This is a genomic window from Brevibacterium sp. XM4083 (genome assembly GCF_006489205.2).
Taxonomy (GTDB): domain Bacteria; phylum Actinomycetota; class Actinomycetes; order Actinomycetales; family Brevibacteriaceae; genus Brevibacterium.
In genome coordinates this window covers 228444-286114 of record NZ_VFYR02000001.1, presented here as the reverse complement: position 1 = coordinate 286114, position 57671 = coordinate 228444, and the positions used below count along the sequence as shown (strand labels likewise).

Annotated in this window: 47 protein-coding genes (2 of these 47 cut by a window edge); 17 read left to right on the top strand and 30 right to left on the bottom strand. The window is 69.9% G+C overall.

Annotated elements, in window-relative coordinates:
- A protein-coding gene (locus FJ887_RS01230; protein ID WP_137824452.1) for an alanine/glycine:cation symporter family protein crosses the window boundary here: on the top strand, positions 1-678 show its 3' end. It extends 861 nt beyond the left edge of the window; the window shows 678 of its 1539 coding nt (coding positions 862-1539); its start codon lies beyond the left edge, outside the window; it ends in the stop codon at positions 676-678.
- A 151-nt stretch (positions 679-829) separates the two neighbouring features.
- Here FJ887_RS01230 and FJ887_RS01225 read toward each other — a convergent pair whose 3' ends face one another.
- The 3 genes from FJ887_RS01225 to FJ887_RS01215 are packed head-to-tail and all read right to left on the bottom strand — an operon-like array spanning position 830 to position 4087.
- Positions 830-1891 carry an agmatine deiminase family protein gene (locus FJ887_RS01225; protein ID WP_249356523.1) on the bottom strand — a complete coding sequence of 354 codons (1062 nt, stop codon included), beginning with the start codon at positions 1889-1891 and terminating at the stop codon, positions 830-832.
- Positions 1892-1895: 4 nt separating this feature from the next.
- Positions 1896-2564, bottom strand: coding sequence for a TetR/AcrR family transcriptional regulator (locus tag FJ887_RS01220; protein WP_171006957.1), 669 nt, complete (start codon positions 2562-2564; stop codon positions 1896-1898).
- A gap of 17 nt (positions 2565-2581) precedes the next feature.
- Entirely contained in the window at positions 2582-4087 is a 1506-nt protein-coding gene (locus FJ887_RS01215; RefSeq protein ID WP_140954840.1) for a purine-cytosine permease family protein, read from the bottom strand.
- Positions 4088-4181: 94 nt separating this feature from the next.
- Between FJ887_RS01215 and FJ887_RS01210 the strand changes: the two genes are divergently transcribed.
- Both FJ887_RS01210 and modA read left to right on the top strand, forming a co-directional pair.
- Positions 4182-5858 carry an amidase gene (locus FJ887_RS01210; RefSeq protein ID WP_137824529.1) on the top strand — a complete coding sequence of 559 codons (1677 nt, stop codon included), beginning with the start codon at positions 4182-4184 and terminating at the stop codon, positions 5856-5858.
- 89 nt (positions 5859-5947) lie between these two features.
- Complete coding sequence (gene modA, locus FJ887_RS01205; protein WP_137824449.1) at positions 5948-6718, top strand: molybdate ABC transporter substrate-binding protein; 771 nt, start codon at positions 5948-5950, stop codon at positions 6716-6718.
- Between the two features lie 249 nt (positions 6719-6967).
- Here modA and fbaA read toward each other — a convergent pair whose 3' ends face one another.
- On the bottom strand, positions 6968-7990 hold the full coding sequence (gene fbaA, locus FJ887_RS01200; protein WP_137824448.1) for a class II fructose-bisphosphate aldolase: 1023 nt from the start codon (positions 7988-7990) through the stop codon (positions 6968-6970).
- Between the two features lie 914 nt (positions 7991-8904).
- Entirely contained in the window at positions 8905-11010 is a 2106-nt protein-coding gene (locus tag FJ887_RS01195; protein WP_249356512.1) for a BCCT family transporter, read from the bottom strand.
- A gap of 121 nt (positions 11011-11131) precedes the next feature.
- Here FJ887_RS01195 and FJ887_RS01190 point away from each other — a divergent pair, with 121 nt between their 5' ends.
- Positions 11132-12451 (top strand): MFS transporter, encoded by a 1320-nt coding sequence (locus FJ887_RS01190; RefSeq protein WP_137824447.1) that lies wholly within the window; start codon positions 11132-11134, stop codon positions 12449-12451.
- Positions 12452-12539: 88 nt separating this feature from the next.
- On the opposite strand, the gene FJ887_RS01185 is transcribed toward FJ887_RS01190, so the two are convergent.
- Both FJ887_RS01185 and FJ887_RS01180 read right to left on the bottom strand, forming a co-directional pair.
- Complete coding sequence (locus FJ887_RS01185; protein ID WP_350457219.1) at positions 12540-13058, bottom strand: SRPBCC family protein; 519 nt, start codon at positions 13056-13058, stop codon at positions 12540-12542.
- The gene (locus FJ887_RS01180; RefSeq protein WP_137824446.1) at positions 13055-13423 is read right to left on the bottom strand and encodes an ArsR/SmtB family transcription factor; all 369 of its coding nucleotides are present in this window, start codon (positions 13421-13423) and stop codon (positions 13055-13057) included. Before FJ887_RS01180 ends, FJ887_RS01185 begins: the two co-directional genes overlap by 4 nt.
- Positions 13424-13602: 179 nt before the next feature.
- On the opposite strand from FJ887_RS01180, the gene FJ887_RS01175 reads away from it, so the two are divergent.
- From FJ887_RS01175 to FJ887_RS01165, 3 genes are read left to right on the top strand one after another with little or no spacing between them, the layout of a single operon-like run.
- The gene (locus tag FJ887_RS01175; RefSeq protein ID WP_249356494.1) at positions 13603-14490 is read left to right on the top strand and encodes a TetR/AcrR family transcriptional regulator; all 888 of its coding nucleotides are present in this window, start codon (positions 13603-13605) and stop codon (positions 14488-14490) included.
- Positions 14487-15422, top strand: coding sequence for an ABC transporter ATP-binding protein (locus FJ887_RS01170; RefSeq protein WP_137824445.1), 936 nt, complete (start codon positions 14487-14489; stop codon positions 15420-15422). The genes FJ887_RS01175 and FJ887_RS01170 overlap by 4 nt, the downstream gene beginning before the upstream one ends.
- Entirely contained in the window at positions 15422-17182 is a 1761-nt protein-coding gene (locus FJ887_RS01165) for an ABC transporter permease (protein WP_249356488.1), read from the top strand. Before FJ887_RS01170 ends, FJ887_RS01165 begins: the two co-directional genes overlap by 1 nt.
- Positions 17183-17298: 116 nt before the next feature.
- Here the strand turns inward: FJ887_RS01165 and FJ887_RS01160 are convergent, their stop codons facing one another.
- On the bottom strand, positions 17299-19623 hold the full coding sequence (locus FJ887_RS01160) for a helix-turn-helix transcriptional regulator (protein ID WP_137824444.1): 2325 nt from the start codon (positions 19621-19623) through the stop codon (positions 17299-17301).
- Positions 19624-19830: 207 nt separating this feature from the next.
- On the opposite strand from FJ887_RS01160, the gene FJ887_RS01155 reads away from it, so the two are divergent.
- Together FJ887_RS01155 and FJ887_RS01150 are read left to right on the top strand one after the other, a co-directional pair.
- A complete protein-coding gene (locus FJ887_RS01155; protein WP_137824443.1) occupies positions 19831-21051 on the top strand; it encodes a lipid II:glycine glycyltransferase FemX in 1221 nt (406 codons plus the stop codon).
- A 45-nt stretch (positions 21052-21096) separates the two neighbouring features.
- Positions 21097-22383 carry a lipopolysaccharide biosynthesis protein gene (locus FJ887_RS01150; protein ID WP_137824442.1) on the top strand — a complete coding sequence of 429 codons (1287 nt, stop codon included), beginning with the start codon at positions 21097-21099 and terminating at the stop codon, positions 22381-22383.
- A 3-nt stretch (positions 22384-22386) separates the two neighbouring features.
- Here the strand turns inward: FJ887_RS01150 and FJ887_RS01145 are convergent, their stop codons facing one another.
- The 12 genes from FJ887_RS01145 to FJ887_RS01090 all read right to left on the bottom strand — a co-directional run bounded on the left by FJ887_RS01145 (position 22387) and on the right by FJ887_RS01090 (position 41623).
- Positions 22387-23481 (bottom strand): EpsG family protein, encoded by a 1095-nt coding sequence (locus FJ887_RS01145; RefSeq protein ID WP_137824441.1) that lies wholly within the window; start codon positions 23479-23481, stop codon positions 22387-22389.
- A gap of 3 nt (positions 23482-23484) precedes the next feature.
- Positions 23485-24087: an arsenate reductase/protein-tyrosine-phosphatase family protein gene (locus tag FJ887_RS01140; protein ID WP_137824440.1), complete on the bottom strand. Its 603-nt coding sequence runs from the start codon at positions 24085-24087 to the stop codon at positions 23485-23487.
- Positions 24084-25100, bottom strand: coding sequence for a glycosyltransferase family 2 protein (locus FJ887_RS01135; protein ID WP_137824439.1), 1017 nt, complete (start codon positions 25098-25100; stop codon positions 24084-24086). The genes FJ887_RS01140 and FJ887_RS01135 overlap by 4 nt, the downstream gene beginning before the upstream one ends.
- Positions 25097-26179 (bottom strand): glycosyltransferase, encoded by a 1083-nt coding sequence (locus tag FJ887_RS01130; protein ID WP_137824438.1) that lies wholly within the window; start codon positions 26177-26179, stop codon positions 25097-25099. Before FJ887_RS01130 ends, FJ887_RS01135 begins: the two co-directional genes overlap by 4 nt.
- The gene (locus FJ887_RS01125; RefSeq protein WP_137824437.1) at positions 26176-27771 is read right to left on the bottom strand and encodes a tyrosine-protein kinase domain-containing protein; all 1596 of its coding nucleotides are present in this window, start codon (positions 27769-27771) and stop codon (positions 26176-26178) included. Before FJ887_RS01125 ends, FJ887_RS01130 begins: the two co-directional genes overlap by 4 nt.
- Positions 27772-27907: 136 nt before the next feature.
- Entirely contained in the window at positions 27908-29092 is a 1185-nt protein-coding gene (locus tag FJ887_RS01120; protein WP_137824436.1) for a DegT/DnrJ/EryC1/StrS family aminotransferase, read from the bottom strand.
- Entirely contained in the window at positions 29089-30126 is a 1038-nt protein-coding gene (locus FJ887_RS01115) for a sugar transferase (protein WP_137824435.1), read from the bottom strand. Before FJ887_RS01115 ends, FJ887_RS01120 begins: the two co-directional genes overlap by 4 nt.
- Before the next feature lies 1 nt (position 30127).
- The gene (locus tag FJ887_RS01110) at positions 30128-31327 is read right to left on the bottom strand and encodes a GNAT family N-acetyltransferase (protein WP_137824434.1); all 1200 of its coding nucleotides are present in this window, start codon (positions 31325-31327) and stop codon (positions 30128-30130) included.
- A complete protein-coding gene (locus tag FJ887_RS01105) occupies positions 31324-33366 on the bottom strand; it encodes a nucleoside-diphosphate sugar epimerase/dehydratase (protein WP_137824433.1) in 2043 nt (680 codons plus the stop codon). The genes FJ887_RS01110 and FJ887_RS01105 overlap by 4 nt, the downstream gene beginning before the upstream one ends.
- Before the next feature lie 241 nt (positions 33367-33607).
- On the bottom strand, positions 33608-36241 hold the full coding sequence (locus tag FJ887_RS01100; RefSeq protein ID WP_137824432.1) for a helix-turn-helix transcriptional regulator: 2634 nt from the start codon (positions 36239-36241) through the stop codon (positions 33608-33610).
- Between the two features lie 253 nt (positions 36242-36494).
- Entirely contained in the window at positions 36495-39059 is a 2565-nt protein-coding gene (locus FJ887_RS18475; RefSeq protein WP_137824431.1) for a LuxR C-terminal-related transcriptional regulator, read from the bottom strand.
- Entirely contained in the window at positions 39056-41623 is a 2568-nt protein-coding gene (locus FJ887_RS01090) for a LuxR C-terminal-related transcriptional regulator (RefSeq protein ID WP_137824430.1), read from the bottom strand. Before FJ887_RS01090 ends, FJ887_RS18475 begins: the two co-directional genes overlap by 4 nt.
- A gap of 316 nt (positions 41624-41939) precedes the next feature.
- Here FJ887_RS01090 and FJ887_RS01085 point away from each other — a divergent pair, with 316 nt between their 5' ends.
- Complete coding sequence (locus tag FJ887_RS01085; RefSeq protein WP_137824429.1) at positions 41940-43133, top strand: acyl-CoA dehydrogenase family protein; 1194 nt, start codon at positions 41940-41942, stop codon at positions 43131-43133.
- A gap of 27 nt (positions 43134-43160) precedes the next feature.
- Positions 43161-44306, top strand: coding sequence for an acyl-CoA dehydrogenase family protein (locus tag FJ887_RS01080; RefSeq protein ID WP_137824428.1), 1146 nt, complete (start codon positions 43161-43163; stop codon positions 44304-44306).
- 595 nt (positions 44307-44901) lie between these two features.
- On the opposite strand, the gene FJ887_RS01075 is transcribed toward FJ887_RS01080, so the two are convergent.
- The 7 genes from FJ887_RS01075 to FJ887_RS01045 all read right to left on the bottom strand — a co-directional run bounded on the left by FJ887_RS01075 (position 44902) and on the right by FJ887_RS01045 (position 50833).
- A complete protein-coding gene (locus FJ887_RS01075) occupies positions 44902-45534 on the bottom strand; it encodes a TrmH family RNA methyltransferase (protein ID WP_137824427.1) in 633 nt (210 codons plus the stop codon).
- On the bottom strand, positions 45531-47369 hold the full coding sequence (locus FJ887_RS01070; protein ID WP_137824426.1) for an ABC transporter permease: 1839 nt from the start codon (positions 47367-47369) through the stop codon (positions 45531-45533). The genes FJ887_RS01075 and FJ887_RS01070 overlap by 4 nt, the downstream gene beginning before the upstream one ends.
- Positions 47369-48241: an ABC transporter ATP-binding protein gene (locus FJ887_RS01065; RefSeq protein WP_137824425.1), complete on the bottom strand. Its 873-nt coding sequence runs from the start codon at positions 48239-48241 to the stop codon at positions 47369-47371. Before FJ887_RS01065 ends, FJ887_RS01070 begins: the two co-directional genes overlap by 1 nt.
- Positions 48242-48391: 150 nt before the next feature.
- Positions 48392-48958, bottom strand: a complete 567-nt coding sequence (pyrE, locus tag FJ887_RS01060) for an orotate phosphoribosyltransferase (RefSeq protein ID WP_137824424.1) — start codon at positions 48956-48958, stop codon at positions 48392-48394.
- A 90-nt stretch (positions 48959-49048) separates the two neighbouring features.
- The gene (locus FJ887_RS01055) at positions 49049-49819 is read right to left on the bottom strand and encodes a hypothetical protein (protein WP_137824423.1); all 771 of its coding nucleotides are present in this window, start codon (positions 49817-49819) and stop codon (positions 49049-49051) included.
- 4 nt (positions 49820-49823) lie between these two features.
- Positions 49824-50303: an Asp23/Gls24 family envelope stress response protein gene (locus FJ887_RS01050; RefSeq protein WP_249356485.1), complete on the bottom strand. Its 480-nt coding sequence runs from the start codon at positions 50301-50303 to the stop codon at positions 49824-49826.
- Complete coding sequence (locus tag FJ887_RS01045) at positions 50300-50833, bottom strand: RNA polymerase sigma factor (RefSeq protein ID WP_232623872.1); 534 nt, start codon at positions 50831-50833, stop codon at positions 50300-50302. Before FJ887_RS01045 ends, FJ887_RS01050 begins: the two co-directional genes overlap by 4 nt.
- A gap of 272 nt (positions 50834-51105) precedes the next feature.
- On the opposite strand from FJ887_RS01045, the gene FJ887_RS01040 reads away from it, so the two are divergent.
- The 5 genes from FJ887_RS01040 (at position 51106) to amaP (ending at position 53393) form a co-directional block, all read left to right on the top strand.
- Entirely contained in the window at positions 51106-51594 is a 489-nt protein-coding gene (locus FJ887_RS01040) for an Asp23/Gls24 family envelope stress response protein (protein WP_137824420.1), read from the top strand.
- 86 nt (positions 51595-51680) lie between these two features.
- Entirely contained in the window at positions 51681-51863 is a 183-nt protein-coding gene (locus FJ887_RS01035; protein ID WP_137824419.1) for a DUF2273 domain-containing protein, read from the top strand.
- Positions 51864-51868: 5 nt separating this feature from the next.
- Entirely contained in the window at positions 51869-52237 is a 369-nt protein-coding gene (locus FJ887_RS01030) for an Asp23/Gls24 family envelope stress response protein (RefSeq protein ID WP_232623740.1), read from the top strand.
- Positions 52234-52797 (top strand): DUF6286 domain-containing protein, encoded by a 564-nt coding sequence (locus FJ887_RS01025; protein WP_140954842.1) that lies wholly within the window; start codon positions 52234-52236, stop codon positions 52795-52797. The genes FJ887_RS01030 and FJ887_RS01025 overlap by 4 nt, the downstream gene beginning before the upstream one ends.
- Complete coding sequence (amaP, locus tag FJ887_RS01020; RefSeq protein WP_137826440.1) at positions 52797-53393, top strand: alkaline shock response membrane anchor protein AmaP; 597 nt, start codon at positions 52797-52799, stop codon at positions 53391-53393. The genes FJ887_RS01025 and amaP overlap by 1 nt, the downstream gene beginning before the upstream one ends.
- Before the next feature lie 217 nt (positions 53394-53610).
- On the opposite strand, the gene FJ887_RS01015 is transcribed toward amaP, so the two are convergent.
- Genes FJ887_RS01015 through FJ887_RS01005 form a run of 3 tightly spaced genes read right to left on the bottom strand, consistent with a single transcriptional unit; the run spans position 53611 to position 56764 of the window.
- Positions 53611-54597, bottom strand: a complete 987-nt coding sequence (locus tag FJ887_RS01015; protein WP_219993818.1) for an NADP-dependent oxidoreductase — start codon at positions 54595-54597, stop codon at positions 53611-53613.
- Positions 54594-55580: an LLM class flavin-dependent oxidoreductase gene (locus tag FJ887_RS01010; protein ID WP_137826439.1), complete on the bottom strand. Its 987-nt coding sequence runs from the start codon at positions 55578-55580 to the stop codon at positions 54594-54596. Before FJ887_RS01010 ends, FJ887_RS01015 begins: the two co-directional genes overlap by 4 nt.
- Positions 55577-56764, bottom strand: a complete 1188-nt coding sequence (locus tag FJ887_RS01005) for an MFS transporter (RefSeq protein ID WP_137826438.1) — start codon at positions 56762-56764, stop codon at positions 55577-55579. Before FJ887_RS01005 ends, FJ887_RS01010 begins: the two co-directional genes overlap by 4 nt.
- Before the next feature lie 103 nt (positions 56765-56867).
- Here FJ887_RS01005 and FJ887_RS01000 point away from each other — a divergent pair, with 103 nt between their 5' ends.
- Positions 56868-57671, top strand: partial view of an NAD-dependent formate dehydrogenase gene (locus FJ887_RS01000; RefSeq protein WP_137826437.1) — the 5' portion only. The gene runs 357 nt beyond the window's last position; the window shows 804 of its 1161 coding nt (coding positions 1-804); its start codon is at positions 56868-56870; its stop codon lies beyond the right edge, outside the window.

Sequence of the window (57671 nt, the reverse complement as noted above, 5' to 3'; positions counted from 1 at the left end):
GCCGCTGCCGCCGCCGAGGTGTCCCACCCGACCAAGCAGGGGCTCGTCCAGGCCGGTTCGGTCTACATCGACACCCTCTTCGTCTGCTCGGCCACGGCCTTCATGATCCTGTCGACCGGCATGTACCGCGTGCTCAGCCCCGAAGGCGAGATCATCGGCTCGGGTCGCGGGCAGCTCGTCGAGTCCCTCGAGACGACGCCGGGCGAGGGCTGGCCGCAGTCGGGTCTCGACTCGATCTTCCCGGGCATCGGCGCGAGCTTCATCGCGATCTCGATCTTCCTCTTCGCGCTCACGACGATCGTCGCCTACTACTACATGGCGGAGACGAACCTCGTCTACCTGCTCGGCAAGTTCAAGAACCCCGTGTTCCTCACGATCGGCACCCGCGCCCTGCAGGTGCTCATCCTCATCGCCGTCGCCATCGGCGTGATGAACGACAACCCCAGCGATGCGTGGGCGCTCGGCGACATCGGCGTCGGTGCCATGGCGTGGCTCAACATCGTCGGCATCCTCATCCTCCAGCAGCCGGCGTTCAAGCTGCTGCGGGACTTCGAGCGGCAGCAGAAGCTCGGCCTCGACCCCGAGTTCGACCCCAAGGCCGTCGGCATCAGGAATGCGACGTTCTGGGAGGAGCGCTGGGCGAGGATGAAGGCCGGCGAGCAGGTGCCGCAGGGCTGAGTGCCGCGCGGTGCGAGCAGGGAACTGCACCACCTGAGTGCCCTGAACTGCTCGCACGGCGCCGCGCTGCACCGCGCGCACCGGCTGTCGGAGCAGCACAGAGACGACGAGGCCCGGGACAATGGCGTCCCGGGCCTCGTGCCGTCTCGACTCAGACTGCGGGCAGGTGCTGGGTGATGCAGTGGATCCCGCCGCCGTAGGCGAAGATGTTCCGGGCATCGACACCGACGATCTCGCGACCCGGGTACGCCTCGGCGAGACGGTCGAGTGCCAGGGCATCGTTGGGGTCGTCGAAGGTGCATGCGATGACCGCCCCGTTGGTGACGAGGTGATTGACGTAGCTGTAGTCCGTCCACCCCTCCTCGTCGCGGATCCGCTCGGGAGCGTCGAGCTCGATGACTTTCCACTCCTGACCGTCACGCGCCGAGGCGGCGGCGAGGACCTCGTCGTAGACGGGGCCCAGGTGGTGGTCCGGGTGACGGGGATCCCGCTGCCGGTGGATGAGCACCGTGTGCTCGTCCGGCAGGGTCGCGACGATGTCGATATGACCGCGGGTGCCGAAGCGCTGCGAGTCCCGGTGGAGTCCGCGCGGGAACCAGATCGTGCGGTCGACGCCGAGGGTGCGCCGCAGCTCCGCCTCGATCTCATCCCGTGACCAGCTCGGGTTGCGGAAGCGGTCGAGTTGGACGGTGTCGGTGACGAGCACGGTCCCCGCCCCGTCGACGTGGATCCCGCCGCCCTCGTTGACGAGCTCGGAATCGACCACCTCGGCGCCGGCATGTGCGGCAACGATAAGACCGATCTCCCTGTCCTTGCCCCACCGCGCCCATTCCTGCCGACCCCACCCGTTGAATGTCCAGTCCACTGCGCCGCGGCGGCCGCCGTCGCCGATGACGAAGGTCGGTCCGATGTCGCGCATCCACGCATCGTCGAGCGGCGCGGTGAGCAGTTCGATGTCCGCCGACAGCATTGCCTCGGCGGCGGCTCGGTCATCGGGGTCGACGACCATCGTCACGGGCACGAAGTCCTGGGTCGCGTGGGCGACGACCGTCCACGCCCGCCGGGCGTCCTCGGCATCGCCGAAGGACTGTCCGCGGGGCGGGAACGCCATGTAGACGCGATCGTGCGGGGCGGTTTCGCTCGGCATCCGCCAGTGCGGGCTCGAGCCGTCCACGGGAGCGGCGGTCGCTGTCGTCGTATCGGTGTTCGTCATCTCGTCATCCTTGGGGTGTCTGTGGTGTCGCCGTGCTGGTCGGCTGCGTGGTGGTCTCGGCGGTCGCCGGTGGGGCGGTCGCCGCAGATTCGCGGGTGGTCTCGCGGGCGGTCGCCGCATCGAGGATGGAGGCGGCGCCGCGGCGGATGAGCCGCTGCGCCTCGGCGGTGTCGAGCTGGTCGCTCAGCCACCGTCCCGAGATCCCCTCGACGAGGACGGTGAGCAGGGTCGCAGTCTCGGCCACGACCGCCTCGGTGAGGCCGAGGGAGCGCAGGAGCGGACCGAAGCGCTTCTCCCACTCCTGTGTCGTCGCGGCCAGCGGGTCGCGGAGTTCGGCTTCGAAGACGGCGATCGCGCGGATCTCGTTCCAGACGACGGAATCCCCCCGGAGGCCGGCTGCGTCACCGACCTCGCCGACGAGCTGGTCGATGATGGTGTCGACGTCGTCGTCATCGGTCGCCGGGTGGAGCACACGCTCTTCAACGGCCTGGTTGACGGAGTCGATTGTGGCCGTGAGCAGGCCTGCGCGGTCCTCGAAGTGGTAGTAGACGAGTCCCAGGGAGACGCCGGCTCGTTTCGCGACGTTCTGCACCCGCAGCCCGCGCACTCCGTTCTCCGCGATCTCCTCGCGGGTGGCTTCGAGGATCCGCGCGCTTGCATCCGGTTTCGCCATGGTCGGCCCCGCCTCTCTCATCGGCGTGCCTCCTCGGCGGGCGCCGGTGCGTCGTCGTCGACACCAGTCTCCGGCCACACCCGCAGCGCACACAAATAGAGTCCCCCGCCGACGATCATCGAGACCGGCAGGCTGATGTCCACGCCACCGGCGACGTCGGCCAGCGGTGCCGCGTAGAGCTCGTTCTGCACGGTGAGGAGGCCCGCGGTCGCGCCGCCGAGGAACGGGATGACCGCCCGCAGATTCCAGCCGCGGGAGAACCAGTACCGTCCGCCGCTCAGCCCGAATCCGAACCGCTGAAGGGCGACCGGGTCGTAGCGGCCCCGACGGGCGACGAGGAAGCCGATGCCGTTGATGACGACCCACGTTCCGGCGAAGGCGTTGAGCACGACGGTCATCGCGGTGATCGAGGAGATCGCATCGGTGGCGATGACTCCGAGGTACATGACGACGACGGCGATGCCCGAGGTGATCAGCGTCGTCTGGGTGCGCGAGAGGCGGGGGATGATCGATTCGAGGTCGAGTCCACTGGCGTAGATATTGATGACGCCCTGACCGAAGCCGCCGAAGACGGCGAGCACGAGCAGTGGGACGAGATACCAGGTCGGGGCGGCGGCGACGAGGTCGGCGACATAGGACTCCGAGAGTGCTGGGAACGTCGAAGCGGTGAACGCACCGAAGACCGCGGTCGCGAAGAGGCCGGTGAAGATCCCCGCCGAGGCTGCCAGAGCCACCTGCCGGTCGCTGAATCTCTGCGGCGAGATCCGTCGCGTGTAGTCGCCGACCGACGGCGCATAGGAGAGGGGACCGCCGATCGAGATCGTCACCGCGAAGAGCCACGTCGGCCAGAAGTCGCCGAGAAGGTAGCCCTCGGCCGGCGCCGCAGGATCGAACCCGGGAGCATAGGCGACGACGCCGAGGCAGAGCAGGATGCCGGCGACGGGGATGATGACCTTCTGCAGGGCGACGATCGTCCCATGCCCGAAGAGGGCGATGAGCACGACCTCGACGGCGATGATCGCGTAGCCGATGAGGAACGCCGTGTCGTTCTGCGCGGTCCCGAAGAGGCGGTGCGCTCCGGCGACGAGCGCCTCCCCGGAGGTCCACACGGCGATCGCCGCATAGGCGATGGCGAAGAGGAGCGTCAGCGTCGATCCGAGCAGGCGCCCACGCATCCCGAAGTGGGCGCCGCTGGAGACGGGATTGTTCGTTCCGGTGCGGGTGCCCAGCAGCGTCATCGGCACCATGAGTCCGAGCCCGATGACGAGACCGACGGCGCTCGAGGCAACCGCCTGCCAGAAGCTGAGCCCGAAGGAGATCGGCAGCCACCCGAAGATCACCACGGACAGGGCGAGGTTGCCGCCGACGAAGACGCGGAAGAGGTTTCCCGGCGTCGATCGACGCGCCGCGATCGGGACGAAGTCGACGCCTGCGCGTTCGACGCGACCGAACCGGTCCGCCTTCCCTCCCATGTCGCAGGCTGCGCCCGGGGTCTGCGCACGTCGTTGTGCTGAGTTCGCCATCTCACTCCTTTGGAAACGTCATTGTGTCGGCTATCGTAATACTGACTGAATTTTCAGTCAATGACTGACATCGCCATTGAGACCGGGAGCAATGATGACCCCAGTGCCGCCGACCATCACGATCGCCGAACTCCGCGCACAGCTGACTGCGGGCGCGATCTCCGCCGCAGAGCTGCTGAATGTCCACCTCGCCCGCATCGCGGCCGATCCCGCGCTCAATGCCGTCGTCGTCGACAACCCGGCGGCCCATGCCGAGGCTGCGGAGTCCGACCGCAGGCTCGCCGCCGGAACAGTCCGCCCTCTCGAGGGAATCCCCTTCACCGTCAAGGACTCGTTCATGGCCGCCGGCCTCACGGTCGCCGCAGGGTCACCGGCGTTCGCCGACCTCGAAGCCCGGTGGGACGCATTTTCAGTCGCCCGCCTCCGCGCGGCGGGCGCAGTTCTCATCGGCAAGACGACGATGCCGCCGCTGGCCGACGGCGGCATGCAGCGCGGTCTCTACGGGCGCGCGGAGAGTCCCTTCAACCGGGATTTCCTCGCCGCCGCCTACGCGTCGGGGTCGTCGAACGGCTCGGGCGTCGCCGTGGCCGCCTCACTCTGCCAGTTCGGCCTCGGGGAGGAGACCGTGTCGTCGGGCCGCAGCCCCGCCTCGAACAACGGCATCGTCGCCTACACCCCCTCGCGCGGACTCATCTCCCTGCGCGGGAACTGGCCCCTGTTCCCCACCCGCGACGTCGTCGTCCCGCACACGAAGTCCGTCACCGACCTCCTCGAGGTGCTCAATGTCCTCGTCGCCGACGACCCTGAGACGCGCGGGGACTTCTGGCGTCTCCAGACCGCCGTCCCGCTGCCGCGTCCGAGCGAGTGGCGTCCCGCGGACTTCCGGGTCATCGGCCGCCCCGGCATGCTCGCCGGGGCGCGGCTCGCGGCCCCTCGCCGCTACCTCGGCGCGGATCCGATCATCGAGGTCCACCCCGACGTGCGCGCCCTGTGGGAGGACACGCGGGCACGTCTCGAAGCGGCAGGGGCGACGGTCATCGAGACCGACTTCCCGCTCATCGACGAGTACGAGGGCACAAGTCCGACCCACGAGAGGCTCGCCGAGGCGGCCGACCTCCCCCACGGCTGGATGGAACACGAATTCACCACCCTGCCCGCCTTCGGCTGGGACGACTTCCTCCGCGCGAACGGGGACCCGGCACTGGACAGCCTCCTCAAGGCGGACCCGGCCCTCCTCTTCCCGCTGCCCGCCGGAGCGCTGCCCGATCGCTATCCGGAGGTCGCCGACAACCTCAACCGCTACGACGACATCGTCGCCGTCGCCCGCGCCCACCCCTCCGGCATCGACATCACCGCGATCCCCGGGTTCGCCGAGGCGCTCGGGGAGCTCGAGGACCTCCGCGTCCGACTGCTCGAGGACTGGCTCGACGATGAGGGCTTCGACGCCGTCGTCTTCCCCGCGAACGCGGACGTCGGAGGCGCCGACGCCGATCGCGATCCCACCTCGGCGGACCTCGCATGGCGCAACGGAACGCACTACTCGAACGGCAACCTCGCGCTGCGCCACCTCGGGGTGCCCACGGTGACGACGTCGATGGGAACGATGGCGTCGACGAGGATGCCGGTGGGCGTCACCTTCGCCGGCGCCGCCTACACGGATGCGACGCTGCTCGGCCTGGCATGGGACTTCGAGCGGGTGCGCGGTCCGCGCCCGCTGCCTCCGGTCGATGAGCACTGGGAGTTCGCCGCCGGAACCGAACCGACCGCCTAGCGACGGAGTTTCGGAAAAACTTTTCCATTTCTATCTCAAATACTGACTTGCCTGTGTGTTTTCTCCGCATATGCGGATAGATTGGCCCAATGAAGAAGAGACTGATTGCCATGTGCACTGCCGCACTGCTCACCCTCAGCGCCTGCTCGACCGGGGCGTCCGGATCCGACTCGCAGACCGATTCCGCGGAGTCGACGACGCTCACCGTCTTCGCCGCCGCGTCGCTGACCGAGGTCTTCGACGAGATCGCCGCCGAGTTCAAGAAGACCGAACCCAACGTCGACGTGACGTTCTCCTTCGCCGGGTCCTCCGACCTCGTCTCGCAGATCACGGAAGGCGCTCCCGCCGATGTCATCGCCACCGCCGATGAGAAGACGATGAACGATCTCGAGACCGCCGACCTGCTCGCCGGAGCCCCCGAGGTCTTCGCCTCGAACACGCTCACGCTCGCTGTGGCTCCCGGCAACCCGAAGAACATCGCGAGTTCGCAGGACTTCGCCGGCAATGATCTCGTCGTCTGCGCGCCCCAGGTTCCCTGCGGTGCGGCCACGCAGAAGTGGGCGGACCAGAACGGCGTGACGCTCGATCCCGCCAGTGAGGAGAACTCGGTCACCGACGTCCTCGGCAAGGTGAGCGCCGGGCAGGCCGACGCCGGCATCGTCTACGTCACCGATGTCGCCCGTGCCGACGGCTCGGTCGACGAGGTCGACCTCGACGGTGCGGACAAGGTCGTCAACCAGTACCCCGCGGCCACAGTGAAGGCGAGTGAGAACCAGGAACAGGCCGATGCCTTCGTGAAGTTCCTCAGCTCGGAGGAGTCCGTCAGACTGCTGCAGGACGCCGGCTTCTCAACGCCGTAGGACGGTGGCCCGGGGATTCGATCTCCGCTCGCCTCCGAGCACACCGGCTCCCAGCGCGCCGGCTCCCAACACACCGGCTCCCCCGGGCGCACCGTTCCGCCGACGCACCGCCTCCCCCAGCACACCGCCTCCCAACACACCGAAGGGCCTCGCTTCGCACTATGGCGAAGCGAGGCCCTTCGGTCTGCCGCGGCGTGGGTCGTTCGTGCGCGACCACTCAATCCCGTGACATGTCGGCGCCGGGTGTCGTCACTTCACGCTCGTACCGGCAGACCCGAGGTTCTCGCAGGCTTCGACGACGCGCGCGGCCATGCCCGCCTCGGCGGCCTTGCCGTACGACCGCGGATCGTATTCCTTCTTGTTGCCGACCTCGCCGTCGATCTTGAGCACGCCGTCGTAGTGGCGGAACATGTGATCGGCGACAGGACGGGTGAACGCGTACTGGGTGTCGGTGTCGACGTTCATCTTCACGACTCCGTGGCGGACCGCCTCGGCGATCTCCTCAGCACTCGAGCCCGAGCCGCCGTGGAAGACGAGGTCGAACGGCTTGTCCTTGCCGACCTCCTTGCCGACGGCGGCCTGGATCTCGCCGAGGAGCTCGGGGCGGAGCTTGACGTTGCCGGGCTTGTAGACGCCGTGGACGTTGCCGAAGGTGAGCGCCGTGAGGTACCGGCCCTTCTCCCCCGTGCCGAGCGCGCGGACCGTGGCCAGACCGTCCTCGACGGTGGTGTAGAGCTGTTCGTTGATCTCGTTCTCGACGCCGTCCTCTTCGCCTCCGACGACGCCCACCTCGATCTCGAGGATGACGTTGGCAGCCGCCGCCAGGCCGAGCAGCTCCTCGGCGAGAGTGAGGTTCTCATCGAGCGGCACGGCCGAACCGTCCCACATGTGCGACTGGAAGTAGGGCTGACCGCCGGACTTCACGCGTTCGGTCGAGGCTTCGAGGAGGGGCTTGACCCAGGCTTCGACGGCGTCCTTGGGGGCGTGGTCGGTGTGGAGGGCGATGTTGACGTCGTAGCTCTTGGCGACCTCGTTGGCGAACGCGGAGAACGCGATCGCTCCGCGCACGCGGTCCTTGATCGTCGGGCCGGAGATGTACTCCGCGCCGCCGGTCGAGAGCTGGATGATGCCGTCGGATCCCGCCTCGGCGAATCCGCGGATCGCTGCGTTGATCGTCTGCGAGGACGTGCAGTTGATCGCCGGGTAGGCGAATCCCTGGGACTTCGCCCGGTCGATCATCTCGGCGTACACATCGGGGCTGGCAATGGGCATGTGGGCTCCTTGGTCGGTCCGGTGGCGGTCGTGTGCCTCCACCCTACTCGGTTCTCCCCAGCCGACTGAAGCACATCCGCCGACCTGCTCGCCGTCGGTCGCCCCGCCCCGACCGCCCGTTCGCGCCGGGTGGCCGTCCCCCTGTGGCGCCGGGTGATACTTCCCCGTGTGGCACAGGGCGGCCCAACCCCGTGCGGCGCCGAATGACCGTCACCCGCACTCGCGTCGGGTGGCTCGGCGCCGCGTCCGCGCCGGGTGCCCCTTCCCCGCGAGGTGTCGGGCAGTTCGTCCCCTCTTGCGCGCCGGGGCCTCTTCCCCGCGACGCGCCGGGCGAGCCTGCGTCCGTTGCGGCTCACCCTGGTTTCCAGGGCTCATATGATGACGTGAGCCGCCGAAACCAGGGTGAGCCCTGCCCGGGCACTCGCCGAGGTGGCCGCCGGGTTCACGACCGCTCCCGCCGAGGCGGCCGCCGGATTCGCGTCCGCCCCCGCCGAGGTGGCCGCCGGGTCGCACGCATCCCGGTGGTCGGACGCCCGTCGTCGGCCGACCGGCATCTCCGCGGATGCGTCCGTTGCGGCTCACCCTGGTTTCCAGGGCTCATGTGATGACGTGAGCCGCCGAAACCAGGGTGAGCCGTACCCGGGCACTCGCCGAGGTGGTCGCCCCGCCCGGGCACTCGCCGAGGCGGTCACCGGGTTCGCGTCCGCCCCTGCAGACTTCGGGTCGTCTGCGCAGACGAGAACGGCGGCCATGTGAGGAATCCACATGGCCGCCGCTGCGGTCCGATGACCGGGCCGGGCTGTCTCGGCAGAGCACCACGGCTGGTGGCGGGCCCCGTCGTCTCGCGCCAGGTCCCGGCCGCTCAGTCGAGTGCCGGGCCCCGCCGCTCGGACTTGAGATCCCGAATTCGGGTTCTACTCGAGGCCGTCGCGTCCGGACTGACCGCGCTCGGAACCGTCCCGACCAGGACCGTCCTTGCGCAGACTGAACTTGCGCCCGGTGTCCTTGCCGGATCCGCCGTCGCGCGCCCCACCTGAACGCGCCCCGCCGTCGCGCGCCCCACCGGAACGCGCCCCGCCGGACCGCGGGTCGTCCTTGCGCACGACCTTCTCGCGCTGACGCTCGATGAGTCCCTTGCTGCGGGTGATCTGGTAGTCGATGCGCTCATCGACGATGTCGCCGAGGTACTCGTCGAAGTCATCGGCGAGGTGCTCGCCGACGGCCCGGTAGGCCGCCGCGCGCTCGATCGCCGCCGTGCGCTTCGCTTCCTTCCCGAACGCCTTGAGCGTCGAGATGCACACGAGGATGAGGATGATGCTGAACGGCAGCGCTGTGATCAGCGACCCCGCTTGCAGCGCGGTGAGACCACCGGCGGTGAGCAGCGCGATCGCGAGCGCACCCTCGAGCAGCGCCCAGAGCACACGCGACCAGATCGGCGGGTTCGGGTGACCGCCGGAGGCGAGCATGTCGACGACGAGCGAACCGGAGTCCGAGGACGTGATGAAGAAGATCGCCACGAGGATGATCGCGATGACCGAGAGGATCGAGCCCAGCGGCAGATCGCCGAGGACGTCGAAGAGCACACGCTCGGCGACGACGCCCTCCTCCGGGTCGACGAGGTCGCCGGCACCGAAGAGCTGGCGGAAGATGCCGGTTCCGCCCATGACGGAGAACCAGAAGAACCCGACGAGCGAGGGCACGAGGAGGACACCGGCGATGAACTCGCGCACGGTGCGGCCCCGCGAGATGCGGGCGATGAAGACACCGACGAACGGTGCCCACGAGATCCACCAGCCCCAGTAGAAGAGGGTCCACGACGCGTTCCACTCGGCACCCTCCTCACCGGTGTAGGCGCCGATGTCGAAGGTCATGCCGAGCACGTTGGCGAGGTAGACGCCGAGGGATTCGACGAAGTTCTGGAAGAGGAAGAGCGTGGGTCCGAACACGAGCACGGTGACGAGCAGGACGCCAGCCATCGTCAGGTTGATGTTCGACAGCCACTTGATGCCCGCGCCCACGCCGGAGACCACCGAGGTGGTGGCGAGCAGCGTGATGATGACGATGAGGATGATGAGGAAGAGGTTGTCGTACTCACCGACGACGCCGATGTGCGCGAGTCCCGCCGAGATCTGCTGCACGCCGAGGCCGAGCGAGGTCGCGATGCCGAAGACGGTGCCGAAGATCGCGATGACGTCGATCGTGTCGCCGGCCCAGCCCTTGACGTAGCGGCCGAGCAGCGGTTCGAGCGCCCAGCGGATCGACAGCGGGCGACCGCGGCGGTGGATCGCGTAGGCGAGCGCCATGCCGAGCACGGCGTAGAGCGCCCAGGGGTGCAGACCCCAGTGGACGAAGGTCTGAGCCATACCCAGCTGGGCGTTCTCGACCTCGTTGCCGCCCCATCCGGGCTTCGGCCCGGTCGTGGCGTAGGTGAGCGGTTCGGCGACACCGTAGAAGACGAGGCCGATGCCCATGCCGGCGGCGAAGAGCATGGCGAACCAGGAGAGGACGCCGAATTCGGGTTCGTCCTCATCCTTGCCGAGCTTGATCCGGCCGTACTTCGAGACGCCGACGAAGATCGCGAAGGCGACGAAGGCGCCGACGACGAGCATGTAGTACCAGCCGAGGTCGGCGACGATCCAGGCCTGGATGTCGAGGATGACCTGTCCCGCGCTGTCGGGGAAGAGCACCGAGAGTCCGGCGACGGCGACGATGACGATGAGGGCGGGCCAGAAGACGCGCGGGGCGATCATGCCTCGACCGATCTTCACGCCCTGCCGCCGCAGCTTCTCCGTGATCGCGTCATCGGTGTCGTCTTCGCCGATGTGGAGCCGATCGGGCAGGTGCAGCCTGACCGGATCGGGGGCTCCGAAGAGGTAGTGTGCCTGGTCTTCGGGCGAGATCGAGGCACCTGAGGAATCCGTGCCGGACACGGTCTCCGCATCGTGCGAGGCGGTCGCTGCCTCGTCTCCGCCTGGCGGATCCCCCGCCGCTGTGGCCTTTTCCGCTTGAGAATCAGTCATGATTTCCTTCGCATCGAGTGCACTTAACCGACCTTCTACCTTGCCCCAATCCAGAGGGAACATCAACCGAACTCTCACCCAATGAACATTCTCGGACCTGGGAATTCAGTACAGTGACGACATGCACTCACCTCCGCGAACCCCTGTCAGCTCGCGCATCGGCGTCTTCAGCTGGGCGCTGTGGGACTGGGGTTCGGCGTCGTTCAATGCCGTCATCATCACATTCGTCTTCACCCCGTACCTGACGAAGGCCGTGGCGAGCAGCGAGGAGTCCGGCTCTGCGGCACTCGGCTGGTCGATGGCCGCCGCTGGGCTCGTCATCGCCCTCGTCGCCCCGGCCGTCGGCACCCGCGCCGATGCGGGCGGGCGGCACCGGCTCTGGCTCGGCGTCCACACGGGAATCGTCATCGTGACGATGGCCGGTCTCTTCTTCGTCCGCGACTCCCCCGCCTATCTGTGGCTGGGTCTGCTCCTCATCGCCGTGGGCAGCGTCTTCTTCGAGTTCGCCGAGGTGGCCTACAACGGCATCATGGTCCGCATCACGACCCCCGACAACGTCGGCAAGGTCTCCGGCTTCGGCTGGGGCATGGGCTATGCGGGCGGGCTCGTCCTCCTCGTCCTCCTCCTCGTCCTCGTCATCCAACCCGAGGTCGGGCTCTTCGGCGCCACCGACGAGGGCGGCCTGCGCTTCCGCATCGTCGCGGTGCTCTCGGCCGTGTGGTTCGCGGTCTTCGCGATCCCCGTCCTCCTCACCGCCCCCGGCGCGAAGGTCACGGGCACCTCGGGAGGCCATCCGATCAGGGCATTCATCGCCGACTACGCGTCCCTCGTCCGCCGTCTCGTGCGGATGTGGAAGCACGAGCATCAGACCCTGCGCTTCTTCATCGCCTCGGCGATCTTCCGCGACGGGCTCGCCGCGATCTTCGCGTTCGCCGGGGTGCTCGCGGCCGGCAGCTACGGCTTCTCGGCCACGGAGATCATCATCCTCGGCGTCGCGGCGAACGTCGCGGCCGGCGCCGGGGCGATGATCGCCGGGCTCTTCGACGACCGCTTCGGCCCCAAGCCCGTGATCATCACCGGGCTCATCGTCATCATCGCCGGCGGAGTGCCGATCCTCCTCACCGACGACCCGGCCGTGTTCTGGGTGTGCGCGCTCGTCCTCAGCTTCTGCGTCGGCCCGGTCCAGGCCTCGTCGCGGTCGTTCCTCGCCCGCCTCACCCCGCCCGAGCGCGCCGGCGAGAACTTCGGCCTCTACGCGACGACCGGCCGGGCCGTGAGCTTCCTCGGCCCGGCGATGTTCGCGCTCTTCATCTCCCTGCTCGGATATCAGCGTGCGGGCACGCTCGGCATCATCATCGTCCTCATCGTCGGCCTCGCCCTCATCATCGCGGTGAAGTCGGACGCACCGCAGCGGTCGATGGCGGCGATGGCGAAGGAGTGAATCCCGCCGGGGCGGGAGATCGTTCCGTGCCCGACCGCACCGAGACGGGAGGTCGGCCCGTGTTCGTCCCCGCCGAGGCGGGAGATCGTCAGTCCTTCGCGAGGAGGTCGTCGATCTGCCCGATCGCAGCCGTGGCGCCTTCGACGACACCCATCTCGAGCACCGTCTTCAGCCCTTCGGCGGTGTCGAAGACCGAAGTGTAGACGGCCTTCGTGCCGTCACCGTCAGCGGTGAACGTGTACGTGTTCGCACTGCCGGGCAGGGACTGCGCGATGTCGAAGTTCTCGTCGGCGAAGTAGTCGCGGAAGGAGAAGCTGACGGGCGCATCGACCGCGGTGACCTCCCACAGGCCGTAGTACTTCTCCCCCTCGGGTCCGGTCATGTAGTAGGTGACGCGGCCGCCGGGGACGAGGTCGTGGTCGACGACGGTGGCCGGATGCGTCGGCGGTCCCCACACCTTCTCGAGCTGCCGCGGATCGGCGTAGACGTCCCAGACCCTCTCTGGCGGGGCGGCGAACTGCGCGACCATCGTCAGGGTCTTCGTGTCCTCGTTGTGGCTGGTCTCCGTCACCGGCATGGCTGCTCCTTCGTCGTTGAATGCACTCATCCCTCCGCGCCCGGGCGGGGCGGAGGCGTCGTGTCCGCGTCGTCGGCGGCGAGCAGAGCATCGATGCGATCGACGCGGTCCCGCCATTGGAGTTCGAGATCGCCGAGGAGGTCGCGCACAGTGCGGATCGCGCCGACATCGGCCCGGGTGACCTGGCGACGTCCGCTGCGCTCCTTCGTCACGAGACCTGCCCGCTCGAGCACGGCGACGTGCTTCTGCACGGCGGCGAAGCTCATGTCGTAGTCCTCGGCGAGTTCGGACACGGACAGTCCGTCGACGAGGACGCGGCGGACGATGTCGCGCCGCGTCCGATCCGCCAACGCCTGGAACATCGCGTCGACGTCGTCGTCGAGTCGGGCTGTCATGCCCACATCTTACAACCGAATGGTTGTACGTCAAGAGATGCGCGGCCGCCGAATCGCTCGCCCCACCCCGCCGACGACGCCCAGCCGGAGGCGAACCCGACCGCCGGGCTCATTGCGGCTCGGAAGAATTCACCGACGACCTGTTGACGCAGCGATTGAACACGCGTTTAATATTAAACATGCGTTCAACCACTCCGAAGGGTGAGCCCTCCCGCTCCCCGAACACTTCGCCGGAGACGGCCAGGAGGATCCTCGACGCCGCTGTCACCGAGTTCGCCGAGCACGGCTTCGCGAAAGCCACCGTGCGCGGCATCGCCGCGGCAGCAGGAGTCTCCCCCGGACTCGTCATCCACCATTTCGGGTCGAAGGAGGGACTGCGCACCGCGTGCGACGACCACGTCTTCGACCTCATCACCGAGAAGAAGGTGGAGAACGCCGGGTACGCGGTCATGGCCGTGCAGATGATGTTCGACGACCCGGCCATGTCGACGGCTGTGGACTATCTGCTCAAATCGCTGCTCGATCCGAGCGAGCACGGGCAGCGCTACTTCGACCACTACGTCGATCTCGTCGAGTCCTACATCGTCGAGGGCTTCGCCGGCTACGAGTTCCGGAAGAGCGACGACACCCGCGGGCAGGCCGCGATGCTCGCCGTCATGGCCCTGGCCCCGGCGATGCTCAGCCGTCGCCTCGAGGCGAACCTCGGCACCGCCGACGTCGCTTCGACGATGACGCGGCTCGCCCCGCACCTGCTCGACCTCTACTGGAACGGCGTGCTCGCCTCGGCACCGACGTCGCCGCCGGGCAGCCCGGCCGGAGAGCCGACGGCCGGCGCAGGGCCGGCGAGCGCGGAACTGCCCGCCACCGGTCCACCCGGCTCGCCCGACGGCACAGCGTCCGCAGGCGGCACAGCACCCGACGGCTCACCGCCTCCACAGAGCACAGCCCCCGCAGACGACGCAACCACCGCAGACGGCGCAACCACCGCAGCCGACACAGCTCCCACTGCCGACACAGACCCACCGACCTCATCACGCACCCGATCCCAGGGAGATGACCCATCATGACCGTTCAGACCAGCACTGCAGACCGCACCACGACCCCACACACCTCGGCGGCCATCGAGATGACCGCCGTCGTCAAGACCTACGGTCGCGTCCGCGCCCTCGACGGGCTCACCCTCTCCGTCGCCCGCGGAGAGGTCCACGGCTTCCTCGGACCCAACGGCGCGGGCAAGTCGACGACGATCCGGATCCTGCTCGGGATCCTGCGCTCGGATGCGGGACGGATCAGCCTCCTCGGCGAGAATCCGTGGTCGCACGCGGTGTCACTGCACCGGCGGCTCGCCTACGTTCCCGGCGACGTCGAACTGTGGCCGGGGCTGACCGGCGGCGAGGCGATCGACCTGTTCTCCCGGTTGCGCGGCGGCGTCGACACGGCCAAGCGCGACGAGCTCATCGAGCGCTTCGACCTCGACCCGCGGAAGAAGGGACGGACGTACTCGAAGGGCAACCGGCAGAAGGTCGCGCTCATCTCCGCCCTCGCCTCGAACGTCGAGCTGCTCCTCCTCGACGAGCCGACGGCCGGTCTCGATCCGCTCATGGAGGCCGTCTTCCAGGAGTGCATCCGCGAGGCGAAGGACCAGGGGCGCACGGTGCTGCTCTCAAGCCACATCCTCGCGCAGGTCGAAGCACTCGCCGATCGGGTCTCGATCATCCGCGCCGGCAGGATCGTCGAGACCGGGGCGCTCGCGGACCTGCGCCACCTGTCGCGGACGACCGTGACCGTCCAGGTCGAGAAGGACATCCCGCAGCTGACGACGATGACCGGTGTCCACGATCTCGTCCGCGAAGGACCGCAGCTGCACTTCAGCGCCGACACCGCGCAGCTGCCGGGGATCATGCGGGCCCTCGGCGAGCACGACATCCGGTCGCTGACGGCCACGCCGCCCACTCTCGAACAGCTCCTGCTGCGCCACTACGGATCGGAGGACCGGTGATGAACACGCACACGGCGACGACGGCCCGGACCCGCGGGGAGAACCCCGGCTCCACCCGTCTGCTCACCTCGGCGCCTCCCGGCACCCACGGTCGGCATGCGGCACCAGCGGGACACCGGGACCACCCGGCCCACCGGGCCGAGCGGGGCACGAACCTCACCGGGCTCGGCACCCTGCTGCGCTTCATGCTCCGCCGTGACCGCTGGCGCCTGCCGCTGTGGGTGCTCGGCCTCTCGGCGATGGCCGCGTACTTCTCGAACGCGATCGCCCTCGTCCTCGACGGCAGCTCGCTCGAAGCGATGACGGTGTTCGCGAAGAACCCCGTCATGGGACTCATCACGGGACCCGGCTACGGCTTCGACGACATCACCGTGCCGCGCTTCATCGTCGGGATGTACGGTGTCTTCCTCATGCTCGGCGCCGCCCTCATGTCGATCCTCACGATCTCCCGCCACACCCGCAGCGAGGAGCAGACCGGGCGGGCCGAACTCGTCCGGGCCGATGTCACCGGACGCCACACCCAGCTCATCGCCGCGCTCGTCCTCACGCTGGGGATGAACGTCCTCGTCGCGCTCGGCACGACGGTCGCGTTCGCCGCCTCCGAAGCCGAACCCCGACCGTTCTCCTCGGCCCTGCTCTTCGGGGCGAGCATCGGCGCGGTCGGCTGGGTGTTCGCCGGGGTCGCCGCGGTGACCGCGCAGCTCTCGGCGTTCGCGCGCGCCTGCTCGGGCATCGCCGGGGCGATCCTCGCGGTGTTCTTCATCGTCCGCGGGCTCGGCGACATGTCCGCCGTCCAGGGCGGGGACCTCGAGTGGCTGTCGTGGCTCTCACCCCTGGGCTGGGCGCAGCAGACCGCGCCGTTCACGCTCGACCGCTGGTGGCCGCTGCTGCTGTGCGTGGGCCTGCTCGTCGTCCTCGTCCCGGTCGCCCTCGCCCTCCAGTCGAAGCGCGACCTCGCCGCGGGCATCCTCCCCGACCGGCTCGGTCGCCCGACCGCGTCGGCGGCCCTGTCCTCCCCGTTCGCCCTCGCCCTGCGCCTCCAGCGCTCGAGCCTGCTCTGGTGGTCGCTCGGCGTCCTCATCATGGGCGTCGTCTTCGGCTCGTTCACCTCGGCGATGGCCGAGAGTGCGGACGGCATGCCGCCGGAGATCCTGGCGATCATGGGCGGAGCCGACGGCATCGTCGACGGCTATCTCGGGTTCATGGGGCTCTACTTCGCGATCATCGTCGCCGTCTTCGCACTCATCTCCGCCGGCGGCCTGCGGGCCGAGGAGCAGGGGTTCCGCACCGAACCCGTGCTCGCCACCGGGGTCAGCCGGCCGGGGTGGATGCTCGCCTGGGCGAGCGTGTCGTTCCTCGGCGCGCTCCTGCTCATGGCGCTCGGCGGCTTCGGCGAGGGCTTCGGGGCCGCGGCCTCGACCGGCGACTGGGATCTGCTCGGTCCCACCTTCGTCGGCCACCTCGCGCAGACCCCGGCGATCTGGGCGCTGCTCGGCATCGCCTTCCTCGCCTACGGCATCGTCCCGCGGGTCATGGGCATCGGCTGGATCGTCTTCGCCGCCTCCGCGGTCCTCGCGTTCTTCGGCACGATGCTCCAGCTCGACGAGGCGATCCTCGACCTGTCCGTGTTCGTCCACATCGGGCAGTACCCGTCGGTCGACCTCGAACCGGCGGCGATCGCGTGGCTGACCGCGGGAGGCATCGTCCTCACGCTCATCGGCGCGGTGGGCTTCCGCCGGCGCAACCTCATCACCGCGTGATTCCCCTCGCCGAGGCGGGGCGTCGTCACAGCCTGACGCCGTCCCGCCTGGGCGGGCTGTCTCCGCGGGGTCGTGGCGCGGGGTCGTGGCGCGCGCAACGTCGGCGTGCGCGGCCGTCATGGCGGGAGGAAGCCGAGCGCCCCGGCCCGCGTGATCGCCTCCGCCCGGCCGGAGACGCCGAACTTGCGGTAGAGGGCCGAGAGGCGGTTCTTCACCGTCCCCGGCACCTGGTGGAGCTCCGCGGAGATCTGGGCGATCGAGCGGTCGGTGGCGAGGAGATCGAGCAGGTGGGCTTCGGCCTTGCTCAGCTGCGGCATCGACACCTCGGACACCGACACCGCACCGACCTCGCGCAGCCGCGTGAGGAGCTGGGCGCGCCCGGTCTCGGCGAACGCCCGGAACACCGGCTCCCACGCCGGATCGCCGGCGCTGAGGTCGAGGAGTCGGATGCGGTCGGTCCGGGGCAGCCAGGCCAGCGGCAGCAGGGAGCTGACGAGCGCGGTGAGTCCGAGGGTCGTGCGGAACTCGTCGAGCGCCTCGGCGTCGCGGCCCAGCCGAGCCTGCGCCGCCGCCCGGATCGCGGCGAGCTCGGCCCGTCCGGTGGGGGTGAGCAGCGGATGATAGAACCACGCTTCGACCTGGGCGATTGCGGACTCGCTGCGCCCGGCGACGAGTTCGACGCGCACACCGGCGACGACGCGGGCGGCGGAGTCCGGCGACATCTGCTCGAGTTCGACCTCGGCCCACCGCAGCTGACCGAGCGCGGTGAAGACGGCGCTGCGGCCGCCGGACACGAGGTCGCGGCTCAGCCGAGGCAGCGTCGTGCTCGGCACCCCGTCGTCGAGGTCGTCATGGGCGACGTCGTCGTTGGCGATGATGAGGTCGGCTGTGGTGCGGGCGGCGAGCACGGCCAGCCGCCGTCCGATGACGGGGATCCAGATGCGCAGTCCCATCCCATCCGGTGCCCGGTCGACGTCGGCGAGGCAGTCCGCGGCGAGGTCGAGGTCGAGGCGGTCGAGCGCGCGCAGGGCCGTGGCGATGCGCCACGGCGAGCGCACGACGTCGTCGACGAGAGTCGGGCGCGGCGCCGTCCGGGCCAGTCGCGCCAGCAGCGCATCGGTGCGCTCGTGGTCCCCGGCGACCGCTGAGGCCAATGCCGCCCACGCGACGGCGGCGGGCACGAGGTAGTCGCCGTCGACGTGACGCGGGGCGGCCTGGACCTCGACGTCGTGGAGGACCGCCCGGGCACGAGCGACGTCCCCGTCGTGGAAGGCGCAGATCGCGGCGACGAGGCGGATGATGAGCTGGGCGCGTTTCGCACCGGGCCGGATGCGCGCCGACAGGCCGAGGTCGGCGGCCTCGCTGTGGCGTCCGGCGGCAACGAGGCTCGACATGTCCCGCAGCACGGTCGCCGGTCCCACCTCGGTGACGATCACCTGCGACGGGGGTGCATCGGGGACGGCGAGGAAGCAGAGTTCGCGGAGCCGGCCGGTCCGCGTCTCCCCGATGAGGGCCTCCTGCAGTCGCTGCTGATCGAAATCTCCGCCGAGGAGGTCGATGATGTCCTCGGCGATGCGGGCCATGAGGGCAAGGTCCGGTTCGACCGTCATCGCCTCGGGCGGGAGTCCGCCGTAGGCAGCGCAGGCGGCTTCCGGGGAGAGGAGGAACATCGGCAGCCCGACGGAATCGGCGAGCCGGACGAGCACGTCCCAGTGCCGGGCGCGGCGGGCGAGGTCGAGGACGTCGGCGAGCACCTGCGCATCGATCGCCTCGGCGGTCTCGAGATGGTCGACGAGAGCGGGGACGAGATGTGAGAGGAGGCCGGACGCCTCGCTTCCGCTGTCCGCGGCGGCCGCGCTGCGGCGCAGGCTCGCCGCGAGCAGGACGGGCACGCGCAGGAGCCGCCGGCCGCCGTCGGCTCCGGCATCGGCGACGATGCCCGACATGCGCAGGCGCATGAGCACGCCCTCGGCGTCCTGGGGACCGGCCCCCGGCGGGGGCACAGAGGCGAGCGCGAAGAGCGCAGTCCGTTCGGTGAACGCGCCGAGGTGGGACAGCACCGTCGCGACCCACAGGTCCTCGGCGGGCAGGCCGAGGTCGAGCGGCGGCGTCTGCGCGGCGACGTAGTCGGCGAAGCTGCGGGAGGTGGGATCGACGGAGTGGTCGACGCGGGCGACGGCAGCGGCTGCGATCCGCCCGAGCGCGAGGCACCCGGCGCTCGCGGCGAACAGCTCGGTCGCGGACTCGTCAGGAGCGAGACCGAGTTCGCGGGCGAAGTCGGCGAACTCGGCCGCCCGGCCCGTCTGCGCGAGCCCGCCGGCCTCGGCAGGGCCGCCTGTCTCGGCAGACCCGCCGGCCTCGGCGGGGTCGGTACCGGGGACCATCTTCTCCAGACCTCCACCTCGGCGGGGAACCACCGCGCTGAGTTGATCGATGAACATATCGCAGCCTCTCCTCGATCTGCGTCGCCAGCGGGGAGCTCCCACCGTGGGTGGAACCGCTGCTGTGGAACCAGTCTGGGGGACGCGCCCGCCAGAGACCGCCGTCGCGGGGCGGACCTGCGGGAAGCCGTCAGGGTTGTGCGGGTCGGCGAAACAGTCCGCGTGAGCCATGGAGTCGGGCAGCGGGCCTCCCTACGCTTGAGCATCATGAACACGGTGCGCACGATCGCGACAGATGAATACTGGAGGTTCCTCGACCGCACGGGGGACGCCAGCTATCAGCAGACCCCCGAGTGGAGTCTCGCCCGCAGCACCGACTGGGAGCACGAACCCGTGGGCTGGTTCGCCGGCGGCGATGAGCCGGTCGCGGCGGCCGTCATCAGGTATCGGCGGATGCCCGGCAGTCGCCTGCGGTTCGCCTACATCCCGCAGGGCCCGCTCATCGACTGGTCGTCGCCGGACGTCGACGATCAGCTCACCGCGCTCACGACCCACCTGCGCGCCCGCCGCGTCTTCGGTGTGCGCATCACTCCCCCGCTCACCCTGCGGCGGTGGGATTCGGCGACCGTGCGCGCGGGCCTCGCCGATGCCGCGGTCCGCCGCTTCTCCGACCTCCCACCCGATGCCGTCGACGAGGCGGCTCTCCAGCTGACCGAGCTGCTGGCACGGCGCGGGTGGCGACAGATCGTCGGCGACCCCGACACCGAGGCGAGTCAGCCGCGGCTGAACTTCCACCTGCGCTTCGACGACGGCACCGAGGAGACAGCGCTGAAGAAGATGTCGAAGACGTGGCGGAAGAACATCCGCAAGGCCGCGCGCGCCGAGGTGGAGGTCCGTCCGGGTGGTCGCGACGACCTCGGCGAGGTCCATCGCCTCTTCGTCGAAACAGCCGAGCGCAACGGCTTCGACCCGCAGCCGCGCGAGTACCTCGAGGCGATCTGGGAGACCATGGGAGAGACCTTCCCCGGGGACTTCGCTCTCCACGTCGCACGTCACGACGGGGACGCGGTCGCGGCGAACGCCACCGCGCGGATCGGCGACCGGGTGCAGGGGGTCCTCGCTGCGACGAGCGCGGTGCGACCGGAGGCCCGGCCGTCGAACGCGGTGTACTGGGCGATCATCCGGCGGGCCGTGGCCGACGGCGCGAAGCTCCTCGACCTCGGTGGGGTCGAGGACACCCTCGACGCCGGCGACCACGCGTCCGGTCTCATCCGCTTCAAGGCGGAGATGGGGGCCGATGCCCACGAGTACATCGGCGCGTGGGATCTGCCGCTGCAGCCTGCCGTCTACCGTGCCTTCGCAACGGTGCTGCCGTTGCGCGCCCGCCTGCGCGCGCTGCGCCCGGCAACCGCACGCGCACTGCGGAGTCCCGCAAAGACGCTCCGGAGGCAGACCGAGAGGCGGGCATCGCCGCTAGCATCCCGATAAGCGGGGTCTGCACCGCCTCCGCCTCCCACCGACAGGACACCCGACATGCCGAAAGCCTCGCTGCTGCTCGTGACTGTCGGCAACATCTCGACGGCCGCGGCGCAGTGGTACCTCGTGTGGCTCTTCGCCCGCCAGGACGGACCCACCGCGGTCGGCCAGTACTCAACCCTCATCGCCGCTCTCACGCCGGTGTTCATCCTCTCCCAGCTGGGACTGCGCAACCTCTATCTCACCCTGCAGGCGCGCGTCCGCTGGAGCGTCTACCTCGGTGTGCGGATCTGCGGCGCCGCCGTGGCCGCCGGGATCGGCCTCCTCGTGCTCGGGCTCGTCGTCTCCGAGCTCTCCTGGCCGATGGCGGCTGCCGTGCTCGTCATCAAACTCTGCGACACGATCGCCGACCTCTTCTTCGCACGCCTGCAGAGGGCCGAACGGCTCCGGGCGTTCGGGCTCATCCTCATCGGCAGCGCCGTCGTCACCGCCGTCACCGTCACCCTCGTCATGGCCGTCACGGGGTCGGTGGTCAGTGCCCTGTGGGGTGTGGCCGGGACGGCCCTGCTCGTCGCCGTCGTCACCGCCGTCCTCGGGCAGCGCGCCCCCGCCCCGGATCGCGCCGCGGGCGACGATCGTCCGTCAGACTCCGCCTCCACCGGCACCGAGGTGCGCACCCTCCTCACCGCGGGACTGCCGCTGTCGCTCATGCAGGGGATCTATTCGCTGACGTCCTACGCCCCGCTCGGCGTCGTTGCGCTCTTCGGAACCGCCGACGACGTCGGACGGTACGCCTCGGCCGCGTACCTCGTCGTCTTCGCGAACCTCGTCGGAGCATCCGTCGAGACCGTCATGCTGCCGATCTACCGTCGTCTCCACGAGGACCCCGCGGCACCGCCCCTGCTGCGGACGTCCCTGCTGCGGGGCGGGATCATCTCAGGCGCACTCAGTCCGCTCATCATCGTCGCCCTCGTCGTCGGCAGTCCGCTGCTCGTCGCCGTCTACGGCGACGCCTTCGCTCTGTCGGCACCCGCGATCGGAATGCTCGCCCTCGCCGCGGTCATCACCGTGCCCACGTATCTGCTCTCGGCGACGCTGCTCGTGCTCAACCGGTACTGGGCGACGACCTTCGTCGGTGCGTTCTCGGTCGCTGTCGCGCTGCTCAGCGGCGGGATCGCCGGAGCCGTCGGGATGCCGGCGGTGGAGGCCGGGTGCCTCGCGCTGCTGTGCGGTTCCGTCGGCCGGTATGCCGGTGAGCTGCTGCTCGCGTGGCTGCCGGCGGGCCCTGCCCGCCGTCTCGACCCGGTCGCGGACCCGGTGCCGAGTCAGGGCGGCCGCGGCTGAGGGTCACCGGTCGACGAGGACGTCGAACGATCCGAAGTAGACCGCCCACAGGGTGAACGCGACGAGCAGGCCGAGGCGCACGACGGGGGCGGCCGTCCCGCGGTAGGCGAGGAAGGGGATCGAGACGACGGCGGGCACGAGCGACCACGAGTACGCGGCGAGGCGGTCGCTGAAGAAGACGAATCCCATGAGCAGGAAGTACCCGTTGAGGAGGATGAAGGCGTTGAGCAGCTGCGGATACCACACGGGCAGGCCGGTGAGCTTCTTGAAGGCGGCGTAGGACACGGCCAGCGGGCCCGCGCTGAAGAGCCAGAAGCTCGGACGGTTCGTGCCGCCGGTGTACTCCGCGGCCAGTGAGGGGTCGGAGTAGACGTCGACCTGCTCGACGCTCGAGCCGAGGGGCCCGGCCAGGCGCTCGTTCATCCCCGTGAAGTAGGCGGCGGAGAGGATCACCCACGCGCCGAGGAGGATGTCGGTGCGCATGCGGATGAGCCGGATGAGGACGATGATGAGCGCCGCGGGAATGGCCGACCAGTGGAAGAGCAGACCGACCCCGACGAGGAGGACGATCCACCCGAGCCTGGCGCCGCGCAGGACGAGGGCCAGGGCGAGGAAGAGGAACGAGATCGACAGCCCCTGCCGGAGCAGGAAGCTCGAATAGTCCATGAAGAAGCCGAAGCAGAACGTCACGTAGAGCACAACGGCCGTCTGCCAGCCGGAGCCGAGGACGAGCCACAGGGTCGCGGCGAGCATGATCCCGCAGAAGGCCGCCGCGACGATGAAGTAGACGCGAGAATCATGGGTGAAGAGCCCGACGATCCAGTTGAACAGCAGGTACGCCGGCTCCCTGCCGTCGGCGACGGTGGCAGCGAAGATCTCGTCCGGCGACGCGAAGCTCATCGACTCGAATTCGAGGGCGTAGCGGTTCTTGTCGACGACGTCGTAGTTCGCCGCCGAGGCGGCCAGCACCGTGATCGTCACGAGCGAGAGGATGGGAAACAGCGCGTTGCTCCAGTGACGGAACTTCGAGGTCTCCCCGACGACGCAGAAGCCGACGATCCACAGGGTGGCGAGCACGAACCACGAGACGAGGAACATCGCTCACGCCTCGATTCGGTCGAACTGCTGCTCCCATTTGAGAAGCGTCCGGATTGCCGGCATCATCTCATCGAGCATCGTCTGGTGGACCTCGTCTGTGCCGCCGATCGGGTCGACGACGTCGTCGTTGCCGCCGTCGCCGGGGGCCGCGTGACGGTACCGCTGCGCCAGCGCCGCGAGCGACTGCCACCGCTCCGTCGGCGACGAGCCGTTCTCAGGCGGCACGAGGGGCAGGATGCGGGCGAACTCGCGCAGCGTGAACGTGCGCTTGAGGGCCGCCGGCAGCATCTGCACGACGGCTGCGCGCTGCGCCCGCTCCATCGTGAGGACGAGGTCGGCGGTGCGGATGTGGCCGGGTTCGAGCCGCCGCGAGGCGAACCCGTCGAAGGTCAGCCCGTAGCGTCCGGCGATCCGGGCGATCTCCGGGGTCACCGTGTCGTCGGGAAGCCCCTGAGTCCCGGCGCTGGAGACCGCGAACTGCAGGGGCGCCAGCTCATCGAGGCCGTCCTGGAGCACCCGCTCGGCGAGCGGGGACCGGCAGACATTGCCGGTGCACACGACGAGGATGGAGAACGGCCCCAGGTCGACGTCCCATCCCCCGTTCATCGGCGGCCTCCGACGAGACCGGTGAGGCGGAAGAGCGAGCGGTACCCGAGGAGGTTGTAGGCGGAGCCGAGCATCCGCCGCCCCGGTCCGAGACCGTCCATCCGCACCGAGGGCACCTCGATCCGGTACTCCCTCGCCCGGGCCAACCGCTGCTCCCTGGGAACGTCGCAGTCGGGGCGGTGGAGGTCGCGCACGCACGAGAAGACGTTTTTCGCCCTGATGAAGTCGACGGCCGCGACGAGCTCGGACGATCCTGTACTCTGCGCCCAGTCCGCGAGCCGCTTCCCGACGATCGTGAGATCCGTGAACTTGTCGGGGAGGTAGCGTCCGGTCGCCGAGGCGGTCCCGCCCCGCCGATAGAAGTGACCGCGGATCGGCACCGTCCGCACCGCCTCGGCGCGGGACACGCACTCGAGGTTGAAGAGGAGGTCCTCACCCATGCGGACGCCCTCGAGGAAACGGGTGCCTCCCGCATCGATGAGGGAGCGCCGGTAGGCCTTGTCCCATACCGCGTTCGCGGTCTCAGCGGCGATCATCGTCGCGATCTGCCGGTGGTCGAGGACGACGTCGACCGCCTCGGCGAGTGCCGCCTGCAGCCGACGGTCGCCATCGGGTCCGGCGCGGCCGATGGCAGCCGGGTCGTCGGTGGAGGCGAAGCCGACGATGTCTGCATCGTCCCCACCGGCCCGGACGAGCGCTGTGAGGAGCAGCGGGTCGATGAGCAGGTCGTCGGCGTCGAGGAAGAGGATCCACTCGCCGTGCGCCGCATCGAGACCGCGGTTCCGGGCCGCGGAGACACCGCGATTCGGCTGGCGGAGGGTGCGAACCCTGGGATCCGCCGCGGCGAGGTCGGCGAGGAGCGCAGGCGTGGCGTCGGTCGAGCCGTCGTCGACGACGATGAGTTCGAGGGCGCGATGGCGCTGCGCGAGCACCGAGTCGAGCGTCGCCTGCAGGCGCGCCTCGCCGTTGAGGACGGGGACGATGACGGAGACGAGGACCTCGGCGCCGCTCATCGCTCGCCCCGACCGATCGCAGCGCTCGACGCGGGCCGGGACGTGCGGTCGACGAGCGACTCGAGGAAGACCCTCACCGACTCTGCCGTCTCCGCCGAGTCGAGGCGCGAGCGATCGTAGGTCAGGGGCGCCGCCATCCGTCCTGTCGACCAGTCCTCGGCGATCGCGGCGACGAGGGCCGCACTGTCGCGATCGGTCACGAGCCGGGCCTCGGGGATGTCGCGCACGCCTTTGACGTCGAAGGCGTACGAGCGTCGACCCACGGCGACGGCTTCGAGCATCACCCGCGGCAGGCCCTCCCACGCCGCCGTGTGGAGAAGACCGTGACTGCCGCTCAGGGCGTCGACGACCGTGCCGAATCCATGGGCGGTGACGGCATCGGCGAGGCCGAGACGGCGCACCCGATCGGCGATCCGGGCTCGCAGCGGCCCGTCGCCGAGCATCCGCAGGCGGACGTCGACTCCCGCCGCCCTGAGACCGGCGACGACGTCGAGGGCGAGGTCGGGTCGCTTGCGGGGGCTGAACTCGCCGATCCAGACGAGCTCGAGCCGGTTGCCGACCACCGGGAGCGCCGGTGCCGCTGCGTACCGCTCGAGGTCGAGTCCGACCCCGGTCTCCAGGCGGAGCAGTCGGTGGGCCTCGACACGGGGGGCGAACCACGCATGGTCGTCGGAGTTGATGGTGATGATCCCGCTCGTGCGTCCCAGCAGCGAGCGCTCCACGGTCTGCCACATCCGGTCGGCCGGTCGGGTTCCGGTGTTCCAGTGCAGTCCGTGGCAGAAGTAGACGACGGGAACGTCGAGCGAGGCGGAGCGCACGAGCCCCGACGCCGTCGCGGAGTTCGTGACGACGACGTCGATCCCGGCGTCCCGGACCCAGGAGCGCAGCCCCGCCCGGGCCGCGACCATGCCCGGCCCCGGGCGCCTGCCGAGACCGGCGATGACGACCCCGTGCCCGTCGGCGGTCGGGGTCCCGGCCGCGGTCGACACCGCATGCCCCGCGGCCGTCCACGACGCGATGATCTCGGGAAAGAACGAATCGATCATGTGCCCGACGCTGGCGAGCAGGCCGATCCTCATGGCAGTCGTCCCATGCTCTCCCGCCGCGTCAGCCCTCCGGTGCGCGCCAGTCTCCGCGGGCGCAGGTGACGTCCTGCAGTGGCGTCGTCGCTCGTCGTCCAGGTCGGGCTCGCCGCCTCGGCGGTCTGGTCGCTGCTGCGACCGGACCAGGCGTCCTCGGTGCTGCCCGGCCAGGTCCGCGGCACATCGGACGGCGGCACATCGGAGGGGATCTCGGGTCCCGGCCCCGCGGTCTGCTTCTGCATCCGGCTCGAGTAGCACTGGTAGTAGCCGTTGGTCTCCGCCGAGGTGCGCGGCACGCGGTTGAGGACGACGTCGACGGGCACATCGAGGACGTCGAGGCCGCGCACCGCCTCCTGGAGGTCGTTCGTGCGCACCTGCCCGACACTGGCGACGAGGAGGACCCGGCCGACCTGCTTCGACAGCACGAGACTGTCGGCGACCGGCAGCAGCGGCGGCCCGTCGAGGATGACGATGTCGAACTCCCCGGTCAGGCGTTTGATGAGAGTTCCCATCGCCCGCGAATCGAGCAGCTCCGTGGGGTTCGGCGGCATCATCCCGGCCGTGAGGACGTAGAGCTCGTCCTGCCCCCAGGGCTGCATGAGCTCGGAGAGGTCGGCGGACCCGACGAGGGCGGTCGTCAGTCCCACGGAGTTCTCGAGGCCGAGCTTCTCCGCGACCGTCGGCTGCCTCAGATCGACATCGACGAGGGCGACCCGGCTGCCGGCCTGGGCGAGCGCGATCGCGAGATTGATGCTCGTCGTCGACTTGCCCTCCTGCGCTCCCGCCGAGGTGATGAGGATCGCCGAGTTCGTGTCGTCGACCTGGGCGAAGCCGAGGTTCGTCCGGAGCCGGCGGTAGGCCTCGCCGCGGACGTTGTCGAGTCCCATCTGGGTGAGCAGCGGCTGGTCGGTGATCTTCGGGTCCGTGGGGATCGAGGCGAGCACCGTCGCCGAGGTGATCGCCTCGACGTCCTCCTTCGCGCGCAGCCGGCTGTCGAGGTTCGACCGCAGCAGGGCGATGCCGAGTCCGATCGCCAGTCCGACGGGCAGTCCGAGGCCGATGCACATCCACAGCGGCAGACCGTCCGGGACCGTCGCGGGGACGGCGGGGTTGGCGACCTTGAGTTCGATCTGTCCGGTGTCGGCGCTGCCCGAGTTCTCCATCTCGCCGATGACGGTGACGAGGCTGCCGGCGATGGCGTCGGAGAGCGCCGCGGCATCGTCGGGCGTGGCCGCCGTGGCTTCGACGGTGATGAGCACCGTGCGCGGGTCGCTGTACGAGTTGACCTGTCCGGCCAGCTCCTCCGGCGTCTCGTCGAGGTTGAGGCGGTCGATGACGGGTTCGAGCACGGGCCGGCTGCTCGCCATGTCGACGTAGGTCTGGATCCGCTCCTGCATGAAGCTCGACGCCATCTGCAGCTGGTAGGGATCGCCCGAGGTCGACACCGAGGCGAAGAGCTCCGTGCGCGAGGAGTACGTCGTCGGCAGCAGCGCCCAGATCCCGAATCCTGCGGCACCGCCGAGCACGGTGGCGATGACGAGGAGGGCGACGTTGCGCCGGATGAGGCGCAGATATTCTTTGAGTTTCATGGCTCGTTCCGCTCCGGTGGGCGACTGCGGGGGATCAGCACCGCCGCTGGTCGACGAGGTGGTCGTCCTGGTCCCAGGCTATGGGGGTGCCTGAGTGCTCTGATATCCCCGGCGCTCCGGGGTACGGGCGCCCGCATCACCGGTGCGGCCCTCCGCATCGGAACGCCGTGATGGCGGTCAGCACCCGGTCGAGCTGTGCGCTGCTCAGCGCCGACCCGCTCGGCAGCGTCAGCCCGGTCGCGAAGAGCGATTCGGACATCCGCCCGCCGTGCATCGTGCGACCGCGGTGGACGGGTTGGAGGTGCATCGGCTTCCACAGCGGACGCGTCTCGATGCCGTGCGAGGACAGCCACTCGCCGAGCTCACCGGCGGTGAAACCGGCCGTCTCGGGGTCGACGAGCACCGCGCTCAGCCACGCGTTGTCCGCGTGGGGGTTCTCGCGCCCGAAGAGCTCGACACCGGTCCAGTCCTCGAAGAGCTCGCTGTAGCGGGCGCGGTTCGCCCGGCGGGCTGCGATCATCGAGTCGAGGCGGAGAAGCTGAGCGCGCCCGAGCGCCGCGAGGAGATTGCTCAGACGGTAGTTGAAGCCGATGTCGGTGTGCTCGTAGTGGGCCACCGGCTGCCGGGCCTGTGTCGAGAGGTAGGCCGCGCGTGCGGCGAGGTCGGAGTCGTCGGTGAGCAGCGCCCCGCCGCCCGAGGTCGTCATGATCTTGTTGCCGTTGAAGGACACCGCTGCTGCGTGACCCATGCTCGCGGTGGCCCGGCCGCCGCAGTGGGAACCCAGGGATTCCGCGGCGTCGACGAGCACCGGCACCCCGAACTCGGCGGCGATCGGCAGGATCCGGTCGTAGTCGGCGGGCCTCCCGAGCAGGTCGACGGGCACGACGGCCGCCGGCAGGCGTCCGGCCCTCGCTCCGGCACGCAGCGCCTCGTGGAGGAGCCCGGGATCCATGTTGCCGTCGGCGGTGCAGTCGACGAAGACGGGTTCGGCCCCGCAGTAGACGATCGCGTTCGCGGTCGCCGCGAAGGTCATCGTCGATGTCACCACGGTGTCACCGGCACCGACGCCGAGGCCGAGCAGACCGAGGTGGAGGGCGGCGGTTCCCGAGGCGAGACCGACGGCGTGCCTGACGCCGGCCCGCGCGGCGAGTTCGGCTTCGAACGCGGTGAGGTCGGGGCCTGTCGGGGCGACCCATCCGGAGCGGAACGCGCGGACGAGGTACTCCTCCTCGAGCGCTCCGACGTCGGGAGTCGACACCGGGATCGGCTCGAGCCCGGTCGGTGCCGCCGAGGTGGTCGGCTGGGCGTTGGAGATCGTCATGAGGCCATCCTCAGGTCGGGGTTCGGTGCGGTCTCCGGCCACAGTGCGCAGCAGAGGAGCTCTCCTCCGGCGGCGACTGCGGCCGGCTGGGGCAGGGCGGTCAGCGCCGGCGCCTCGGTGACCGGGTGGAAGCCGCACGAGCGGTAGAGATCGGCTGCGGCACCGGCCGTCGCGACGGGGCAGAAGGCGAAGTCCGCATCGGTGCCGCGCGCCCGGTTGAGCAGCAGGCGGAGGACCTCACGAGCGAGCATCTCGTGTTCGTCGGGGTCGAAGGCGGCATCGGCCGGGTGCGGCAGGAACCGGATGAGCCGGGCCGATTCGCCGAGGCTGCCCATCTCGCACAGCCCCACCCGCTGACCCGCACGGGTTCTCGCCATCCACTGCGTGAGGTCGCGGGTGCGGGCGATCTGCTCGAACTCGATGAGGTCGGAGCGCAGGCTGCCGCCGTAGCTGAAGGTCGTCGCCGCCCCCGGGTGGCTGACCCCGGTGCGCCTGAGGACCGTGCCCACGGTCCGGGCGAGGATGCGCAGATCGGTGCGCAGGCTCATGGTCTCGACGTACTCGAGGTCGAGGTCGAAGCGCTCGTCCCATGACAGTGCGTTGCGGCCGCTGACCTGGGCGAGTCCGCTCAGGCCGCCGCGCACCGCATGGCGACGGGACTGCTCGGGAGTGTAGAGCGCAAGATAGTCGGTCGTCAGGGGGCGCGGGCCGATGAGGCTCATGTCGCCGACGAGGACGTTCCACAGGCTCGGCAGCTCGTCGATGCTCGTCGCCCGCAGGAGGCGGCCGAAGGCGGTGAGCCGTGTGGCGTCGCTCGTCCAGCCGCGGGCGGGGTCGAGCGGGCGCATGCTCCGGAACTTCCGCAGCCGGAAGATCCGACCGCCCTGGGTCACCCGCTCCTGCGCGAAGATGACCGGAGCGCCGTGGAAGGCGAGGACGAGGCCGGCGGTGAGCAGCAGGAGCGGGGCGCACACGAGCAGTCCGAGCCCTGCCCCGAGGCAGTCGAACGCACGCTTGGCGCGGGAATAGGGCATCTCAGGACCTCGCCGGCTCTGCCTGCCGGGCAGGCGTCGGCACCGCTGCCGGTGCCGACCCGCCGGCCGTCGGCGAACCGCTGGCCTCCCCGCCGGCCGTCGGCGCGGCGTCGGTGGCCGATGTCAGGAGTTCGGCGCCGCGGCGGTAGGCCGGGAAGAAGTCGCTGCTCTCATCGAAGTCGAGACCGCGCGCCGCCAGCCGCTGCCGGTGCGCGGTCAGGAGTGCGTCGTAGGCCTGGGCGGAGATGATGCGCTCCCCGGTGAGGTAGTCGACGCGGCCGTGCGGGGCGAACCCCCGCTTGTACCGGTCGAGGCTGTCATCGGCTGCGGCGGTGACGCCGCCGCCGAGCACATAGCTGCGGCAGCCCCGGGCCTTGAGCCAGGTCATCGACTCCATCTTCACGAGGTCGTTGGGGCGCGCGCGGAACGCGGCCGCCTCGGTGCCGCCGAGGAAGTAGTAGCCGGTGTCGGTGCCGAAGAGGAGGAGGTCAGCGGAGACGAGTCGCCCGTCGAGTTCGGCGTAGACGTAGGCGAACTGGCCGGCGAGCGCCGCGTGGAGGCCGTCGAAGAAGGGGCGTTCGAAGCGGTACCAGTCCGCGCTGTCGCGGCGCTGCATCGTCTCGGTGTAGATCCGGACGAAGTCGTCGACGAACTCGCCGTCGGTGTCGATGACGATGGTCACGCCCTCGCGCCGGGCGCGGCGGACGTTGCTGCGCACCTTCGGCGCGACCTCCCAGCCGAGCTCCTCGACGGAGACGCTGAGGTCCCTCACGTAGTTGTTCTGCCGCTTGCGGGTCGCACCCCGGTACGGCAGCAGCGTCTCCCCGAAGAGGGAGAGGCGGGAGAACTCGCTGACCACGGAGTGCTGTCGCGCCCACTCGTCGAAGCGGTGCCAGAACACCTCCGAGGTCGCTGCGACGTCGGTGAGCCCCCAGTGCATGGGTCCGCCGTAGCCGTAGGGGGAGACGATGTCCCGCCAGCCCTCGCTGCCGCTGATCTCGCGGAGGAAGAAGGGGTAGAGGACGTGTCCGCCGCCGTGGGACAGGGCGACCGCCATGAGCCGGCCCTCGGCCGGTCGCAGGAGGGAGCACACGTCCGGGTGGGCGAAGGGCTGGCGTTCGTCCGACGCCGCCCACAGGGCGATCCACTCATCGCGGTCGGCGGGCGCCTCGGCGTCCCAGACCTGCCACTGATCACTCATGCTGACACCTCTGATTTCACGTGCTTGCGCAGACGGGCGATGGTCAGTCCGGAGGCGGTTGCCGCCTCGGCGACGCGCTGCTGGCGCGCCGCTGCCGGCTCGGCGGGCAGCGAGTCGGCGGCCACGGCGTCGGGTCGCACAGCCTCGGCGTGCGCGGCCTCGGCGACGGTCTCGGTCACGACCTCGACCTCGGACGACGGAGACGGGACCGCCCGCTTTCGGGCGGGTGCCTCCGGGGTGCAGATCTGCGTGCAGAAGAGGTCGATGACCTCGCGGGAGGCCGACCGACTCGGCAGCACGCGCGGATCGAGCTCCGGCGCCTCGACCCGGCTGATCTTCTCGTGGATGCGCATCACCGTGCCCTCATCGACGCCGAAGAGCTCTTCGTCGAGCTTCTCGCCCTCGCGCAGGCCCGTGTAGATGATCTCCATCTGCCGATCCGACATCGCCACCAGGCTGCGCGCGATGTCGTCGATGCGCACGGGCTCTCCCATGTCGAGGACCATGACGTTGCCGTCCTGCCCGATCGCCGCGGCTTCGAGCACGAGCTGGCAGGCCTCGGGGATCGTCATGAAGAACCGCCGGACCTCGGGATCGGTGACCGTGACCGGACCGCCGCGCCGGATCTGCTCCTGGAACGACAGCAGCACCGAACCGCGGGAGCCGAGCACGTTGCCGAACCTCACCGAGAGATAGGTGCCCGGTGAGCGGGAGGCGAAGCCGCTGACGAGCTGTTCGGCGATGCGCTTGCTGCGCCCCAGCTCGCTCGTCGGCGCCGCCGCCTTGTCGGTGGAGATGTTGACGAAGGTGTCGACGCCGGCGGCCGCCGCTGCCTCGAGGACGTTGAGCGTGCCGTGGACATTGGTCTTCCACGCCTCTTCGGGGAACCGCTGGAGCATCGGCAGATGTTTGAGCGCCGCGGCGTGGAAGACGATCTGCGGCCGCGTGGCCGCGAAGATCCGCTCGAGCGCCTCGGGGTCGCGGATATCGGCGAGCACCGTGTTCGGCGAGGTCAGCAGGGCTGAGCCGAAGAGGGTGAGCTCGACGCCGTGCAGGGCGGACTCGTCCCGGTCGAGGAGGATGAGGGACTCCGGTCCGAGCGCCGAGAGCTGGCGGCACAGTTCGCTGCCGATCGACCCGCCGGCCCCGGTGACGAGGACGCGGCTGCCGGCGATGGTCGCGGCGATCTCCGTGAGATCGGTGTGGATGGGACTGCGGCCGATGAGGTCTTCGACCCTGAGATCGCGGATGTCGGCGATCTCGACCCGACGGTCGACGAGCTCGGCCAGCGGCGGGATCGTCCGCAGCCAGCGACCGGTCATCTCCAGGCTGCTGCGGCAGGCCTGCAGGAACTGCGCGTCGGAGTCGGCGATCGCGACGATGACGCCGGCGACGTCGAGCGCTTCGACCACCTCGGCGATGTCCTCGCTCGTGCCGCGCACGCGCACGCCCTGGATGCTCAGGTGCCGCTTGCGCGGATCGTCGTCGATGAGTCCCACGGGCAGGTAGGCGCCGGCCGGATCCGAGAGCATCTGGCGGATGAGGGAATCGGCGGCGTCTCCCGCGCCGACGACGAGGACCCGTTCTCCCTGCGTGGGCCGCGACGTCATCTGGTGGATGTAGCGGATGACGTACCGGCTGCCCGACATGAGGATGAGGGCGGAGAAGACGAGGAGCAGGACGAACGGGGAGTCACCTGCGGTGACGAGGAGCAGGACCACGGTGACGGCGAGGCTGAGGAGGACGAGCCCCCCGTACTCGGAGAAGCTGCCGTAGTGGTAGCGGCTGCGGTAGAGCCCGAGGCTCAGGCCCCCGAGCAGCTGGAGGGCGAGGGCGACGGTGAGCACGAGTCCGATCGTCCACCCGTCGATCCAGCCGAATCCGAGGACGAACCACGTGAGGCCTGCGGCGAGGACCCACGCGGCGGCGTCGAGCACGATCTGGAGGCGCGCCCTGTGCTCCCAGACCGCAAGCGCCAGTCGTGACGACCGGCTGCCTGCGGTTCCTGGTTCGGCCTCCGGTTGTTCCGATGCTGTCATTGCGATCTCCAATGCTTCAGTGAGACCGGCAGCGCCGTTCTCGGTTCTGCAGACGCCCGAGCCGCCGAGGGGACGGCAGTGACCTGGCCGCTGAGGGGGAGCGGCCGGCACGGGCGATTCGCGATTGCTTCCCAAGCTATTTCCGAAGCGGGGGTGTCAGACCCGTGTGCGCCGGTGATCTGCGGTCATCCGCGATCAGTGTGCGGACTGCCGCCACACCGGGCGCATCGGCGGACGATGCTCAGACGACCGCGAGACTCGGGTTCCCGGCCAGGCGGGAGATCAGCTCGGTGCGGGACCCGACTCCGAGCTTGCGGTAGGCGGCGGTGAGGCGCAGCTCGACGGTGCGCAGGGACACGAAGACCCGCCGGGCGATCTCCTTGTTCTTCAGCCCCGCCCGCACGAGTTCGACGACCTTGAGCTCCTCGTCGCTGAGTTCGCGCAGCTGCGGCAGCTCGGGAGCGGCGGTCTCGACCGGTGCCGGCGGTGCGGTGTGATGCCGGGCCAGGCCGTCGGCCCCGAGTTCGAGGAAGGTCGCCGAGGCGACGCTCAGCTGCTCCCGGGCGCGAGCCTGGGCGCCGATGCCGCTCAGCCGCCGACTGTAGGCGAGCTGCGTGAGCGCCTTCTCATAGAGCGAGTCCTCGGACCGGAACGCCCGCAGGGCGAGCGTGAAGAGTTCGAGGCTCTTCTCTCCGGCGGCGAGCAGCGCCTCGCAGCGACGCAGCGCGTGTTCGGCCCAGCGTGAGGGACAGCGTTCGACGCGGCGGCGCAGCTGTGCGACGAGCATCCCGGCGTGTTCGCGCCGTCCGATCTCGATGAGCGCTTCGATGAGGTCGGCTTCGTGGCGCCGCACGTTCGGGTTGAGTTCATGGGTGGAGAGCTCGTCGCAGCGCCGCAGATGGCGGACGGCCTCGGCCGGGTAGCCCAGACGCAGCAGGCAGCTGCCCTGGAGGGCATTGAGTTCGGCGAGGAGGCGCCGATTGTCCGTCGTCGCCGCAAGGGCGGCGAGCTCTGCCTCAAGGGGTTCGGCGGCGCAGGCCTCACCGCGCATGAGGAGCTGCCAGCAGCGCAGCTGCAGGATCCGGTCGGGCCTGACCTGACCCGCACCGGCGGTCGCGTGGCCGATGTCGTCGATGAGTTCGCTGGCTCGCCGCAGGCTTCCGGCCCGCAGGGCGATCTCCGCCTGCAGCCCCAGCGCCCGCGTGCGCCAGATGGTCGCCCGGTCGACCTCCCCGCGCAGCAGGGCGAGCGCGGCCTGCGCGGACTCGTAGTGCTCGGTGAACATGAGGCCCGTGGCGACGGCGAGGACGAAATGGGGTTCGCTCACCTCGATCTCACCGGTTCGCAGCGCGGTGAAGCACCGCAGCGCGGTCTCGTCCCGACCGCGCGCGGCCTCGAGCCTGATCGTCGCGGCGTCGAGCAGCTGGGATTCGCCGTCGCCGAGGTGGTCGGCGGCGTGGCGGGCGGCGGTGAGCAGCTCCTCGGCCTCGGCGTACTCGCCGCGATCGCAGCGGCCGATGCTGAGGAGGAGCTGGAGCCGGGCGACGTCGGCCGGGGCGTCGCGCAGCTCCTGCTTCGACCAGCTGTTGACGAGATGGGGTGGAAGCGTCTGGCGGCGGGTGAACGTGATCTCGACGTCGAGGGTCCGCGCCCGCACGGCGAGCGAGGACTGCCGGGACCGCGCCGCGAGGTGCCCGTAGCGGGAGGCGAAGACGAACTCGCCGCGCTCGTAGAGATCGCGGGCGACGGCGAGGAGGTCGGCGGCGAGGGCTTCGTGATCGGTGCTCACGCGGATCGCGCGTTCGACGAATTCGATGCCGTCGGCGGTCATCCCCTCGCCGATGAGGTGACGCGCGTCGGCGATGAGGGTCGGTGCCGAGTCCTCCGTCGGCCGCGAGAAGGACGCATGCCAGTGGGCCAGCCGCGGATCGACGCCCGCGCAGTCCTCGGCGAGCCGGACGTGGCCGGCGATCCGCTCGGTCGCGCTCATGGTCTGGTGGGTCCACGCCCGCACCAGGCCGTTGGTCAGGCGCAGGTGCGCGTCGCGTCGCTCGACGATGTCGCGCATCTCGAGGTCGTCGACGATCTCCCAGAAGCCGTCGACCCGTGCCGCGAGCGGGCCACAGGGCGTCGACGGGGCCAGCGCCAGCAGCCTGAGCAGGCTCTGCGTGTCATCATCGGGGGTCCCGATGATGTCGCGCACGAGCGCGTCGGCCTCGGCCCCCGGACGCGGCGGGATCGTCAGCGGGAGTTCGCCGAGGCGCTCGCGGCGATTCATCGCATCGAGGATGAGGCGCAGCGCCAGCGGCAGCCCCGACGACGCCGCGGCCGCGACGTGGGCCGCCGCTTCGGAGAGTCCGCCACCGCACTCCTGCTGGGCGAGCGCGACGAGTTCGCCGTGGTCGAGCTCGCGCAGCTCGACGGTGGGCAGCGGCGCCAGAGGGCTGTCGGTGGGCAGGGCACTGACGGAGATGACCATCCGGGTCCGCCCGGACTGCGATCGTCGCAGCCACTGTCCGAGCACGTCCTGGGAGGGGCGGTCCATCTTGTCGGCGCCGAGGATGACGATGAGGCCGTCGTCGGGCAGCTCGGCCGCCCGCAGCGCTCCCAGCACCGCCTCGGGGGCGGTGGCCGAGTCCTCGAGGCTCGCGGCGCCGAGGGAGGCGAGCAGGACGTCGATGCCGGAGTAGTCGGTGCGGGCCTCGGCGCGGTTGTAGTGCACGCGGTAGACCGGGCCCTCCCAGCGCGCTTCGAGGGCTCTGAGGAGTCCGGTCTTGCCGAGGCCGACGCGACCGACGACGGCCGCGGCCGTATGACGATCGAGCAGGGTCTGGAGATGGGCGGGATCTGAGGTGGGGATTGTGGGGATGTGCATGAGGTCCATCCTCGTGACCTGCGAGATCGGTCACTAGGTGGTCATTACGGGATGTTCTTCGGTCACTACTCGACTCGGGGCGCACGCGCACGGGCAGTCACTACTCGGTCATCGTGCGATGTCGATTGCGTGACCTTCGACCACTACTCGAATCACGTGTCTGTCGTTCTCCCCTACTCGCTCGTCACCGGTCGGCATGCGCGCTGAACTGGGATTTCACTACGCCCGTCAGCGGCTCGTCGACGGCGGCCGCTCACGCGGGAGCGTCATTGCGCAGTCGGGTGATCGCCTCGGCGACCTCGGACCGGGAGGTGATGTCGAGCTTGCGGTACAGCCGGTAGGTGTGACCTTCGACGGTCCGCACGGCGACCCCGAGCTCGTCGGCGATCTCGGCGTTCGTCAGGCCAGCGATGATGAGGCGCGAGATCTGCTGCTCGCGACTCGTCAGCTCGACGTCGCGCATGCGGTGGCGATGGGGCGGCGGGCTCTCCGCCCAGGACTCGGCGAGGGTGAGGCAGCGGTCGACGAGCGCGGGCAGCTGCGGCGACACCCGGTGGGCGAAGGCGACGAGTGCTTCGGCGTCCTCAGCGCACAGAGCCGCGCCGAGCTCGCCGAGGAGGCGCCCGTCGCGATCACCGCCGTCGAGGGACGCGGCCAGACGGCACATCGCCTCGGCGTCGTAGTCCCCGAAGTGGACGAAGATCTCGATCCGGGCACAGGCCGCCGCCGCGAGCGCCCCGCGCTCCTCGACGGCCCGCAGCGCCGCATCGAGCTCCTCGCGGTACCGCGACCGGCCGGTGAGCTTGGCGCGGACGACGAGCCGGAGGATCTGCGCGCGACGGGACTCGACGTAGGCGGCGCCCGGCGGCAGGTCGAGGTAGCGGGCGTCGAAGTCATCGGCGGCCTCGGCGTTGCCGACCATCATCGCGGCGTACTGGGCCTGGGCGAGGGCGAGCGCGGCGAACTCGTACTGCTGCCAGTACTCGATCGCCTCGGCGGCCGCGCGGGCGCGACGGAACGCCCGGTCCCAGCGTCCCGCCTCGGCGTGGAGCCTGGTGACGATGAGGTCGCGCGCCCCGCTGCCCGCCGCCCGGTACGCGAGGTCGGTGCTGCGGGGCACGGCGAGCACGGCGGCGGCAGCCTCCCTGTCCCCGCTCTGCAGGTGGGCCCACGCGCGCGCGAGGTCGAGGATGATCGTGCCCGACCCGATGCTCTCCGAGACGCCCTCGATCCGGTCGAGGAGGTCGCCGACGACGTTCCCGTGTCCGCGTTCGAGCTCCTTGGCGGCGACGACCATGGTGATCGCCACCCGCAGGGTCTCGGGGATGCCCTCGGCGCCGAGCCAGGTCAACACCGAACCGTCGTCGCCGGGCAGGCCCTCCCACGAGCTCTCGCTGACCCTCTCGAGGGTCGCGCGGGCGAGGTCGATGACGTCGATGGCGTCCTCGAGGCGCCCTGCGGCGGCGGCCTCGGCCTGGATCCGATCGAGGGCGGCGACGAAGTCGGCCCCCGACAGCGGCGGGGAGATGCGCTCGACGTCCCTGAGCACCCAGACGACGAAGGCTTCGACGACGAGGAACGGGTCGTCGGTCTTCCTGATCGCCTGGGCGAGGACGTCGCAGCCGACGGGGATGAGGTTGACGTCGCAGTAGAGGGTGCCGAGGTCGAAGAGCGCGGGGGCGTCCATGACCTCGGAGGGCACCTCGGCGAGGATCCGCAGCGCCCGCTGCCACTCCCCCATGCCGGCGGCGACCCGGGCCGCTTCGACGGAATCGGCGACCGAGACCTTCGCCCCGCAGCTGAGCGCCCAGTCCGCACGCAGCATCCGCGCCCGCTTCGACGGGGTGCCGGGGTGGGATTCGACGAGGGCGAACATCTGCCGGCTGCGCCCCACGGGGACCGTGTACCGCACGGTCTCCGTCGAATAGCTCTCGATGCACGTGTAGATCGGTCGCCCGCGACCGCCGAGGTCGAGGACACCGGCGGCGACGAGCGAGTCGGCGGCTTCCCCGAGTCCTGCGGCGAGCATGAGCTCGACCTCGATCTCACCGGCGAGGACGACGAGTTCGAGGGCTTCGCGCTGATCGTCGGTGTACCGGGCGAGATCGCTGCTGACGAGGTCGCGGGCCCGCTGGTCGTAGTCGATGTCGAGGCCGTCGAGCAGCCACACTCCCCGTTGGAGGACCAGGCGGCTGCGCCGACGGGCGTAGCGGAGCAGCTCGATGATGAGGCCCGGGACTCCCGAGGACTGGAAGGCGGCGACGTCGAGGGCCCCGTGGGAGACGATCCCGCCGAGGTGGTGCTCGAGCATCGCGGAGACGTCGTCGAGGGTGAGCGGTTCGAGGAGGATGTGGTGGACGACCCCGTCGGCGACGAGTTCGCCGAACGACCCGGTCCGGCCGTCGACGGTCGGGGTCATCGTCGCGACGACCCTGATCTCCCCGTCGCTGGCGAGCTGCCACAGCGCCGAGAGGCTGCTCTCGTCGAGGCAGTGGGCGTCGTCGGCGAAGACGACGGGAGTGCCCGGCCCCTCAGTCAGCGCCGCGACGACGCGGGCGAGGACCGTCTCGGGCTCGCCGTCGAGGTCGACGAGGAGCCCGAATGCCCCGAACGGCACCCCTTCGAGCACCCGGTCCCCGCGGATCCAGGTCTCCTGTCCGCCGCGGTCGGCGTGCACCCGCGCGGCCAGCCGGGACTTGCCCATTCCGTGCTCGCCCTGGATGACGACCCCGGAGACCTCAGTGCCGCGCAGGGCGGCGTCGATCTCGGCGAGTTCGCGGTCGCGCCCGAAGATCGCAGTGTCGACGGCGTCGCTCACGGATCATCCCCCCACGCGGCGACGACGTCGCGCAGCTCCCGGCGGTTCGCCACCTGCAGTCGGCGGTAGATGCGGGTGAGATGCCATTCGATCGTCCGGGCGGAGAGATGGTGGAGCTCGCCGAGGTCGTGGCTGCTGCGTCCGGCCATCACCCCGTCGACGAGCTTGCGCTCGAACTCGGTGAGCACGGCGTGGAGTTTGGGTCCCGGAGTGGAGAAGCGCACGGTGCGGGTGCTGTTGCCGATGAGGATGCGCGCCTCCCGCGCCGCCGTGCGGTCGCCGTCCTCGACGGCCCGCTTCTGCGCCCGCTTGGCCAGTTCGGCGCACGCGACGACGGATCCGAACTCGAGGGCGAGCCGGGCGGCGTCGAGGAGGGCGGAGGGATCGCTGCCGCCGATCCCCTCGGCCGTCGCCCGGGCGAGGTCGCCGATGCCGCCGTCGATGGTGTCGGCCACCTCGGCGAGCGCATGGGCCGCCGTCTCATGGCCGAGGCGGGCGGCCTCCATGAGCGCCCCGGCGGCCATCGTCGTCGCCCCGATCTCCGCGGCCTCGACCCCGAGGGCGTGCAGGCGGGCCGCCGCGGGGTCGGGGCGGGTGACGGCGAGAGCCTGAAGGTCGAAGAGCCGCGCCTCGAACTCCGACCACCACGAGTACTGGTCGGGCCGGGTCTCGGCGGAGGTGGAGTCGAGGAGGGCGTCGGGGTTCGACAGCCGGCCGAGCTGGGCGTCGACGTAGCGCTTGGCGGCGTGGCCGACCCGCGTGATGTCGATGAGGTCGGTCTCCTGGAAGTGGCTGAGCAGCGTGTGCAGGGTCGACTGCGCGCGGGCGGGGTGACCGGTGCGCGCGTCGACGAGGGCGCCGGCGAAGTCGATCATCCGGTCCCCGGTCCGCGCCTGCCGCACCGAGCGGCGGGCACCTGCCCAGTCCCCGGCGAGGTACCGGGCGACGAAGATCTGCGGGGCGGCGTCCTCGACCTCGTAGCTCGTCAGCCCGGCGAGGCCGAACATCAGCTCGGCCTGGTCGATGTAGCGCAGGCCGAGGTCGACCTGACCTCTCGTCACCTGCCCGATGCCGATGATCGCGCAGGCCCGCAGGCGATGTCGGGTCAGGCACGCGTGATCGCGGTAGACCGCCTCGGCGAGCCGCATCCCCTCGTCGAAACGACCGCCCCGCTGTTCGAACCGGGCCCGGGTGACGTCGAGGCGGCCGGTGTCGGCGGGACTCGTCAGCCTCTCCCGCGCCCACTGCACGACGAGGTCCTCCGGCGTCCTGGGGTCGGTGAGCCGGATGTCCATGCAGGCCAGGCGCGACAGATAGCTCGCGTCATCGGCGTCGGAGCCGGTGACGTCCTCCCCGCGCGTGCTCGCTCCGTCGGAGCTGCCGTCGGCGAGTCGGGCGACGAGACGGTCGAAGGTCCGGCGCCCCTCCTCGAGGTTGCCGCGCTCCTTGTCGGCGCGGACGAGTTCGAGGAGGATGCGGCTCGTCTCCCACCGGGAGGCGGTGATGAGGTCCGCGGCATCGGAATAGCGCCCCTCGGTGTTCGCGGCGCCGACCGCGGTGAACACCGTGTCCTCGGCCTGGCCGAAGCCGAGGCTGAGCCCCCAGCGCAGGTAGCCGAAGAGCGCGCGGCCGGTCAGGGCGGCGACCTCGACGACGGACTCGTAGACCTTGAAGAGACTGAGACTGTGGGCGGGCATGACATGGGCCTTGAGCGTCTCGGCGATGACGCGCTCCGACAGGCGCACCCCGGACCCGCGCCCGCGGTCCATCGTCACGAGTCCCTTGTCGGCGAGGTCGTCGATCTCCTCGGCCGAGCAGAGTTCGGCGAGGGCTTCGTAGGGGGCCGCGTCGACCATTGCGATGATCTCGAGGATCGGTCGCAGCTCGGTCGGGATGTTCCACAGGATGCGCTCATGCGCGCGCGTCTGGTCGAGGCCGAAGACGAGCTGGTTGACCAGCCGCGGATTGCCGCCGGTGTCCCGCAGCACCTCGGTGGTCGACCGGTCGATCGCCCCGGGCGATTCGAGGAGGGCGGCGATCGCTCCCTCGTCGAGGCCGTCGAGGTCGATGCGCACCATCGACCCTCCCAGCCACAGCGTCGCGATGAGATCGACGGGCGGGCGGATCGACTCGGCGCCGACGACGAGGCGGATGCGGTGGGCGTCGGCGAGCTGGCAGAGCACGGAGATCGACTCGACGTCGACGAGGTTGGCGTTGTCGAGCTGTACGATCGGCACCCCGGGGCTGCGGTCGACGACGCGGGCGACGACCGAGAGCGCGGCTCCGGGTCCGATGTCCCGGGTGACGCCCTCCTGGGACAGGAGGATCTCGAGGATGCCGAGCGCGCGGTCGCGCAGCAGATCGGATCCGCGCAGGCGGAAGATCGCGACATCCCGTTCGAGCTGTTCGAGAGCGCGATTCATCACGGTCGTCCGTCCGCTGCCGGCGGGGCCGATGATGAGGCACCCGCTGCGGTCGGGATCGGCCAGGGTCTGGCGAAGTGCGGAGACTTCGTCGGCGTACCCGAATGCACGGCCCTGGGGTGAGGGGACGGTTACCGACATTCGCGCTTCTTTCGATGTCACCGATCCACTGGTCCGACGAGGTCTCGCTCGCCCGACGCAGCTCTCGGCCGGGTACCTCGCGATCGACTCGGCATCGGCGGCATGGGTGGCCGTGATTCCAGGTCAGGTGTCTGCGGTGGGGTGGACCGTCGACGACCGCGAAGCTGGGGATGTGGGGACACAATAACCGCATATGCCATGGCACGCAATGAGCTTCCCGCATCCCGGGCATCGGGGCGGGCTGCTCCACTTGTGAGTGACCTCACGCGACCGTACTATGGGAGCTAACTTACTGAACGATCTATCAGGAGCTTTCATGGACACCCTTCTGAGCGCAGAAGAGCGCGAGTTCGCGCAGCAGATGCGTCAGTTCTACCGCACGGAGATCCCTGAGGAGCTGCGCTTCAAGGTCGCCACCGGGCAGGAGCTGACCAAGGACGACATGGTCACCTCGCAGCGCATCCTCAACGCCAACGGCTATGCGGTGCCCCACTGGCCCGTCGAGTGGGGCGGCCAGGACTGGACCCCCGTGCAGCGTCACATCTGGCTCGAGGAGATGCAGCTGGCGAGCGTTCCCGCGCCCCTGCCGTTCAACGTCTCGATGGTCGGTCCGGTCATCGCGACCTTCGGGTCGCAGGAGCTGGGGCAGCGCTTCCTCCCGGCCACGGCGAACCTCGACATCTGGTGGTCGCAGGGCTTCTCCGAGCCCAACGCCGGATCCGACCTCGCCTCCCTCACCACCTCGGCGGTGAGATCGGGTGACAAGTACATCGTCAACGGTCAGAAGACGTGGACGACCCTGGGCCAGTACGGTGACTGGATCTTCATGCTCGTGCGCACCGACCCCGAGGTCAAGAAGCAGGCGGGCATCTCGTTCCTCCTCATCGACATGAAGTCCCCCGGCGTGACCGTGCGCCCGATCCAGCTCATCGACGGCGGACACGAGGTCAACGAGGTCTTCTTCGACAACGTCGAGGTGCCCGTGGAGAACCTCGTCGGCGAGGAGAACAAGGGCTGGACGTACGCGAAGTTCCTCCTCGGCAACGAGCGCACCGGCATCGCGCGCATCGGCGCCTCGAAGGTCAATCTCGCCCGCGCCAAGGCCTACGCCGCGGTGACGAAGACGGCGACCGGCACGCTGCTCGACGATCCCCTGTTCTCGGCGCGCCTGACGCGGCTGGAGGCCGAGCTCACGGCCCTCGAGATGACGCAGCTGCGCATCCTGTCGACGCAGGCCGCAGGTTCCGAGAAGCCGGATCCGCGCTCCTCGGTCCTCAAGCTCAAGGGCTCGCAGCTCCAGGAGGACATCAGTGAGATCCTCGTCGATGTGCTCGGTCCGCAGGGCCTCGACTTCGTCACCGACCGCGTCCAGGGTGAGGGTCTGACCGACCTGCCGCTCGGCGCCGTCGACGCGCTGCCCGCCTACTTCAACACCCGCAAGGTCACCATCTACGGCGGTTCGTCCGAGGTGCAGCGGGGAATCATCTCGAAGGCCCTGCTCGGTCTCTGACTCGGTCACTGAAAGGTACGAACACCGATGGATCTTGAACTCAACGACATTCAGCAGGAACTCGCCAGCACGCTGGGGAAGTATCTGCGCACCGAGTACGACACGGCCGCCCGCGATGCCATCCTCGCCAGCGACGAGGGCATCTCGCGTGAGAAGTGGCAGCAGTTCGCGGAGATGGGCCTGACCGGTCTGACGATCCCCGAAGGCTACGGCGGAGCGGAGATGACCTTCGCCGAGGTGGCTGTCGTCCTCGAGGCGTTCGGCCGCTCTCTCGTGCTCGAGCCCTTCGTCGCCACTGCCGTCCTCGGCGCGAACGCCGTGCTCCTTGCCGGCAGCGAGGAGCAGAAGCAGGCGATCCTGCCCGGCGTCGCCGAAGGGCAGACCTTCCTCGCCGTCGCCGCCCTCGAACCGGGTCAGCGCTATGCCCTGGCGCAGCCGTCGACGACGGCGACAGCGGCCGGAGACGGCGTCACCCTCTCGGGTGAGAAGAACGGTGTGCTCGGCGGCGACGTCGCCGACCACTTCATCGTCACCGCCGTCGAGAACGGAGAGCTCGGGCTCTTCCTCGTCGCCGCCGACGCCGCGGGTCTCACGCGGGTCGCCCACCGCCAGGCCGATGGCCTCGGCAGTGCGAGCCTGCGCTTCGCCGACACTCCGGCACAGCGCCTCAACGCGGCCGATGCCCGCGCCGTGCTCGATGAGGTCGTCGACCTCGGCAACGCTGCGATCATGGCTGAGGCCGTCGGCGCGATGGAGGCCTCGCTGACGATGACCGCCGAATACCTCAAGACGCGTGAGCAGTTCGGGGCGCCGATCGGCGCGAACCAGGCCCTTCAGCACCGGGCCGCCGACCTCTACGCGGATCTCGAGTACGCCCGCAGCATGGCGCTCTTCGCTCGCCTCGCGGTCACCGCCGAGGGCGAGGGCGCGGAGAAGGATCGGCACCGCGACGTCATCGCGGCGAAGATCGTCGTCGATTCGACCTCGCGGCACGTCGCGCAGGAGTCGATCCAGATGCACGGCGGCATCGGCATGACGATGGAGTACCCGATCGGGCACTACGCGAAGCGCCTCACGGTGATCTCGCGGACGTTCGACGACGCGGATTCGCTCACGGCGGAGCTCGCGCAGATCGGCGGACTCATCGAACCGCACGCCGCAGACCTGTCCTGACCGGGCGGGTCGGTAAGGGCTGGGCTGGGCTGGTCCGAGCTGGGCTGGTCCGAGCTGGACTGGTCCTTGCCGGGCTGGTCGGTCCGGTACGGGGCTGGTCAGTCCGGTCGTCCGGGCCGGCAGGCGCAGGTTCGGCCGCATGAGGCGCCGGGAGACCATCAGAGTCTCCCGGCGCCGTTGCGTATCCGGGCTTGGGCTGAGACTGGGCGACCGCGTGGGTCTCTGCCTCGTCGTGGGTCCCGGCCTCGTCGCGTATTCGAGCTTGGGCTGAACGATGAGTCGGCTGCCTGCCCGGGCCGGGTCCGAGCGGCGGAACTGCCGGCCTGACCTGCGGGCGGGAGCCGCACCCCGATCGCAGTACGGTATCCGGCTGTGACGATTCCGCGCCGCCTCCGAGGTGCTGTGACGATTCCGCGCCGCCTCCGAGGTGCTGTGACGATTTTGCGCCGCCTCCGAGGTGATTGTGCGCCGCGCCCATGGCGAATCCGGCGCCGATTCCACCCTCAATCTTCCGCACAATTCGGGCGGTCGCCCTCAACCTTCCGCACAATGGCGAGGAGGGGCAGGCACTCGTCATGCGCCGCCGGCAGAACCCCTACCCGACGGGCTGGTCGAAGACGTGGCGGCGCACCCACGCGTGCATCGTGATCGCTGCCGCCGCCGCGGCATTCATCGACCGCGTCGAGCCGTACTGCGCGATCGAGAGCACCGCCGAGCTCGCCCGATGCGCCTCCTCGCTCAGCCCCGGCCCCTCCTGACCGAAGAGGAGGAGGCAGCGCTGCGGCAGGTCGTAGGTCTCCAGCGGCACCGAGTCCGGGAAGTTGTCGACCCCGATGAGCGGCACGTCGTTGTCCGTGCACCACTGCAGCAGGTCGTCGACGCTGGGATGGTGGATGACGTGCTGGTACCTGTCGGTGACCATCGCTCCGCGCCGATTCCAGCGCCGGCGCCCGACGATGTGGACGGCGGCGGCGTTGAAGGCGTTCGCCGTGCGCACGACCGACCCGATGTTGAGGTCGTGCTGCCAGTTCTCGACGCCGACGTGGAATCCGTGCCGCACCGTGTCGAGGTCGGCGACGATCGCGTCGTGCCTCCAGTAGCGGTACTTGTCGACGACGTTGCGCCGATCACCCTCGGAGAGCAGCTCCGGATCGTAGTGCTCGCCGACAGGCCAGGGGCCGGTCCACGGACCGACCCCCACCTGCTGTGCTTCGTGACCGTCGGTCACTTCGCGTCGTCGCTGTCGGCATCCTTCGCGGAGTCCCGGGCGCCTGCGGCCCTGGTTCCCTTCGTCGAGGCGGTTCCCTTCGTCGAGGTGGTTCCCTTCGACGTGGCGGTGGACTTCGCAGACGCGGTCCCCTTCGCCGAGGTGGTGGCCGTGACGGTCTCGGACTCCTCGACCGTCACCTCGTCGGACGCGTCCGCGTCGTCCGTGTCCTTCGTCGCCGACGCCGATCCCTTCGCGTCCGCGTCGTCCGAATCCTTCGCATCCGACGTCTTCGAGCCGGAGCCCTTCGCGTCCGAATCCTTCGCGTCCGAGTCCTTCGCGTCCGCGCCCTTCGCATCGGCGTCCTTGGCCGCAGCGACCTTCTTGGCCCGCTTGCTCATCTTCACGGTCTTGCCGCCGCGTCCGCCGCCGGCGAGCACCGACCGGACGTAGGCACCACCGGCGAGCGCGTGGATGATGAAGGCGAGCACCGCGGCGATGGCGGCGGCCACGAGGCCCTCCCACCATGCCGGCTGGGCGGCGAAGTAGCGGTCGGCGATGCCGATCGGCGAGGTGAACGGAGCCCAGCCGAGGACCCGGCCGACCGTTCCCGAGGCGCCGACGATGACCGGGGCCATCGCACCGCCGACGGTGAGCACGCCGATGATCGCGACCATCGTCTTGCGCGCCTTGTCACCGGTGATCGTCGAGGCCCACACGAGGAGGGCGAAGATCGTCCAGGCTGTGAAGAACAGGGTGAGCGCGAACCAGCCGAGCCCCGGCAGCATCGCAAACGCGAGCGAGGTCTGACCCGAGATCGAGAGACCGAGCTCGAGGACGACGGCAGCCACGAGAAGGTGGATGACGACGAGCGTGAGCATGCCCGTCACCCGCCCCGAGGCGGCGGCGCGCGGCGGAATCGTCGCGGCGATGATCTCCGTGATCCGGTTGCGCTTCTCGAGCCGGAGGTTCTGGTAGAGCGCGGTGCCGAGCGTGGCGATGACGAGGAGCGAGAACACGACCATGCCCCACAGCAGCGGGACCGCGACGTCCTCGGGCACGGCCGGGGTCTGCAGCAGCGTCGCCTCGGTCTGCGGGGCGAGCCGCTCGAGGAGAGCCGTGGGCTGCTTGTCGAGGGCGATGATCGTCGGCTGCGACTGGCCCGAGGGGTCCTGGATGAACGCGGCGTCGACGGTGCCGTCCCGGACGAGCTGCTCAGCCGCCTGCGCATCGGGGGCGTCGGTGATCGAGACGCCGAGCTGCTGCTCGTACATCGCGGCCTGCTCGCCGACTCCGACCATCGCCATGCTCGGGGTGCCCGAGCTCGCCTGTGCGTCGCGGACGATCCCGCTGACGATCACGGCGACGATGCCGAGGACGACGACGGCGACGGTGACGAGGAAGAACGGACTGCGCATCGTCGTCGAACTCTCCCGGTTCGACACGAGCCACGAGGCCTGGCGCCTGCCGACGTCGACGAACTCCGAGACGAGTCCCGTCTCGGGCAGATCCTCGGGGTCGGGGGTGTCCTCGGCGAGTTCGTAGGGAACCTCGTCGAGACCGAGCGTCGAATCCGCGGAATCCTCGCCGAGGCGGTCGTCGGCATCCACCGAAGCGGCTTTCCCGGCAGCGGCTTTCCCGTCACCGGCCTTCCCGCTGGCAGGCTTTCCGGCGGCGGTCTTCCCGGCCGCGGTCTTCCCTGCACCGGCCTTCCCAGCACCCGACTTCCCGGACGCCGAGACGCCGGTCACTCCGCCGAGGTCGTCGAGGCTCGTCGGGGCCGTGCCCTTCGAGGTCGTCGTCTTCTTCGCGTCGTCGGGCGTCTGATCGTCCCGCGCGTCGTCCTTGCGTGCCATCACAAAGTCTCCTTGAACTGCTCGGCCAACGTCGGGCGCACCCGCTCGAAGCGCTCCACCTTGCGCAGCGTCGCCACCGACGCGGCAGCGGAGCCGGGATCGTCGCTGCGGAAGCGGATGACGGTGTCGATGACCTCGATCTCCGTGATGCCCGCGCGTCCCCGCAGCGACGTCGCGGCCGCCTCGGCGTCGGCGAGGGCGACCTCGTAGCGATGCTCGCCGAGGAGGTCGTCGACACTGCCGGCGGCGGTGACCTTGCCCTGGCTGAGCACGACGATGTCGTCGGCGAACTTCTCCGCGGCCTCCCAGTCGTCGGTGGCGAGGATGACGGGCACGCCCGAGGCGGCATGGGCCCGCAGCAGGGACATGACGAGTTCGGTCGACTTCGTGTCGAGGCCGTTGAAGGCGTCGTCGATGACGACGACGTCGGGGTCGGCGGCCAGGGTCGCTGCGATGTCGACGCGGGCGATCTCGGCGCCGCTGAGGTTCTTCAGCGGGGCGTAGCCGCGGTCGGCGAGTTCGAGCCGGCCGAGCAGGGTCAGGGCATTGCGCTCGGCAGCGCCGAGGGTGATGCCGTGGAGGCGCGCGAGGTAGACGATCTGATCGATGACGCGCATGTTCGGGTAGCCGCCGCGCTCACCGGGCAGGTAGCCGAAGTTCTGCCGGTCGCCGAAGTCGAGTTCGTAGCCCTCGAGTTCGACGGTGCCCTCATCAGCGGTGATGAGGCCCATGATGACGCGCACGAGTTCGGTGCGGCCTGCCGATCGGGTTCCGACGATGGCGGTGATCCGACCCGGCTCGGCGGTGAAGCTCACCTCATCCAGATATGTCCGCTTCCCCTTGCGCAGGGAAATCCCTTTCAGTGTGAGCACACGCGATCCTTACGTTGTCCAACGGGCGCCGTTTGCAGCCACGGCCCTTGAGAGTTTCTCATCTATCGTGGTGAATCGCGCAGGGCGATTCAAACCAGGTCCGGGATTTCAACGGAATTGACAGTCGAGTCCCAGCTGGTGGTCGCGAGCTCAGTCGAGCCCGAGGTCCTTCGTCGTCAGCGCCGTGAGATAGGGGATCCCGGTGGCTTCGACCTTCTCCTTCGCCCCCGTGTCACGATCCATGACGACGGCCACGGCGACCACCTCGGCGCCGGCCTCCTTCAGCGCCTCGACGGCGGTGAGCACGGAACCGCCCGTTGTCGAGGTGTCCTCGACGGCGATGACGCGCTTGCCGGCGACATCGGGACCCTCGACGCGACGGGACATCCCGTGCTTCTTCGCCTCCTTGCGGACGACGAACGAGTCGACGGGGGTGCCGCGGACGACGGAGCGGTGCATGACGGCAGTGCCGACGGGATCGGCACCCATCGTCAGTCCGCCCACGGCGTCGATGGAGTCGAGCAGGCCCTCGGCCTCGAGGAGGTCGAGGACGACGTCGCCGATGAGCGGGGCCGAGCGGTGGTCGAGGGTGACCCGGCGCAGATCGAGGTAGTAGTCGGCCTCGCGGCCCGAGGAGAGGGTGACCCGACCGCGGACGACGGCGAGTTCGTCGATGAGGTCGAGGAGTTGGCGGCGGGAGTCAGCGCTGTCGGTCATGCCCTCAGTCTAGGCGGTGATGGCACGCTGAGCCGCCTCGGTGGCACCCTCCGCCGCGGTCAGGCTTCACCGAGGTTGTGGCAGGGCCGCTCAGCTCGCCGCGCCCCGGCTGATGACGCGGAGGTCGATCTCGACCGGTTCTCCGACCTCACGGTCGACGGCGGCGAAGATGTCGTCGACGACGGCGGCCACGGACCGTGAGTCGTCGAAGTGGGCGTCGATGCGCACCCGATACCCGTCGTCGGACTGGGTGAGGTCGATGCCCGTCGGTTCACCGCCGGCGCGCCGCAGCACCTTCGCCGTCGCGCTGACGACGAGGTCCTTCATGCCCGGGGCGAGCGAGGCGACGCCGGGGATGTGGGAGACCGAGCGTGAGAGCTCCTGCGCGGTGTGGGTGAGCGGGCTGACCACCTGCACGGATTCGTCTGCCGAGACACTGTCGACAGCCGCGTCCCCGGTCAGGGCAGTGTCCCCGTCGGCGGATCCGTCGCCGGCACTGGTCCCGTGGCTGCCGGTCGCGCGGCCCGTGCCGCTCGGCGTCGGCGCGGCCTTCTTCTCGCGCCCCGAGTCGGCGGCCCCTGACCTCGCCGCACCGTCGGTCGACTTCTCCGCGGCACCGGTCGCAGCCGCGGCACCGTTCGCAACCGCACCGTCGGTCGACTGCGCCGCACCGCCGGTCGACTTCGCCGCAGCACCGCCCGACTTCGCCGCGGCACCGGTCGCAGCCGACGAGTGTGCGACCGGCAGCGGGGCTGAGGGCTGATCGTCGTGGACGAGTTCGGGTTCGAGGACCGACTCGTGGCTGACCTCGAGCGGCGTGGGGGTCTCGGCTTCGGTCTCGCGCTTGTTCTCGGGCGACATGGGCTCATTCGACATAGGCATCCTCGACTTCGATATCGATCCGGGAAGCGGGCACCCCGAGCTCGCGCACGAGCGCCTCGGAGACCGCAGTCCTGATCTCGTCTGCTGATGTGACGACATGGGTGTCCGCGCGCATCGTCACGGTCAGCGCCACTTCGGCGGCGCTGCCGTAGGGCTCTCCGGCGGACACGATCCTCACACTGCGGGCGCGGATGCCGTCGACCGTGTCGACGGCGTCGCGGACGATCGCGCGCACAGCCGTCGACGCGATCGAGTACTCATGCCCCTCGTCGGTGCGCAGCTTCGTCGACGGCCCCCGGTAGAGGTCGTTGCGGACGAGGTGGAGGATGCGCTCGCGGATGCCCGCGGTCTGTTCGGGGTCGGGAACGAAGTGACCCATGTAATCGTCGATGACGTCGCGCAGCTGCGCGTCGAGGTCAGGTGCGGCGCGCTCACCATCGGCGCGCCGGCGATCATCACTCATGTCCATCCCTTCATCCCTTCGACGATGGCGGCCCGGGCGCGGTGGATGCGACCGCGCACGCTGCCTTCCGTGATGCCCAAGGTGTCAGCGACCTCAGCGTAGCTCAGGCCCTCCATCTGGCAGAGCACCCACGTCACCCGCTGCTCCGACGACAGCGTCGAGAACACCTGGGCGAACCGCTCGAGCGCACTGCGGGCCTCGACGCGCTTCTCGACCGAGGCGCGATCGTCGGCGTGCGCGCCGAAGTCCTCGGGGTCGAACGGGTCGGAGGGGCGACTGACGCGCTTGCGGAGGACATCGGTGCACCGGTTCGAGGCCATGCGGTAGAGCCAGGTCCCGAAGGCTTCGGGCGAGGCGAGTGCGTTGAGCGACTTCCAGGCCTGGACGAACGTGTCCTGCACGACGTCCTCGGCGTCCTGCCGGTCACCGAGGGTGCGCATGCAGAACCGCAGCAGCTTCGTCTCGTACCGATCGACGAGGGAGGCGAAGGCATCGACATCGCCTTCACGCGCCCGCACGACGAGTGTCACGATGTCCAATCGATCATCTCCTCTTGCCATGCTCCTGATGATAGGTGAGAGGAGCCGATGGGAACACTCCTTGTCGGTTAGTTGCCGCGATGTTCACCAGATCGAGACTTTTCGGTCCGCGTCGCCGCACCCCCGAGCATCCCGACGACCCACCTCCCACCGGCCGGCGGAGATACCCGGCGAAAGAAATCTCAACAACCTGCGTGAGGATCTCCGCGACGCCCCGTCTGTACCTGTGTCAGCACATCCGACACGAAAGGGAATGAACGATCATGCCTGCCAACACCGATTCCTCCACTTCCTCCACCACCTCGGCGTCGACTGCGAACGCTGGCCAGGACATCAACAGCCCCCTCGTCACCGACAAGGGCAACACGACGATCGCTGAGAACGTCGTCGCCAAGCTTGCCGGCATCGCGGCTCGCGAGGTCCCCGGCGTCTTCGGCATGGGCAACGCCGCACGCCGCGCCTTCGACACCCTCACCGATCGGATCCCCGGCTCGCAGACCAACGTCTCCGGCGGAGTCTCCGTCGAGAAGGGCGAGAAGCAGACCGCGATCGACCTGACGATCGTCGTCGAGTACGGCACGTCGATCGTCGATGTCGCCGAGGCGATCCGTCGCAACGTCATCCGCGCCGTCGAACAGGGCACCGGACTCCAGGTCGTCGAGGTCAACATCGACGTCACCGACGTCCACCTCCCCGACGACGACAACGATGACGATCAGAAGAAGAGCGACAGCACCAACGAACTCTCCTGACACATCCATTCGTCGCTGATGCCCCGGGGCGCGGCCCCACCCGGCACTCGCCCCGGGGACATCACGACCGCAGCGGAAGGACTGCCATGTCGAAAACACTCATCGGACTGCTTGTCGGACTCACCCTCGGCATCGTCGCGTACTTCGGAGGATTCGTCGCATTCCTCGTCGTCGCGATCTGCGGCGGGCTCGGTCTCACGATCGGCTTGGTCCTCGACGGCCGACTCGACCTCGGAGCCCTGAGCTCACGTTCGACGACGCGGAGGTGATCGCCGTGGCTGCATCACGCGGTAGCCTCACGATCGCCGACCGAGTCATCGAGAAGACCGCCTCGGAGATCCTCAAGGGCCTCCCCGGGGTCGGCGGCTCGACGTCGGGATTCCTCGGCATCGGCGGGAACTCGAGTCTCGACACCCGACCGAGCGTCGACGTCACGCTCTCAGGCCGCAGCTGCACCCTCGATGTGAAGCTCGGACTGGCCTACCCGCTGCCGATCTCCGCGACCACCGAAACCGTTCGGCAGCAGCTGAGCACCGAGGTGGAATCGCTCACGGGCGTGACCGTCCGGCAGGTCGACATCGACGTGACCTGGCTCAAGCCCGAATCGGCGAGCCATCCCAGCGAAGTGAGGAGTCTGGCATGAGCGCTCATCTCCTGCGCGCCCGTCCCGCACGGGTCGTGCCATCAGTCATCGTCGCCGTCGTCTTCCTCCTCGTCGCCGTCGGGCTCGGGTGGGCGGGCATCGCCGCCATCGCCCAGTCCGGCGCCGAGGCAGCGCTGACGACGACGCTGCCGGGTGTCTCCGGCGCCGAGTCCCTCCAGTGGGGGATGCCGATCGTCATCGGCGCAGGCATCGTCCTCGGTGTCATCGGACTCATCCTCATCATCCTCGCGATCTTCCCGGGACCCCGTCGCATCGTCGGCTTCCGGGCACCGACGAGCGAGTACATCGAACAGTTCGAAGTCGCCCTGCCGACCTCGGCGGTCTCGGACCTCGCGGCAGCCGCCGCGGACTCCGTCGACGGGGTCTCCCGGGTCCGCGCGTCGTCGAACGCACGGTCGACGATCGTCACCGTCACCACCCCGGTGCGCGACACCGCCGCGATCCGCAGCGATGTCGGACAGGCCGTGACGGACCGTCTCGCGGCGGTCGACTTCGACAGGCAACCGAGCGTGCGCGTGCACGCCCAGAGGAGGCAGTGATGAGAAGAATGGCCGCAGGTGCCAACCGCACCCTGCTCTTCATCGTCGGACTCGTGTGCCTCATCGTCGGCGCCGGTGCCGCGGCCGCAGGCTTCGGCTTCCTGTCGACGATCATCGCCGGACTCGAACCGTCGAGCACGCTCGGCGTCCTCGCGGTGCCGTTCACGTGGTCGTTCTCGGCCCTCGTCGCGGTGCTCATCGCGGTCGTGCTCGCGATCATCGGAATCTGGTGGCTGTCGCTGCAGATCCCGCGCAAGGACGCGGCGAAGCCGCTGCGTCTGCAGCAGGATGCGCGCACCGGCCTGACCACGGTGACGGCCAATGTCATCGCCGAGGCGGTCGCCGACGACCTCGAGACCATCGAGGGCGTCGACTCCGCCCAGGTCATCGTCCGCGGCACCGCGCGTCGTCCCGAGCTCGTCATCCACATCGACGTCGACGATCGCGCCGACATCGATGCGATCGTCGCCGAGGTGGCCGACCGGGTCGCCCGCAACGCGAGCAGTGCGCTCGGGGAGCCGCTGGCGGCGGTCGGACTCGAGATCGGCATCGCCCGCACACCCAACCGCAAACAGCGCAGCGTCACCCTCGCCTAGCGCAGGGTTGAAGTCCCACCGCCGGGTTCCCGGCGGTGGGGCGGCGCACAGTCGCCGGTCTGATTCCCGGGAGCAGTCCCGGACCCCCAGCCGGTCGTCGATTCGGCCGGCACTTCCACCGCCGCCGGCCGGATCGGCGGCCTCCGCCGTCCAGCCGACGGCACCATCACCCCGACCCGGGTTCCTGCACAGGACCCGGTGTCGGGGTGATGTCGTCTCAGCGGCCCGGGGCCGTGCCGCCGGAGTCTGCGCTGCCGGGGTCGACCTCGAGGACGACCTTGCCGACGGTGTGTCCGCGCTCGATGTCGGCCAGTGCCGCGGCGGCCTGCTCCAGCGGGTGCGTCGCCGAGATGTGCGGGGTCACCGTTCCGGCGGCGACGAGTGCAGCGATCTCGGCGAGCTCCGCGCCGTCGGCCTCGACGGTGAAGCGCAGCGCGCGCACCCCGTGGGCCCGGGCCTCCTCCTGTGAGGGCGCGTCGCGCGTGGTGACGAGCACGCCGCCGGGAACGAGCACGGCCCACGACGCCGCCCTCGCCGCACCCCCGACGAGATCGAGGACGGCGTCGACCCCGGAGACACCGGAGAGGTCCTGCGTCTCATAGTCGATGACGACGTCTGCGCCGAGCTCCCGGGCGAACGCGACGTGCGGCGTCGACGTCGTCGTGATGACGTGGGCGCCGGCCGCCTTCGCGAACTGGATCGCGAAGTGCCCGACCCCGCCGGTGCCACCTTGGACGAGCACGGTCGAGTCCGCGGTGACCCGTCCGTAGCGGAAGAGCCCCTGCCACGCGGTGAGGCCCGCGGTCGGAATCGACCCGGCCCGGACGGCGTCGACGCCGGCGGGTGTCGTTGTCAGCGCATGCTGGTCGACGACGACCCGTTCGGCGTATCCGCCTCCGTGCATGTCGACCATCCCGAAGACCGCGTCGCCGACGGAGAACTTCTCCGCCTGTGCCCCGCACTCGACGACGACGCCGGCGACGTCGCGCCCGAGCGTGTACGGCAGCCGGTCCTCCCCGACTCCGGGATACCGGCCGGACCGGATCCGGGCGTCGACCGGATTGATCCCGGCCGCCGCGACGGCGACGCTGACCTGCAGAGCGTCCGGGGCCGAGACTCCGAGCCGGCTGACGTGGAGGACGTCGTCGCCGCCGAAGCGGTCGAAGCGGACCATCCGCGCCGTCGCCGGTGCGTTCGCACTCACAGTCCCCACGCCTTAGCGAGCAGTTCGAAGGACCGTGCGCGCATCGCCGGGTCGAACGTGTACGTCGTGATGATGAGCTCGTCGACGCCGAGGTCGGCGATGATCTCCTGCAGGGCGGTGACGACGGTCTGCGGGGATCCGACGGCCCGCACCTGCTGGAAGTCCTCGATGAAGGCGAGCACGCCGGCATCGACGACCTCCCGGATGTCGTCGACCGGCGGGGCGAGCGGGGTGCGCCGGCCGGTGCCGATGCCGGCGGCCAGCTGCTGTGCGGTGGTGAAGAGGTGCTCGGCCTCCTCGTCGGTGGGGGCGACGAGGACGTTGACCCCGGCCATGACGTAGGGCGCGGAGAGCTCCGCGGTGACGTAGTCGGTGGAGAAGTTCTCTCGGTACCTACGGATCGCTTCGTGGCGCGCGGCCGGGGCGAAGTGCGAGGCGAAGACGTAGGGCAGGCCCATGGCCGCGGCGACCGTCGCCCCGTCGAGGCTCGACCCGAGGATCCACAGCGGCACCCGGGTGCCCTGCCCGGGATGCGCCGTCGTCTCCCCCGTCCCGTCGCCGAGGTGGCGCTGGAGTTCGACGACGTCCTCGACGAAGGTGTCCGCCGAGGCCTGTCCCCGGCGCAGCGCCGCGGCCGTGCGCGGGTCCGTGCCCGGGGCGCGGCCGAGTCCGAGGTCGAAGCGGTCGCCGTACATCGCGGCGAGCGTGCCGTAGTATTCGGCGACCATGAGCGGAGAGTGGTTGGGCAGCATCACGCCCCCGGAGCCGAGTCGGATCCGACTCGTGTTCTCCGCGGCCCGCCCGATGAGCAGGGACGTCGCCGAGGAGGCGAACGTCGGCACGTTGTGGTGTTCGGCGTACCAGTACCGCCGGTAGCCGAGGCGGTCGGCGAGCTTCGCCAGGGCCAGCGACTCGTCGAGTGCGGTGCGGGTCTCCATTCCCTGGGAGACGGGGACGAGGTCGAGGATGGACAGCGGGGTCATGATGGTGCTCCTCTCTTCGGGGACGTCGCGGCGAGTGCGGCGGCGATGATGACGACTCCGACCTCGCAGAGGCCGTAGACGATGAAGGTCGGGACGAGGCCCCAGTGCTGGGCGGCGAGGCCGGCGAGCACGGCGGGGACGCTGAACGCGGTGTAGGCGACGATGAACGTCGTCGCGAAGGTGCGGGAACGGTCCGCGGCGGGAGCGGCCTGGCCGATCGTCCCCATGACCCGGGAGAAGGCCGCGCCGAAGCCGGCCCCGGCCAGCGCCGAGGCGAGGATGTAGAGGACGAGCGAGTCGACGAGGACGGCGACGACGGTGCAGAGGACGCCGAGCCCGAGCAGCCCGAAGCTGAGCAGTCCGTGCCGCCGCGGGGTCATCCCCCGCATCCGCCACGTGGCCAGCGGCGCGGGAAGGAAGAAGACGGCCAGGGTGAGCCCGACGACGAAGGTGTTGTCGACCCCGAAGGTGGTGTGGATGAGCGAGGCCCCGAGGGACAGATAGAGTCCGGCCGGCGCCCAGATCGCGAGCAGTGCGGGGATCCGGCGGATGAAGATCGGGCGCACCGCCGCGGGAAGCCCGACCCGCGGGACGAGGGCCCGCAGGCGCACCGGCTGCCGCGGCACGGGATCGCGGGGCAGGAGGATGAGGGCGGTGAGCAGAGCGGCATAGGTGCCGAGCAGCACCCAGTAGACGAGCTGGCGCGGCCACGGGGCGTACTCGACGAGGAGACCGGCGAGCGCGGCACCGAGCGCGAGTCCGATCGGCGAGGAACCGCCGGAGACGAGGGCGCCCGCCGGCTGACTGGGCTGGTGGGCGACGATCATCGCCGATGCCGCACCCGTGCACAGTCCCGTCGCCGCTCCCTGGACGAGGCGGGCGACGATGAGGGGACCGACGCCGTCGGCAAGGATGAAGAGGACCATCGCCGCGATCTGGATGAGGAGTCCGGCGACGAGGACGGAGCGGGTGCCGACGACATCGGCGAGCGATCCGAGGGTGATCATCGTCGCGAGCAGGGCGAGGACGTAGATCGCGAAGATCACCGTGAGGGTGAAGTCGGAGAACCCCCACAGCTGCTGGTAGACGGGATAGAGCGGGGAGGGCGCGGCCGCGGCGGCGAGCAGCGCGACCATGATGAGACCGGCCACGGCGAACCTCGCCGTCTGCGCCTCCTTGACCATGCTCTCTCCCTCACCCTCCGCTGTCCGGTCAGACTATACCCAGGCCGGGGGCTTAGACTCAGGGTTCCCTGACAATGCTCCTTCACGCGATGGGCTGATCTCGATGGCGAGAATCCTCTGTGTGCTCTACCCCGATCCGCAGTCGGGCTACCCTCCGCCCTATGCCCGTGATGAGATCCCGGCGGTGACGTGGGATGTCGACGGCGCACCGGCGCCCATGCCGCAGCCGCCGCTCGGCTTCGTCCCCGGCCAGCTCGTCGGCTGCGTCTCCGGAGAGCTCGGGCTGCGCGAGTACCTCGAGTCCCACGGCCACGAGTTCGTCGTCACGAGCGACAAGGAGGGCCCGGACTCCGAGTTCGCGCGCCTCCTGCCGAGCGCCGACATCGTCATCTCGCAGCCGTTCTGGCCGGCCTATCTCACCCGGGAGCGGATCGCGGCCGCCCCGCACCTCAAGCTCGCGCTCACCGCGGGCATCGGCTCTGATCACGTCGACCTCGAGGCCGCGGCGGAGGCGGGCATCACGGTCGCCGAGGTGACCGGGTCGAACTCCGACTCAGTCGCCGAGCACATCGTCATGATGATCCTCGCCCTCGTGCGCAACTATCTGCCCTCACACGAGACGGCGGCCAGCGGCGGCTGGAACATCGCCGAATGCGTCTCCCGCGGCTACGACGTCCAGGGGATGGCCTTCGGCGCCGTCGGCGCCGGACGGATCGGCCGCGGCGTGCTCAGGCGCCTCGCGCCCTTCGGACTCGAGCTCCACTACACGCAGCGGCACCGACTCGAGCCCGCCCTCGAGGAGGAGCTCGGTCTCACCTTCCATCGCGACATCGGTCAGATGGCTCAGCATATGGACATCATCAGCCTGCAGGTTCCGCTCTATCCGGCGACTCGGCATCTCTTCGAC

Excerpts from the sequence above, each read along its gene's own strand:
- FJ887_RS01225 (WP_249356523.1), bottom strand. The coding sequence starts at position 1,891 with ATGACGAACACCGATACGACGACAGCGACCGCCGCTCCCGTGGACGGC.
- FJ887_RS01220 (WP_171006957.1), bottom strand. The coding sequence starts at position 2,564 with ATGGCGAAACCGGATGCAAGCGCGCGGATCCTCGAAGCCACCCGCGAG.
- FJ887_RS01215 (WP_140954840.1), bottom strand. The coding sequence starts at position 4,087 with ATGGCGAACTCAGCACAACGACGTGCGCAGACCCCGGGCGCAGCCTGC.
- FJ887_RS01210 (WP_137824529.1), top strand. The coding sequence starts at position 4,182 with ATGACCCCAGTGCCGCCGACCATCACGATCGCCGAACTCCGCGCACAG.
- modA (WP_137824449.1), top strand. The coding sequence starts at position 5,948 with ATGAAGAAGAGACTGATTGCCATGTGCACTGCCGCACTGCTCACCCTC.
- fbaA (WP_137824448.1), bottom strand. The coding sequence starts at position 7,990 with ATGCCCATTGCCAGCCCCGATGTGTACGCCGAGATGATCGACCGGGCG.
- FJ887_RS01195 (WP_249356512.1), bottom strand. The coding sequence starts at position 11,010 with ATGACTGATTCTCAAGCGGAAAAGGCCACAGCGGCGGGGGATCCGCCA.
- FJ887_RS01190 (WP_137824447.1), top strand. The coding sequence starts at position 11,132 with ATGCACTCACCTCCGCGAACCCCTGTCAGCTCGCGCATCGGCGTCTTC.
- FJ887_RS01185 (WP_350457219.1), bottom strand. The coding sequence starts at position 13,058 with ATGAGTGCATTCAACGACGAAGGAGCAGCCATGCCGGTGACGGAGACC.
- FJ887_RS01180 (WP_137824446.1), bottom strand. The coding sequence starts at position 13,423 with ATGACAGCCCGACTCGACGACGACGTCGACGCGATGTTCCAGGCGTTG.
- FJ887_RS01175 (WP_249356494.1), top strand. The coding sequence starts at position 13,603 with ATGCGTTCAACCACTCCGAAGGGTGAGCCCTCCCGCTCCCCGAACACT.
- FJ887_RS01170 (WP_137824445.1), top strand. The coding sequence starts at position 14,487 with ATGACCGTTCAGACCAGCACTGCAGACCGCACCACGACCCCACACACC.
- FJ887_RS01165 (WP_249356488.1), top strand. The coding sequence starts at position 15,422 with ATGAACACGCACACGGCGACGACGGCCCGGACCCGCGGGGAGAACCCC.
- FJ887_RS01160 (WP_137824444.1), bottom strand. The coding sequence starts at position 19,623 with ATGTTCATCGATCAACTCAGCGCGGTGGTTCCCCGCCGAGGTGGAGGT.
- FJ887_RS01155 (WP_137824443.1), top strand. The coding sequence starts at position 19,831 with ATGAACACGGTGCGCACGATCGCGACAGATGAATACTGGAGGTTCCTC.
- FJ887_RS01150 (WP_137824442.1), top strand. The coding sequence starts at position 21,097 with ATGCCGAAAGCCTCGCTGCTGCTCGTGACTGTCGGCAACATCTCGACG.
- FJ887_RS01145 (WP_137824441.1), bottom strand. The coding sequence starts at position 23,481 with ATGTTCCTCGTCTCGTGGTTCGTGCTCGCCACCCTGTGGATCGTCGGC.
- FJ887_RS01140 (WP_137824440.1), bottom strand. The coding sequence starts at position 24,087 with ATGAACGGGGGATGGGACGTCGACCTGGGGCCGTTCTCCATCCTCGTC.
- FJ887_RS01135 (WP_137824439.1), bottom strand. The coding sequence starts at position 25,100 with ATGAGCGGCGCCGAGGTCCTCGTCTCCGTCATCGTCCCCGTCCTCAAC.
- FJ887_RS01130 (WP_137824438.1), bottom strand. The coding sequence starts at position 26,179 with ATGAGGATCGGCCTGCTCGCCAGCGTCGGGCACATGATCGATTCGTTC.
- FJ887_RS01125 (WP_137824437.1), bottom strand. The coding sequence starts at position 27,771 with ATGAAACTCAAAGAATATCTGCGCCTCATCCGGCGCAACGTCGCCCTC.
- FJ887_RS01120 (WP_137824436.1), bottom strand. The coding sequence starts at position 29,092 with ATGACGATCTCCAACGCCCAGCCGACCACCTCGGCGGCACCGACCGGG.
- FJ887_RS01115 (WP_137824435.1), bottom strand. The coding sequence starts at position 30,126 with ATGCCCTATTCCCGCGCCAAGCGTGCGTTCGACTGCCTCGGGGCAGGG.
- FJ887_RS01110 (WP_137824434.1), bottom strand. The coding sequence starts at position 31,327 with ATGAGTGATCAGTGGCAGGTCTGGGACGCCGAGGCGCCCGCCGACCGC.
- FJ887_RS01105 (WP_137824433.1), bottom strand. The coding sequence starts at position 33,366 with ATGACAGCATCGGAACAACCGGAGGCCGAACCAGGAACCGCAGGCAGC.
- FJ887_RS01100 (WP_137824432.1), bottom strand. The coding sequence starts at position 36,241 with ATGCACATCCCCACAATCCCCACCTCAGATCCCGCCCATCTCCAGACC.
- FJ887_RS01090 (WP_137824430.1), bottom strand. The coding sequence starts at position 41,623 with ATGTCGGTAACCGTCCCCTCACCCCAGGGCCGTGCATTCGGGTACGCC.
- FJ887_RS01085 (WP_137824429.1), top strand. The coding sequence starts at position 41,940 with ATGGACACCCTTCTGAGCGCAGAAGAGCGCGAGTTCGCGCAGCAGATG.
- FJ887_RS01080 (WP_137824428.1), top strand. The coding sequence starts at position 43,161 with ATGGATCTTGAACTCAACGACATTCAGCAGGAACTCGCCAGCACGCTG.
- FJ887_RS01070 (WP_137824426.1), bottom strand. The coding sequence starts at position 47,369 with ATGGCACGCAAGGACGACGCGCGGGACGATCAGACGCCCGACGACGCG.
- pyrE (WP_137824424.1), bottom strand. The coding sequence starts at position 48,958 with ATGACCGACAGCGCTGACTCCCGCCGCCAACTCCTCGACCTCATCGAC.
- FJ887_RS01055 (WP_137824423.1), bottom strand. The coding sequence starts at position 49,819 with ATGTCGCCCGAGAACAAGCGCGAGACCGAAGCCGAGACCCCCACGCCG.
- FJ887_RS01050 (WP_249356485.1), bottom strand. The coding sequence starts at position 50,303 with ATGAGTGATGATCGCCGGCGCGCCGATGGTGAGCGCGCCGCACCTGAC.
- FJ887_RS01040 (WP_137824420.1), top strand. The coding sequence starts at position 51,106 with ATGCCTGCCAACACCGATTCCTCCACTTCCTCCACCACCTCGGCGTCG.
- FJ887_RS01035 (WP_137824419.1), top strand. The coding sequence starts at position 51,681 with ATGTCGAAAACACTCATCGGACTGCTTGTCGGACTCACCCTCGGCATC.
- FJ887_RS01025 (WP_140954842.1), top strand. The coding sequence starts at position 52,234 with ATGAGCGCTCATCTCCTGCGCGCCCGTCCCGCACGGGTCGTGCCATCA.
- amaP (WP_137826440.1), top strand. The coding sequence starts at position 52,797 with ATGAGAAGAATGGCCGCAGGTGCCAACCGCACCCTGCTCTTCATCGTC.
- FJ887_RS01010 (WP_137826439.1), bottom strand. The coding sequence starts at position 55,580 with ATGACCCCGCTGTCCATCCTCGACCTCGTCCCCGTCTCCCAGGGAATG.
- FJ887_RS01005 (WP_137826438.1), bottom strand. The coding sequence starts at position 56,764 with ATGGTCAAGGAGGCGCAGACGGCGAGGTTCGCCGTGGCCGGTCTCATC.